Source organism: Mesorhizobium sp. M2A.F.Ca.ET.042.01.1.1 (assembly GCF_003997405.1).
Lineage (GTDB): Bacteria > Pseudomonadota > Alphaproteobacteria > Rhizobiales > Rhizobiaceae > Mesorhizobium.
In genome coordinates this window covers 1-54,165 of the sequence record NZ_RZRX01000007.1, presented here as the reverse complement: position 1 = coordinate 54,165, position 54,165 = coordinate 1, and the positions used below count along the sequence as shown (strand labels likewise).

Sequence of the window (54,165 nt, the reverse complement as noted above, 5' to 3'; positions counted from 1 at the left end):
GGGAAATCATGCTCCACTTTGTAGTCGATCACCGCCGAGCTTTTCGGGATCACCTCTCCAAGGAGATGTCGCAGCTCGGGAATATCCCATTGACCGTTGCCGAGGTCGTACAGATGCTGTCCGATCGTGTCGTAACGCTCGACCGCGAATGTTCTGAAGAAGGCGCGGTTGGCGCTCTGGACGGTCAGGGCTGAGTCCAGCACCAGCATGGGATCGGAAACAGTGTCGACAATGCCTTGGGCCTGCACGTGACCTGTCCGCAGGATCCGGTAGAGGTCTTCCAAGTCCATTGCCGAAATACCCGTTGGGCCGACAGGCTATAAGCTTGCCGCCGATCTTACAACTGCGCTTCCCCAAAGCGAAGATCGCGCAACGCGCTTTATGGCATCGGCGCTGGGCCGCATTGCTCGAGCCTCCGGCCTTCAGGTGTTCCCGGAACCATAGCGGCCGCGCCGGGTTGTGATTGGCGGGCCGCGTCAGCCGGACCTGGTGGCAAAGAGAACAGGGCTGGTTTCTCCGGCTTCTCGCCCTGGCCAACGAAAAGGCAGTCGAGCTCTTGTCCCACCCGGCCCGCTCAACAAAGGGCTTGTCAGCAATGGCAGGAAATATGCAGTCCGACAAAGCCGGCACCGAACCGCGCTCGATCCGTGTCCGAAACAGGTGAGGGGGCGATGCCGCGCTGGGTCGACGAAGGCTGGGTCATACTGAAGGAAAGCGTCAGCGGCTACATCGATGACAATGCGCTGAGCCATGGCGCGGCGATGGCTTTCTACGCCACCACGTCGCTGGCGCCGATCCTGTTGATCGTCGTCGCGATCGCCGGTTTCGTCATCGGCAACGATGCCGCCCAGTTGGCGCTGTCGGCCGAGATATCGGGCGTGATGGGGCCACAGAGCGCCGACCTGCTGAAGGCCACGCTGGAAACCGCTTCGCATGGCTGGTCGAGCGCGCTTGCCACGCTGATCGGAGTGGTGACGCTTTTGGTCACGGCGTCGGGCGTCTTCGGCGAGATGCAGCAGTCGCTCAACGAAATCTGGAAGGTGAAGCCCAACGGGGCGTCGCTGTCGCGCCTTGTAAGGGCGAGGGCGGCGAGCCTCGGCCTCGTGGCTGCGCTCGGCTTCCTGCTCCTGGTCTCGCTCGCGGCCAGCACGGCCATCGCGGCGCTGGGCGAGATCATCAACCGGAGCCTGCCTTTCGGAGAACTGATCGTCAGCGCCATCAACACGATCGTCTCCTTCGCGCTGATCGCGTTCCTCTTCGCCGCGATCTACAAGGTCCTGCCCGACAGGGAGCTCAAATGGCGCGATGTCGGCGTCGGCGCGCTGGTTACCGCGCTGCTCTTCACCATCGGCAAGTCGCTCATCGGCTGGTACATCGGCACCAGCGCCATCGCCACCTCCTATGGCGCGGCCGGAGCCCTGATGGTGGTGCTGGTCTGGGTCTACTATTCGGCGCAGATCTTCCTCTTCGGCGCCGAGATCACCCGCGCCTATTCGCTGCGCCGCGGCAGCCGGCCGGACCTCGCGCCAGCGGTGGCCGCCGATCCGCCGGCAGCCGCCACCGCCCCGCCGCCGGTGCGCGGCGCCTCCGGCATCGAAGTCGCCGTCTGGATTGTCATCGCCTGCTTGATCACCGTGCTGATGTCGCAAACCGGCGCCAACAGGCCGAACCGCCCGCGATAAAACTGAGTGTCCAGCAATTCGGCCCCCGACCTGGAAAAGGGCGTATGCCTTACCGGTCGTTCAAGCGCTTCTCGATTTGGTAGGATAGCCAGCGGCAGAACATGCCGGCGATCGATGTCGCGGCGCCGCCGAGCAGGCAGGCAACCAGCAACGGACTTTGCGATGCGCTCGACCAGCTTACGATGGCTAGCAATATCACGCTGACCGTCGAGATCAGATAACCTGTGCCCTTCAGGAGGTGGAGCGACGCTTTTGTCATCGCCAGAGTTTCCGCCCTATGGCAACTCGCGGCCGGCGCTGAAGTTCCATGGCGAGGTTCGGGAAGGCGCGCCTGCAGGCTTGCCTTCCCGTGCCGCGTCGCAGCTTGCTCGAACTCAGGCTGCCTCTGCCGCGACGTTGACCGCGGACTCGGCGAGCTTGGTGAGCGCGACGTCCGTTTCCTTCTCCTCGTTCAGCGTCTGGTCGAGCAAGGTGACGGCCTCGGCCAGGCCGAGTTCCTGCGCCCAGGTCCTGAGCGTGCCGTAGCGCGAAATCTCATAATGCTCGACAGCCTGCGCCGCGGCCAGCAGGCCTGCGTCGAGCGAGGGCGAGCCCTTGTACTCTTCCATGATCTCGGCGCCTTCCTCGGTGATGCCCATGATCGCCTGGCAAGTCTTGCCCACCGGCTTCTTGTCGATCACCTCGAACACTTCCTCGAGACGCGCGACATGTTCTTGGGTCTGGCCGCGGTGCTTTTCGAAGGCGGCCTTTAGCGCCTCGTCCTGCGCTGCCTTGGCCATCTTGGGCAGCGTTGCCAGGATCTTCTTCTCTGCGAAATAGATGTCCTTCAGCGTGTCGTGGAAAAGTTCGTTGAGGCCCTTGTTCGAGGCCGCTTTCGTTGTCGGCATGTCTGCATCTCCTGAGTGGGTGGATAACCAACCCCAACACAGTTTTTTCGAACTTGTTCCCAACAGAATTTTCCTGTGAAAGCGCCCGGGAAACTCTCATTTGTTGTTGACCGCCGCCCGAACAAACGAGCCGACCGAAGCGGGCAGACCGACCGTCCTCGGGGCGGCAATTCGCGCGGCTGCATTCTTTGATTCCGCCTGGAACTTTTTGCCAGCACAAGCGCTGTTGAACAGCAGTTGTTTCCAATGAAGGCAGGGAGAAGAAAAATGAATACCAAGATTCTTTGCATGAGCGCACTCGCGCTTTCGCTCGCGACCAGCGCGGCGATGGCCAGTAGCGCCAAAGGCACATCGGCCTTGGACGACCCGCAAAAGATGGCGCCTTTCTTCACCGATGCGGGGATGAAGACGATGAGATCCGGCGATGAGTTCAAGAAGGCATGGCTGGCCATGACCGAGGAAGACCGCACCTCGATCAAGAAGGATTGCGGCGACGAGACCATCGCCAAGCAGCATGACAATTTCTGCAAGATGACCAAGGAACTCGGCGGCGCAAACTGAGGCCGGTCGACAGACAGGAACGGCGGCTCTTTCGGCCGCCGTTTTTGTTATCGTGGCGCCGGGCCAACACAGGCTCAAGGCAGCGGGGACCGGTTGGCCGCAACGGAAGATCTTGTTCAGAGGGCGCGTGTTCGACCGGCTGCCGGCTATAGGCTGGACTTATCCATCATAATGACTACGCGTTGCCGGCTGGTGACAAAGAGCTCGTATAATTGCTCGAGGTTTTCGAGGTGTCGGTGAGCCAATGCCGCGCCGTCGCCATCAAGGCGCATGTCGTTGACCTTTGCCCGCTGTAGCACTGCGAGGTCGGCGATCCTGAGGATGTTCTGGTCAACCATGTCCAGCCGTTCGGACAATTTCGCGAATTTGTCCTCTTCAGCAATCAGCAACCTTTGAACCGTCGCTCTGGTGCAATCGTCCGTCTCCGTTTGAAGGCGGTCCACGAAGTGCTTGATGTTCTCCCTGGCGATAAAGCGGTCCATCAGGCTCGCCCTCCGAGCCTTGAAATCATATCCCCGTGGCAGAGAGGAGTCGAGGCGCGCCATGACGACCAGGCTCCTCGGGAAATTGATGAAGATCAAAGCCGACGCACGATCGCGGGCGCACAATACCGTGTTGCGAGACGATCCTCACCCTCACGTTGGGACCAGATGGCTAGCTCCGAAACCCAGATTCAGATGCTCAATCGTCATATCCGCACGGGAGCGCGTCATATCTCCCGCCAGCGAGAGATCATCGATCGCCTCACCGAGCTAGGCGCACCGGCCGAGCTGGCGGTGGAACTGCTCGATCTGTTCGAAGTTACGCAGGAACTACACATCGCGCATCGGGAGCGGCTTCTCAATTAAGTGCGGCCCGCAAGCGTCACCGGATGCCGAGGAATCCGAGGATGGCAAGGACGATAACGATTGCTCCTACGAGCCAGATGATGTTGTTCATGTCTTCTCTCTCAATTCTTGAATGAGGCGCTGCCTGTGCAGCTTTCGCCTTCGACCAACGGGAGCAAGTGGCTTCCGTTCCCGGTGTGGGCCCACGGTCCCGCGCGGTCTGGACCGAAGTCTTAACCGCGCCTCTGCTGATTGCCCGAACTTGGCCTCTCAGCGGTTGTCATCTCCTTTGTGATTTCGACCGCTCCTTCGCCCGAGCCTTTCAAGCAGGGCTCGAAGGCGCTCGGGAAGCTGACGGTCAACTCGAAAAAGTGGCCACGCGCGCAGGTGCCGTCTCAAAGACTCGCTGGAAAACTGCTGTCTCAGCAACCTGGCGAGAGCTTCGTTGTGACGTCGATCCTGGGCCATTTTCACGCAGTCCTGATCAATGCGAAACCGGAAGCGCCTGGACTTGTTCCGCTGCGCAATCGTGATTTGTCACCGCTCGCTGGCGGTAGCGCGTGAGCGGGTTGTAGCGCGCCAGGCTCAGTTGAGCTCAGGCAGGCCGGAACATAAGCGCCGCTCGCCGGTTTGGTCCGCGGCGGCATCCCCGAAGCCCGCCGCCATCGGGTTCCAATCCTCCCGATCGAAGCCCGCCCGCTCATCCTCCGGGCGGGCTTCTCCATTTGAGAGATTGGTTCAGCACAGGAGAGACCGTCATGGCAGGCAAGACAACGCACGACCAGCAGCAACGCATCATCGAGGAGCGCGTCAACACCAAGAACGCCGGAAAGGATTTCAACGCCAAGGAAGAGCTGGAGCGGCCTAGCCAGGAGCGGGCCGCCCGCGCGAAAGGCAGCGCGTTGAAGCCCGGCGAGCGCGATCTGATCGATCCCGACGACAGGCAGATGCTGCGCGGCGAGAATCAGGAGTCTCCGCACCGGAAACGACGCGGCGACTGATGGGCGTCGGCCGGAAAAGCGCAGCGGGTGGGGAAGGGCGCGTTAACGCGGCTCGCGGGTCATCGAGAGATAGGTCGGGTCGAATTTCCGCGATCTGCAATCGCTCTAGGGATTAGGGACTTCGTTGGAAGGCTGTTCCGAGACAATCGGCACTCCCGAGCGCACCAGGCGCTCGGTGCGGCGCAGCAATTCCCGTGAGCGCTTGATCGCGTCCTTGCTGCCTTGGATGAGTTGATCCTGGAAGTGTTCGCGTGCCCGAGGCAACGCAGTTCTGGTTTGGCGCATGGCGCTCTCCGTGTTCAGACGGGAGCGCGTTCGTCGTCTCTCAGCCGCTAATGGTGTCCAGTGGGGTTACCAGCGATCTGCGCTACCTAGGGCTCATTCGATCTCAGTCAAGTCGCCCATCATCGGCAATGCCCGGCTTGAATGGTTCCGAATTGCTGCCAACTGCTGGGCGAGGGCCCTGGATTGCTCCACATACGCCCAAGCCAGTTCCCGTATGCGGCTGTTTTCGGCGCGCAGGGCCTTTGCGCGCTCGATGACCAGAGAATTTGCGTCGAAGATATCCATGGCGACAACAAATGCGGACCGCGAATGAAGGTTCCAGCCCCGACCAGGGCCAAGTCGAATTTCAGCCCCGGCTGCCGCATGGCGGGATGCCTGGACGGTCTTGACCTGTGGAAAGCGACGCCGAATGGCGCGAGAGGAGCGTCGCGCCCGGGTGCCGAATCCGGATAATCCGACGAGGCTGGCATGTCCGTGACTTCACTCTTGCTGCCGGCCAGGTCGAGGTCAACTCATGCCGGCTTCATGGCCAACGGAACATCGCGCGGCGGCAGATTTTATTGCAGCGGCCTATCGTACCGGAAGCGACGAGGCCGGCCTGGAAACAATCGAGAAGGCGGCCGACCGGGTGCTCGAGGAAACCGGCATCCGCTTTCTGAACGATCCGGAGACCATCGATCTCTTGAAGCAGGCTGGCGGCATGGCGACCGGCGATGTCGTGCGTCTGGACGGGGCTGAACTGCGCCGCATCGTGCGCCGGCATGCGCCGCCAAGGTTCCTGCTGCGCGGCAGGAATCCGGCACGGGATACGCCGGTCGGAGCGGGAGCGGCGCCTGTCTTCGCGCCAATCTACGGCGCGCCTAATGTCGTGCTCGACGATGGGACGAGAGTCCCCGGCAGCCGGCGCATCTATGGCGAGCTTGTCGCAGCCGCGCATGCCGCTCCCGGGCTGACCAATACCGGGCAGATGATCTGCGTCATGGAGGACGTCGCCGAGGACCGGCGGCCGCTGGAGATGCTGTTTGCCCACCTCACCTCTTCCGACAAGCCGCTCATGGGCAGCATCGCTTCGCCGGCGGCGGCCGAGGCGGTGATCGACCTGACCGCGGCTGCGGTCGGGCGGCCGTCGCTTCCCGGCGAATGCAACCTTCTCCACCTGATCAACGCCACGCCGCCGCTCACCTATTGGCCGAATCCGTTGAAGTGCCTGCGGACGATCGCGTTGAAGGGCGAGGCAAGCATGGTCTCGTCCTACATGATGATGGGCGCCACGGCCCCGGTCACGGTGGCCGGCGCGCTCATCCAGGGCTATGCCGAGGTGCTGGCGGGCCTTGCGCTTGCGCAGCTTTGGCGTCCGGGTGCACCGGTGGTGATGGGAATCCTGGCCTATCCTTTCGACATGCGCCGGATGCTGCCCAACTTCGGCGATCCGGCCTCGCAGCTCGTCCAGTTTCACGCCGCTGAGTTGGGCAGGCGGCTCGGTGTGCCGGTGCGTGGCGACGGCGCCATCACCTCGGCCAAGGTGGACGACGCGCAATCCGGCGCCGAAGGGGGCAGGGTGGTGTCGGCGGCGCTGGCGTCGGGGGCGCACTTCATCCTTCACGCGGCCGGCTGGCTGGAGCAGGGCCGCACGGTGTCGCTCGCAAAATTCCGCCGCGACGCCGCGGCGCTGGCGGAACTCGGCTATGGCAAGCCGGCCGATTTGCCGATGCCGCTCGATCGGGAGATCGAGATGGAGATACGCGGCCGCCTCGCCCTATCCTGAACCGCTCAGCAAAAAGGGCGCTGCCGCGCGGCAGCGCCCTTTGCTTCGGGGCGTGGGCTGTCACCAGCCTTGGCGGCTGTACCAGTCATCGATGTCGCGGCGCACGCGATCCTTCTCGATGCCGTAGCGTTCCTGGATCTTGCCTTCGAGCTGGTCGCGCTTTCCGGCGATGCGATCGAGATCGTCGTCGGTGAGCTTGCCCCACTGTTCCTTGACCTTGCCCTTCACCTGCTTCCAATTGCCTTCGACGCGGTTCCAATCCATTTGCCGTACCTCCTGTTGGATACGCAGGGCTAACGGCATCGCGATCGCGAGGTTCCTGCGGACAAGTCTTTTTCTCCGGGCGGGAACATTCGCCCGGCGCCGCTGTTCTGGAGGGCAGGATGGCGCGCAGCCCCGCTCCCCCGCGAAAGGCGCGCCACCGACCGGGTCCAGACCCGAGCAAGCCCGCCTCGGCCGTCCCTCGCCGGGGCGGGCTCTATTGTGACGAGATTGGAAGGATCATGCTTCACGAAGCAGCAAACATCGCCGAGCAGGCTCATCGCGGCCAGAAGGACAAGACCGGTCGGCCCTATATCGAACATCTGAGGCGCGTTGCCGAGGCCGTCGAGACGCTGGACGAAAAGACCGTCGCCTACCTGCACGACGTTGTCGAGAAAGGCGACGGCTGGACCCTGGAGAGGCTGCAGGGCGCCGGGTTCGGCCAGCCGGTGGTGGCCGCGGTCGATGCGCTGACGCGGCGCATGGACGAGAGCGAGGAAGGCTTCCTCTGCCGCGCCGCCTCGAACGAGCTGGCATTGCCGGTGAAGATAGCCGATCTGCGCGACAATCTCTGGCAGGCGCACCAGGCGGGCGCAGCGCCCGAGAAATACGAAACCGGCCTCGCCATCCTCGACCAGCTGGAATCCAGGAACTGAATCCGGACTTAATCCCGGGGCGGGGAAGCGATCAACTTGGCCTCGCGGACAAGAGAACTCCAGTCCAGGCCGATAAGGCGGACGAGATCGCGCGCCTGTGCCTCGCTGATGCCCGTCTCCCGCACCAGGCGCTGCACCACGTCGTGAGAGGGTGGATTGTTGTCCCTTTTGGCCATTGCTGCCCCATTCAGGAAACCCGCTCGTTGAATCAGGAAACCAACGCTCTGTCGGATCGACCGTTCCGGCGGGAACTGCTTTGGTTTGGTCGGACCGCGGTTTGAAGTATTCTGCCCGGAGCCCTTGTCGCTGAGGAAATTAAGAGCTATATAGGGCAAATCGATCTTGCTGAAAGAACGTTGTTTTCGCGCAAAATGCGCCCCTACGATCTTCCCTCTCAATTTCGAAGAATTCGTCGCTTGGCGGTTGCCGGGCGCGTATCATTTTGCGTCGATTTGTAAGGAGATCGCAATGACTACTGGAACGGTGAAGTTTTTCAATTCCACCAAGGGTTTTGGCTTTATCGAGCAGGGCGGCGGCCAGCCGGACGTGTTCGTGCACATCTCGGCCGTAGAGCGCGCAGGGCTGCGCTCCCTCGTCGAAGGCCAGAAGATCAGCTTCGACGTCGTGAAGAATGCCCGCAGCGGCAAAAGCTCGGCCGAGAATTTGCAAGCCGCCTGATCACGGCGCCTCGCGGTCCTTGACCACGGATGTACTGGCATTGGCCGCAGAGGCGCGTTGGAGAAGGTCGGGCTTTGCCCGGCCTTTTTTGATTAAGGAGATGACAATGAAGTCGCTACCGGATACCGGCCTGTTCAAGCCGGTCCCATCCCGCACGGAAGCCAAGACCGACACGACCTCTCGTGTCGCTCGGCAGATTCAGGACCTGGAAGCCAAGGAAAGGGCGGCCAAGACCGAGCGCTTGCGCGCGGCGAGGCTGGCGCAGGAAGCCGAAGCGCCAGTGGTGCTGCCAAGGAAAGCCGCTCCGAAGCGCGCGAAGAAGGCATAGTTCCTCAACGCAGTGATGTTGAAACATTGCAGGCTTTAATGGCAAGGCTATCAACGTCCGCCGGGTAGTCAGCGCAAACGTTGGCGATGAGCTGGAGGCTTCTGAACCTGGTCATTCCAGGGCGGAGCAAGGAGCGCAGCGACGCGCGCAGACCCTGGAATCCATTCCGTTACCTGGACCGAGGTGTGCAACGGTGCAGAATTTGTGGACGGCCGCGGCGCTTCCAAGTCACGGCATGGATCCTCGGGTCTGCGCGCGTCGCTTCGCTCCTTGCTCCGCCCGTGGATGACGACCGCGATAGGCGGTCGATTGAGGTCGGTCAGACGCGACGCGCTTAGCACCGTTTCATATGCAGCACGTTGATGGTGATCTCATCGCCGGACATGCGCCCATCCAGCACCTTTTCAAGGGCGTTGCCATTGTCGGGCTTAAGCACCTCCGGCAGATCGAGCGCCGTCAGGGCCTCGTCGTCGAACTCGATCGGCGCCCCGTAGAGCTGTGATACCTCCATCACCAGGCTTTCGATGTCCTCGCGAGCGATGTTCTCGGCCAGATGATCCAGCCTGATCTCTTCGGAAAGCCGGATGATGTTGACGATCCCCTTGGTTCGCAAGGCCTTTTGGACCCTGTGGTGGGCATCGTCGCGCAGGCGGATGGAAAATCGTTGGAACATGGACTGCCTCCTTTCCTGGAGGTTATCCCTCGATTTCCAGCATGCGCCCGATGGTCACGGATTGCAAGCAAAAAAAGCTAGAAAGATGAAATAAAATCAACAAGTTAGCATAGAACAACAAATGTGGTTTCGGCGCATCGTTGGCATCGTTAGCTTGTGCCGTCTTTCACAGCTTGGCCATTCTTGACGTCCTATGAGACAGACCCTACTTCTACTCACAATGAGCAAGTTACTCATTCGTAGCATTTTTGTCTGTCAAGGAGGCAGGCATGGCTGAGCTGGAACGGCCGCAAAGATTGCAGATCATGCTGACCGACGAGGAGTTGGCGGCGCTGGAGAACTGGCGTTTCGAAAAGCGCATGCCGAGCCGTTCGGCCGCGGTCCGCGAGCTTTTGCGTCGAGGGCTGGCCTCGGATGGGTTCCTGACGGCGAATGCGGGCGTGAAGTCGCAGGATTTCGGCGTGATATCTGCGGACAGGGCGGCCGGCGATAGTCCCGGCGACTCGAAGCCGTAAGCGGATGCGACCCAGCGGATACGTTGCCTTGATTGCGGGCGGCCCTATTTGATGCGCATGACCGGTACAGGGGGGATCTTTCGTCCGAACGCCAATGCCGACGCGCGCCTCGCGGCGATCGTCGACTCTTCCTATGACGCCATCATCGGCAAGGACCTCAACAGCGTCATCACCGATTGGAACCGCGCGGCCGAGCGGATGTTCGGCTACAGCGCGGAGGAGGTGATCGGCAAGTCGATTCTGATCTTGATCCCCGACCACATGCACAGCGAGGAAACCGAGATCATCGGCCGCATCCGCCGGGGCGAGGGCGTGGGCAGCCTTGAGACGACGCGCAAGCGCAAGGACGGCTCGTTGATCGCGGTGTCGATCACCGTCTCTCCCATCAGGAACAACGCCGGCGAGATCGTCGGCGCCTCGCAGATCGCCCGCGATATCACCGGCGCCAAGGAAAGCGAGCGCCGTATTCGGCTCCTGATGCGCGAGGTCAACCACCGCGTGAAGAACCAGTTCGCGGTCATCCTGTCGATGGTCAGGGAAACCAGCAAGCGCTCGACCGATCCCGCTGAGTTCGAGCAGATGATCCGCGCGCGCATCATGGCGCTGTCGCGCTCGCACGACCTTCTGGTGACCTCGGAATGGGCCGGCGCCAGCCTGTTCGATCTGGTCCAGGAGCATCTGAAGCCCTTCGGCCACGAGGAACGCATCTCGCTGTCCGGGCCGCTGCTGACGCTGCAGTCGAATGCGGTGCAGAATCTCGGCATGGCCTTCCATGAGCTCGGCACCAATTCCTCCAAATATGGCGCCCTTGCCGTCGACGGGGGCCATGTCGAAATCACCTGGACGGTCGAGACGGGGCCGGATGCGCGGCGGCGGTTTCACCTTCTGTGGCAGGAGACGTCCGGCGCGCCAGGAATTGCGGTCGCTGAGAGGAATGGCAAGGAGAAGGGGGCCGCCGAACGCAAGGGCTTCGGCACGGTGGTGCTGCAGCGGGTGGCTCCGCAGTCGCTGGGTGGTTCTTCCCATCTCGAACGCTCGCCCGGCAGTTTGAAATGGGCGCTCGACGCGCCGCTCGAGGCAATCATCGTTCCGCAGCTCGGCGCCGAGACCGACAGCGACATCGCCGTTTGAGCGTCTATTCGCGGTGGCCGGCGCCGATGTGATTTGCACCTTGCCGTCGGGCGGATGAGATCGGCCCGGGCGAGCCGCGGCCGCTCAGGCCCTCCTTGCAGCGCTGCAAAAGCGTAATTACATCAATCGTGAGCGTGCAATGTCCACGCGGATACAGTTGCTTTGGTCAAGCTCCAAGGAGGTTGTCATGGCAATGATGGAAACAAGAAAGAGCCTGGACTGGATCACTCTGGTCCTCGCGATCTGCCTCTTCATCTCACCCTGGGTCATCGGATTCACCGCGGCGATGGTGCCCGCGTGGAACGCCTGGAGCGTCGGCGTTCTGCTCGGCGCGCTGGCGCTGGCGACGCTTTCGGTGTTCGCCGAGTGGGAAGAATGGGTCAGCGCCGTCCTCGGGCTCTGGCTGATCGTGTCGCCCTGGCTTCTGGGCTTTGCGGCTGACACGAATGTCATGACCACGCATGTCGTCCTCGGCGTGCTGGTGGTCGTGGCATCGGCCTGGGCCGTCTGGGACTTCCGTCATCCTCACGCGCATGCGTGAGCGGTGATCGGTCGGGAGCCCGCCGCGCGAGCGGCGAGCTCCTTGAAGTTGCTCTCTCGGGATGGGGCAGGGCGGCTGTTGCGGCGGCTTCACGCAATTGCTGCAACCGGAAACCTTTTCGTGCATTCTTGGGAATGGTCTCGATGCTCCACCCCGACACCCCCGCCAAATGCTGCTCCTATTGCGGCGGGCGCGACCATGATTTCGAGGAATGCCCGAAGCGCAAGGCAGACGCCGAGAAGGAAGAGGCGGCGCGGGTGGCCGGCTCCAAGCCTCCGGTCCCCAGCGCTCAGGGGATCAGCGCTAGGGCTTTGGCAATGGGATTTCATCCGGCAACAACGGCGCTAGGTCGCCCAGGGGCTCTCCATGTCATCGGGTCATTGTCTATGCGGGGGCGTACGCTATGAAATTGCGGGTGAGCTTGCCCAGCCTATAGCTTGCCACTGCACCCAGTGCGCGCGCACGAGCGGCAACTTCGCAGCCATGGCGGCCTGTCGTTCGGTGGATCTTCGACTGTTGTCCTCGTCCAGTCTCCGTTGGTACCGCTCGTCAGACAAAGCCCAACGCGGCTTCTGCTCGCGCTGCGGCAGCAACCTGTTCTGGAGGGCGGCTCCAGGCGGTGAAACCTTCGTCGCTGCCGGGACCCTTGACCCACCGACAGGTCTGCGCCTTGGCAAGCATATTTTCGTCGGCTCGAAATCCGATTTTTACGATCTAACCGACGGCCTACCGCAGGAGCAGGAGGGTTAGGATCATTCGCGGGGCGCGATGATGGCAGCCCGTCGCCAATGTAAGTGACCGGCGCCCGTTGCCTGTTGGGGTGGATTTCCCGGCGCCGGCCCGGCGAATCGAAGTTCGCCGCACCTTCAAAGTGAGCTGTCTGGGCGGGTTCGGCGACCTCAAATTCTGACAGTGCACAGGCTAATTTTAGCGTTGCTGCATCTTTTATAAATGACGCTCCGGGCTGCTGGCCAGATCGGCGGGCGGTCTTCAGTGAAGGGTTATCGGTCCCCTTCGACGATCCCGAACCTTGTCAGCAAGCCGGCTCTCAAATTTTAATGCGGCTGCTATCCCTTCGTCTCACAATGGCACATGTCGAATTACAGGTTCGAGGTCATCCGAAACGGGCAGTGCCTGGGTGATGCCTGGGTCGATCTCGGCAGTTTGAGCGAGATGCGACGAGAAGCGCTCAAGGCTCTGCACGACATCGGCCTCGACGAAATGGCTTCAAGCGACCTGGATGAAACGGTGACCGTGTCCGTCCATGATGAAGTCGGCAGGCCTGTCTATTCTGCTACGCTCAGCGTCTCCCAGACGCTGCCAGGGATCCACCACGCGGGTCGCTAGCCAGCGCCGGGTCGCTTATTTTAGTTGGGACTAACAAAAGTTATCGCCAAGCCTCGCACAACCCGGTCATTGTTCGAGCTCTCCGCTGCCCTGAAGCGGAGGATGGGAGGAGCCAGCCTTTAGCTGGCGGGCAAAAGGCAGGCCACTTGGCCCGTTGCGCGGACCGCAGGCTGCTGCGACGGGCCAAGGTCGTCTGACCCAATAAAGGCGGTCCATGTCGCCTGTTTGTTGGCCTTTCTGACCTACGTATAGCCCTGACTTTTTCTGGGATGATCGAAGACCTGGCGTTGAACCGGTCTATGATCGCGACGGGGGTGCGCGGGTGGCGGATATCATCTCAATCAGGATAGGTGCGCGGCCCGCCGGTCGGCTGTCGGCGGGACGCCTGCGGCTTTGCGCTTTCATGGCGATCGCGGGTTTCATGATCGCCGGTCCGGCCGCGGAGCAGGTCTTCGGGGTGCAATCGCCGTGGCTGCGTTCCTGGACCATGTTCAGCGCGATCGGGTTGGGCGTCATCGACGCTTCCTTCGAAATCCGCGGGCCTGACGGCGCGCTTGTCTCGCTCGACCGGTTCGAGATGCTCGGCGCGCCCCGCAACGGCAGGCTGAAGTGGATCCAGAACCGCGAGGAACTGGCTTCCGTCATCAACCGGCTCTGCACGGTCGCCGGGCAGGGCGCCGACATCCGTGTCCGCGCCCGGCTGGGCACGCGCGGCGGCTGGCAGACGATCCATACCGATGCCGAAAATGCCTGCGCCGACTGAAGCCATCGCCGACTGGCGTCTGGCGCCGGCCATGGCGGCGCGCTTCGCCGCCTGGGCGGCCGGCACGGAAGGCTCGTCGCGTTCGTCCGCCTTGATCCGCATCGGCCTGGCAATGCTGTTCTGGTCGCGCTGGGCGGGCGAGCTGCTGCTCTATAGGGACCAGTCGCCGGCCGGCCTGTTTCTCGCCGCCAACTTCTTCCTCGCCACGGCGCTGCTCTTCGTCGGCTATCACAGCCGCGCCGCCGCCGTCTGGACCGGCTCGGTCGGACTGGCGATGTATTATTACTTCGGCTTTGAGCTTGGCCGCGAGCCCTGGACCCACCACCATGCCTATCTGCTTGCCGTCGCGGCGCTCCTGATCGCGCTCACCCCTTGCGACCGCTCCTATTCGCTGGACCGCTATTTGGCGGTAGTACGCGCCGAGCGTGCGGGCGTTCCACTGCCGGTGGAGCGCGGCAACCTGTGGGGGCTGCGGCTGATCGTGGTGCAGCTCTCGGCGCTCTATTTCTTCGCCGCCTTCGACAAGTCGAACTATGCCTTTCTCAGCGGCGCGCGGCTCGAGCAGATATTCCTCTGGTTTTACGCCGGTTCGGACTATCCGTCCGGCCTTGCCTGGCTCGCCATCGTATCCTTCGGTGTTGTCGCGCTCGAATATTGCCTTGCCTTCGGTCTGCCGTTTCGCGCCACGAGGCGCTATCTGGTCCTGCCGGGCCTGGCCTTCCACGCCATCATCTATGTGACGCTGCCGGTCTACACCTTCAGCGCCACCATGGCGTTGCTCTATCTCGCTTATTTCGATGCCGATGCCGTGGACAAGGTGATCGCGCGTCTCCAGGGGATCGGATCGACGGCGACCGCCGGAGGGGAAATTTCGTGAAGCGTGGTTCGTTGGGCGCCGTCGTCGCCGCCGCCACCGGCCTGGCCATGGTCTGCGGCATGGCCCGTGCCGGCGATGCGAGTGACTATTATCCCAGGCGGACATGGGATTCCTTCGCAGGCGGCCAGATGAACACATCTCTGCTGGTGTTCCGCGACCTCAACAGGAACGGCCTCTACGATCTGGGCGACCGGCCGATGTCGCGCGTGGCTGTCGAGCTCGACAGGCCGAACGCCGGCACCATCATGCGACTGACCAATGCCGGCGGCTTCGCCAACTTCCGCATGTCGGTCCTGCACCGCGATTTCGAAGTCGTCGATCCCGGGCACTATGCGTTCCGCGTCGTGCCGCCGCCAGCCTACTCGGTCACCACCGGCAACGCCGCGCAGGAAAGCGACTATGTCGTTTCGCCCGGATCGCCGGGCGACATGATTGCAAAGACCACGACCCACCCCGTCGGGCTTGCGGCGGATCTTACGATCAGCGGCGCTGTCGCCGCCCGGGCACGCGTTTCGCTGACAGGGCCGGACGGCGTCGGCATCGCCGCCAAGGTCGGTCCGGAAGGGGGCTTCAGCGCAGCCGTGGCGCCCGGCGAATGGCTGGTCGATTTTTCGGCCGCCGGGGCGACCGAGCGGCGGCATGTCGTGGTCGGCGCCGCGCCGGTGGTGCTCTCCACGTTCTCCGACAAGGGCGGACCGGCCGAGGCGCCGCTGCCCCAGGAGCATGTCGTCGGCTTCGACGACCTGATGACGTCGCCCGGCGTGTTCGAGGTCCCGTCAGGCTATGGCGGGCTCGACTGGTACAATCTCGTTGCCATGCACCAGCGCTTCACCGACGGCCCGGGCTACGTCAACACCACCATGTCGGGCGAATTCATCGCCTATAACAGCTCAGGCCATCCCGCGCAGGTGTTCAGCGACAAAGCGTTCGATTTCACCGGCGCCTATTTCGGCGCCGGCTGGGACGACGCGGAGGGCGAGACGCTCATCCTCAAGGCCTGGCGGGGCGGTGAGCCCGCCTATGAGGATCGGCTGACGCTGTCCGCCAACGGTCTGGTCTATTTCGCGGCCGACTACAGGCGCATCACGCGGCTCGAGATCCGCACGCAACATTACTGGCAGGCCGCGATCGACGATTTCGCCTACCGCACCGGCCCATAGGGCGGTTCACCGCGCCGCGGGAGCGGCGAGCCGGAACAGGAAACTGGAAGGACGTTGCTTTCTGCCGCTCCGGCGCGCGGCGCTTCGAGGTCAAGCGGCGTCAGCAAGACACTCGTGAGGAGGCTCCGCAGGAGCGGGGTCCGCCGTCCGAATGGCCGACATTGGAGTCGTGATGGCCGCCATGGCCGCCATTGCTGCCGCCGCTTCCAGTGTTACCACCATTGCCGCCGTTACTGCCGCCGTTTCCAGGGTTGCCGCCATTGCCGCCACCGTTTCCGGCGCCACCACCATTGCCGCCGCCGTTTCCGGTGCCGCCGCCGTTACTGCCGCCGTTTCCAGGGTTGCCGCCATCGCCGCCACCGTTTCCGGCGCCACCGCCATTGCCGCCACCGTTTCCGGCGTTGCCGCCATTGCCGCCACCGTTTCCAGCGCCACCGCCGTTGCTCCCGCCGTTTCCGGAGCCGCCGCCGTTGCCGCCATTCCCTCCGTTGCCGCCGTTCCCCCCATTGCCACCGTTTCCGCCGTTCCCCCCATTGCCGCCATTCCCACCATTGGCCGCCAGAAGCGCGCGCTTGGCGTCCTGCAGCATGGCTTTCGCATCCGGCTGGTGGAGCTCGTCTCGCGGCTCTGGAAGGACCGACGCGGCACGGCTCGAGATGGCCGCCGGCAGCAGCAAGGTCGATGCGATCAGCGCCGTGGCCAGCATATTTCTCGGAAGGGAAAGGCGCGCGAAATCGGCCTTCGAGGCGAATTCGAGAATCCGTAAGCCTCGCGCCGGCCATCGCCGGGCAGCCTGCGCCCTGATTGTCATTGAGATGAACCCGCCACCGCCGTACCCCCGTCGCGACTATAGACAGGTTCGACGCCCGTTCCCGATCATCCCAGAAAAAGTCAGGGCGCCGCGCGCCTCCACGGTGGGCGCGTGCGACCCATTCGGTGTGCTCGCCTTAGCCCCTCAGCGCACGCGCCGCCGCCTCGGCAAAGGAGATGTCGCCCTTGATCTCGCGCATCGCCATCGAGGTCACCGTGCGGCGCACGCCCGGCAGGCGGCTGAGCTCCTCGCGCAGCATGCGGTCGAGCGCCATCATATCGACGGTGACGATCTGCAGCAGATAGTCGGCTTCGCCCGTGGTGGCGTAGCAGCGGCGGATCAGCGGGTGCGTCTTCACCGCCGCCTCGAAGGCGTCCGACACCTCGAAGTCGATCGACACCTGGATGAAGGCCTCGATGCCGAAACCGATCCTGGCCGGATCTATGCGGGTCGAATATCCACGAATGACGCCTGCCTCTTCCAGCGCCTTCACCCGCTTCCAGCATGGCGTCTTGCTCAAGCCGACCTCCTCTGCCAGCTCGCCGAAGGAGATCCGCGCATCGCGCTCGAGCGCGGCGACTATTCTGCGGTCCAGGGCATCCAGCACGGTTCGTTCTCCATTGGTGCGGGAAGAAGCGATAATCGTCCTTCATTTCATGCCATTTGGATAACAGAAAGGAACAATGTTCAAGCCGGAGGCGCTATCCTTGTGGCGCGGTCATGCCCCGAGGAGGATGAGCCATGGACAAGACGGACTATCACGCCCGCATCGAGGCGCCCGAGATGCGCGACTACGGCGTCTATCTGAAATGCGACCAGCTGCTCGCCTGCCAGAAGCCGCTTGCCGAGATGGTCAACGCCGACGAGCTGCAGTTCCAGATCGTGCACCAGGTCGAGGAGCTGTGGATGAAGCTCATCGCCTACACGCTTGTCGACGTGCTCGACTACCTGGAGAAACAGAACACGCATCGCATCGTCACGCTGATGGGCCGCGTGCACCGGCTTATGCGCATGATGACGGCGCAGCTCGATCTCCTGGAGACCATGTCGCCCAAGGAGTATCAGCAGATCCGCCTGCAGCTCGGCAATGGCAGCGGCCAGGAATCGCCCGGCTTCAAATTCCTGCTGCGCCTGCCGCCCGACCTTTGGCGGGCCTTCAGGCATGTCTATCTCGACGACCGCGGGCTGACCGTGGCGGATATCTATGACGAGCATTACGACCATGGCGACGCCTATGTCGTGGCCGAGGCGCTGATCGAGTTCGACGAGCTGTTCCAGAAATTCCGCGCCAACCACCTCTATCTGATCCACCGCTCGATCGGGCTGGGCTCGAAGTCGCTGAAGGGCCGCCCGGTGGAGATGCTGGAAGGCGGCGCCCGCCACCGCTTCTTCCCCGAACTGTGGGACATCCGTTGCGACATGACCGACCGCTGGGGCGCCGAATACGGCACCGTGCGGGACTCGATCAGCCATCCGCGGCACCATTCTCCTTCTCCCCTTGTGGGAGAAGGTGGCCGCGAAGCGGCCGGATGAGGGGTGCTCCAGGGAAAGCCAGCGTCTCACTCCGCTGGAACACCCCTCATCCGTCTCTGCGCTGACGCGCCGATCCACCTTCTCCCACAGGGAGGGCTTTGCACGGAACTGAGTTGGTGATTCCGTAGGTCCGGCATGAAGGGGAGATGATTCGGATGGTCGATCGCGTGCTTGGACAACTGAGCCTTGCGGATGGGCTGGTGTGGTCGGATGTGACGGAGCTTGACCAGATCGCGCGAGTGATCGACTGGGTGCCGATCAAGGCGCTTCTTGGTCAGCGCAGCGGACCAGGACGGGGCAACATTAGCTATCCGGCCGAGGCCTTGCTGCGCTGTTTGCTGCTTGGCGTGTGGAACAATCTCAGCGATCCTTCGCTGGAGGCACAACTGCGCGACCGGCTGTCGTTCCGCCGCTTTGCCGGTTTCAGCCTGTCGGACCCCACGCCGGACCATTCGACGTTGTGGCGTTTCCGCGAGGAGCTGAAGTGCGATGGGCTGATCGACCGGGTGTTTTATGAGATCACGCGGCAGCTTGAGCAGAAGGGGCTGATCGTCAAGCGCGGCACGTTGATCGATGCCTCCTTCATGCAGGCCGCCGCGCGCCCGCCGGCGAAGCCGAAGAAGGGTGAGGAGGCGACGGCGCGGCCATCGGCCGATGGCGAGGCACGTTGGGGACGCAAGGGCAACAAGACCGTGTTCGGCTATAAGGTGCACAATGGCGTCGACGATGCTCATACGCTGATCCGGCGCATGGACTTCACGGATGCATCGGTCACCGATACCGAGCCGGCCGACGGCCTGATCATCGGGGACGAGAAGGCGGCCTATGGCGACCAAGCCTACTACACCCATGCCCGCCATGCCCGGCTGAAGCAGGCCGGCATCAAGGACCGGCTAATGCACAGAGCCAACAAGCACCATCCGCTGACACCGCGTCAGAAGCAGCGCAACCGGCTCATCTCGAAGGTGCGGGCGGCAGTGGAGCGGCCGTTTGCAGTGTTCAAACAGCGCTACGGCATGCGGCGACTGCGCTTCTTCAACCTTGCGACCAACCGGACGCAGTGCATGCTTGCCGGCTGCGGCTACAATCTGCAAAGAGCGGCCGCAGTCCTCTTCCCAAAGAGGAAGCCGGCATGAGGCGCAGTCCGCCCAAAATCCACTGCCAAGGCGGCCTGAGGCCTCAAGAGCGAGGCAAAACAACCCGCCAAAGCGGCCAGAGCGCCTTTCAAAAAACGCCCATCTGCCTCGTGCGCTAAATATCGGCTCCCATGCAAAACCCTCCCTGTGGGAGAGGTCGGATTGCCCCGATTTGTCCTTCACAAATCGGCTGGCAATCCGGGTGAGGGGTAAGCTTGGCGCCAAGCTGGAGCACCCCTCATCCGTCTCGGCGCTGCGCGCCGATCCACCTTCTCCCACAAGGGGAGAAGGAAAAGCGCCTGGCCCTACTCTTCCGGCTCGACGGTGAACAGCAGCGGATAGCCCTTGGCCTTGCCGGCATCGGTCGCCCGCGTCGCCTTGGTTTCGGCGACATCCTTGGTGAACACTGCAACGACGCAGACGCCTCGCGTGTGCGCCGTGATCATGACACGATGCGCCTGGTCCTCGCTGAGCTTGAACTCGCCTTTGAGCACAGTGACGACAAATTCGCGCGGTGTGAAATCGTCATTGATCAGGATGACTTTGTAGAGCTTCGGCCGCTCGGTCTTCGGCTGCGCCTTGACACGGGGTTTGATGACGGTTTCGGGCATCGGAATCCACCAGCGATGAACTGGGTTTCACCTCACTTTGTCACGCGGGAACGCGCTCGTCCATTTGACTGCGCAACGGCGACAAGGCCAGGGCGATCAACTCTATGTGGGGAAGCGCTGGCTGCCGGTCAACGGCCCTGCCGCCCGGCCGTGCGCGACCTGTCGGGGCCGCCCGATCCGCGCTCCAGGAGCGCGAAGAGCATCCAGACGGCAAAGCCGATCATCGTCGAGCCGGTCAGCGCGAGAAGAATCCAGGACTGCGCCGGCGTGATGTAGTCGAAGCTTGAAGAGATCAGCGGAGCGAACAGCTCTGGCTCGATCCTGCCGCTGGCGGGATCCGGCACGGGGCTTGCGGTAAAGATGATCAACGATCGCGCAGCCGCGGTGACGATCAGGCCGCCGAGTGTCAGCGAACGCATCAGGGACGAAAACCGCTTCTTCATGCGGATTGTCCTACAGCACCGGCATTGCAATCAGGTTAAGGGTGCGTGGCGGAAACTGCCGACCGAGAAGGCTTCCGTCGCGCGTAAGCCGCCCCGGCCTGAGCCGGAGCGGCTTTGTAAGATCGAATGCCGAAGACTGGATCAGGTCTTCGGAGCGTCCTTCTTCTCGGTCTTCTTGACGACCTTCTTCGTGGGGGCCTTCTTGTGCTTCTTGGCCGCGACTTTCTTCACCGGCTTGGCGGTGGCGTCGGCCGGAGCAGCCGTGGTGGTCGCGGTCGAGGCAGCCGGAGCAGCGGTCGTCGTGGCGGCGGCGTTGCCGAGAGCCGGCATGGCGAAAGCGAGAGCGACACCGAGGCCGAGGGCGGAGAGGATGGACTTCTTCATGGCTTCATTTCCTTTTTCTTGCAGATCTGGATGAGCGTCACTGAACAGGATCGATCGGTGTCACTCCAAGCAGCTTCAAAGCGTTTGCGAGCATCCGGATACCCTGTGCCTGTTTCTTGTTGGCGCAGAACCGGTCTCCCTTTCTTTGCAGTGCTTTCGCCGCGGTGACCTGCGTTGCCGCGGCATGGGTTTCGAGGGCTTCGTCAACCTGACGGCTCAGATTGGTGCAACGCTCGGTCCGGGTGAGCGGTGGCGCGACCTTTGCGGTTGAGGCGCCGGCCGCTGCTGTGATGAGCGATATGCTGAGCAAAGCACCCATCACGCTGATCCAGAACCTCTGCATTGGTCTCGTCCGTTACTCCGGAAACTTGCGTCGCAGCCGATGACCTGACCGCCACGGCACCGGTTATGACCTTGAAATTTTTCACCAGTTTTTCTCGACTGTAGAATTTTGTTTCTGGATTGTTTCTGGGGAACCCGACCGGCGCTGCGATCGCGACCACTGGCCAAGATGTGGCCCGAATTCTATCGTGTGAGGGATCGCCGAAGGGACGCTCGGCTAACAGAATCATAGGTTTCGAGTGAAATCGGACGCACACATACTGATCGTCGACGACGACAAGGGCATACGCGACCTGCTGCAGGAGTTTTTCCAGAAGCGCGGGCTGCACACGACGGTGGCCGGTGACGGCACCGAGATGGAGGCGGTCCTGCGCCGCACGCCGGTGGACCTGATCGTTCTCGACGTGATGCTGCCTGGAAGGAGCGGACTCGAGCTTTGCCGCGAGATCCGCGCCAACTACACCACGCCGATCATCATGCTGACCGCGGTCACCGAGACGACCGACCGTGTTGTGGGTCTCGAAATGGGCGCCGACGACTATGTGCCCAAGCCCTTCGATCCGCGCGAGCTCCTGGCCCGCATCCGTGCCGTGCTGAGGCGCAACGGCAGCGCCGAGCCGCGTCGCCCGGTCGCCAAGCAGATCTATCACTTCGCCGGCTGGACGATGGACTGCGCGCGGCGGCGCCTGACGGCCCCCGACGACGTGCGGGTAGAGCTGACTATGGCCGAGTTCAACCTGTTGCAGACCCTCGTCAAGAGCGCGGGACGCGTGCTGACCCGCGAGCAGCTGATCGAGCTCTCCGGCGGCGACACCGGCTACAGCTTCGACCGCAGCGTCGACATTCTGGTGAGCCGCTTGCGCCGCAAGATGGAAGACGATCCGAAAACGCCGAAACTGATCCTGACGGTGCGCAGCGGCGGCTATCAGTTCCTGCCCGAGACAACGTCCGAATGAGACGCTTCCTGCCGCAGACCCTGCCTGCCTGGGTGCTGCTCATCGTCATTGCCGGCCTCATGCTCAGCCAGGTGGCGACGCTCTACATCGTGGCTCGCGACCGCGCCGCCGCCAACGGTATCGTCGATCTCTACCGGTTGAACGACCGTGCCTATTCGCTCGTGCAGTTGATGCACGACGCCACGCCCGAAGAGCGCAAGGCGACCGCATCCGGCCTGTTCAACTCGACCTATGCGCTGACGGTTTCGGACACGCCCGCCGTCACCTCCTCGATCGCCGGCGATGATGAACTGGCCGAGCTGGAGGACATCCTGGTCGGCCGCCTTTCGAAATTCGGCGTCACCGACGCGCGCGTGCGGCGCGATCCGGCCACCCAGGAGGCCGACGTCCCGGACGGTCAGGCGGTGAACAAGGATGTCGGCCAGGTCGAACGCGACCTTCTGGTCCTCGCCGCGGATTTCGCGCAGAGCGACAAGCTGACGGCATCATTGCGTTTTTCCGACGGGCAGTGGTTGAATTTCACGGAACCGATCACGCCGGCGGGGCCGATTCTGAGCCCCGACAGCCTGCCGCTCTATTCGCTGATCGCCGGCCTGATCGTCATCATGTCGATCTGGTCGCTACGCCGGCTGACCGCGCCTTACCGGATGATGGAGACGGCGGTGACGCGGATCGGCAACGACCTGAAAAGCCCGCCGATCTCCGAGAGCGGCAGCCGCGAGATCCGGGCCGCGGCGAAGGCGATCAACGCCATGCAGATGCGGCTGCGCGACTATGTCGAGGACCGCGAGCACCTCGCGGCGGCGCTGGCGCATGATCTGCGCACGCCGCTGACCCGCATGCGGCTCCGCCTCGAGCTGTTGCGCAGGTCGCCCGCGCGCGAGGCGCTGGCGCACGACCTCGCCGACATCGAAAGCATCGCGAGTTCCGTCATCGACTTCGCCAAATTCGAGGTGACCGAGGAAAAGGCCGAGCGGATCGATTTCTGGTCGCTGGTGGAATCGGTGGCGGACTCTTTCGAAGATGCATCCTTCGACGAGGATGCGACGCCTTCGCGCGGCCTGATCTGCATCGCGCGGCCGGTGGCGCTGCGCCGCTGCATCACCAATCTCATCCAGAACGCGGTGACCTACGGCAAGAAGGCGCATCTCGGCGTGCGGCGAACGGGCGACACGATCACGCTCTCGATCCGCGACGAGGGCCCCGGCATCCCGCAAGCGAAGCTGGACGCGGTGTTCGGCTCCTTCGTGCGGCTGGAGGAATCGCGCAATCGCACCACCGGCGGCCTCGGCCTTGGCCTGACCATCGCCCGCAACATCGCCCGCGGCGCCGGCGGCGAGGTCAATCTTTCCAATTACCCCGGCGGCGGCCTGCTGACGGAGCTGCGACTGCCGGTGGCAGCTTGAGTCAGCAGGCGGCTTGCTGGTCCCAATCCGCCACTGGATCGGCCGGCTCTTCCTTGTGATAGTGCCGCCCGTCCTGGCTATGAGGAACCGCATCATGTTTTACGCTATCCTGGCCTACCACGTCGAAGACACCGTCCAGTCCTGGACGCCCGACGAGGATGCGGCGCTGATGAAGGACCTGCTTGATGTCAACGACAGGCTCACGCGCGAGGGCAAGCTCGGCCCGGCAGCGAGGCTCGACGCGACGGCCAAGGCCGTGACGCTGCGCGGTCCCGGCGACGGCATGGTGATCGACGGTCCCTTCGCCGAAACCAAGGAGCAGTTGCTCGGCCTCTATGTCCTCGACTGCGCGAACCAGGACGAAGCGATCGCCGCCGCGCGCGATCTCAAGCGCGTCAACCCTTCCGCCGTCTACGAGATCCGGCCGATCATGCTCTATCTGCCCGGCGCCACACTGGCGGCTCGTTGAAATACGCTTCGGGCGTGTTTCACATTGGTGGCGCGGCCGCCTTGATCTCCCGCCCAAGCCGAAGCATCTCGCGCACCAGCAGGTCGAGATCGTCGCGGCGCGTGCGGTGATTGGCGATCGCCACCCTCAGGCAATGCCGGCCGTGCACGGTCGTGTCGGACAGAGCCGCGATGCCCTCTTCCTGCAGTCTCAGCATGATCTCGGTGTTGAACGCCTTGAGCCCCTCTTCGGACCCGTCATCAAGCCGGTGTCGGAAGCTGACGATGTTGATGGTGGTCGGCGCCATCAGCTCGAGCGCCGGCTCCGCCTCGATCACTCCGGTGAGGTAACGAGCCTGGGCGATATTCTGGTCGATCAGCCGGCCGAACTTTTCGACACCATGCTCCTTCAACGCCATCCAGATTTTCAACGCGCGGAAACCGCGCGACGTTTGAAGCCCGTAGTCGTGCAGCCACGCCCCGGAGGCAAGGCCGCGCGGCGTCGATTCCAGATATTCCGGCGTGACGGCAAATGTGTTGCGGTGGGCTGACGGGTCCCTCACCAGCGCGCAGCCGGCCTCGAAAGGCGCATGCAGCCATTTGTGCGGATCGAGCGCGATCGAATCCGCCTGCTCGATGCCGGCGACGAGCGATCGATTCTCGGGCGCGATCGCGATCAGCGCGCCGATGCAGCCGTCGACATGGAACCAGAGGTCTTCTTCGGCCGCCACTTTCGCCAGCACCTGCAGATCGTCGACCGCGCCGGTGTTGACCGTGCCGGCGGTGCCGATCACGCAGGCCGGCTTGAAACCCGCCTCGCGATCCTCCGCGATGGCCGCTTTGAGCGCGCTGCTATCGATGCGCAACGCTGCGTCGGTCGGGATCCGCCGCAGCGCCCGATTGCCGAGACCAAGCGCTTCCATGCCTTTGCGGTGGCAGGAATGGACCTGGTCCGAGGCATAGTAGAGCAGCGGCTTGGGCATGGCGCCGACGCCACGCTCGCGCACGTCGACGCCCGCCTTGACGTTGCGCGCCACCGTCAGGCCGATGATGTTGGCCATCGAGCCGCCGCTGACCAGCGTGCCGCTGGCCGAGGCCGGGAAGCCGACCATCTCCTTCATCCAGTTGACCACCTGGCCGTCCATCAGCCCTGCGGCGTGGTTGCCGCCGGCGAGATTGGAGCCCTGGATCGCGGCCAGGAAGTCGCCGAGCGCGCCGGTCAAGTTGCTGGCCCCCATATACCAGGACCAGAAACGCGGATGGATGTTGCCCATCGGATAAGGCATGACGTTGCGGGCGACATCGTCATAGACCTCGGCCACCGGCGCCGGCGATCGCGGCAGGGGTGTCTTGAAAAACGATCGCACCTCGGCCGGCATCTCGCGCCAGACCGGGCGCTCACGCACATCCCTGAGATAGGTGATGGCGTCATCGAGTATCCGGTGCGAGAGCGCTTCCGCATCGGCCCAGTCCGCCGGATCGAGCGTTTCGTCGGCGGCTGTTAAAGCCCGCAAGCTATCCATGCGATTTCTCCCGCAGCCCTTTCCAGATCAGCCAATGTGCAGCCAAGCACCGAGGCGTCGCCACCCGAAAACGGACGACGCCGCGGATCGTCGTCAGGCCTCGAACTGGCAGCTCGGCGTCGAGCGCGACAGCGCCGTCTCCTCGGCGTCCATCTCGGCCTCGATGCCATCGAAGAGCGGCGTCGACATGTAGCGTTCGCCAGTATCGGGCAGCATGCACAGGATCACCGAGCCCGCCGGGGCTTTGCTGGCGATCTGGCGTGCCACGGCGAAGGTGGCGCCGCCGGAAATGCCGGTGAAGATGCCTTCCTGCTGCGCCAGCGCCTTCGCCCATTTGATGCCTTCGGGGCCGGGGATCGGCACCACCTCGTCATAGTAGTGCTGGTCGATCGCCTCCTGCAGGACATTGGGGATGAAGTCCGGCGTCCAGCCCTGGATCGGGTGTGGCTCGAAAGCCGGATGGCTGGCGGCCGGAGCCCCACCGACGCCGCGCTCCTGGGCCTTGCCGCTGCCGATCAGCTGCGCGTTCGCCGGCTCTGCGAGCACGATCCTGACTTCCGGCCGTTCCTGGCGCAACACGCGGCCAACGCCGGTCACCGTGCCGCCCGTGCCGTAGCCGGTGACCAGATAGTCCAGCCTTGAGCCGGCGAAATCGTTGATGATCTCGCGGCCCGTGGTGGCCTCATGGATGGCGGCGTTGGCTTCCGTCTCGAACTGGCGCGCCAGGAACCAGCCATTGGCCTCGGCGAGCTCCACCGCCTTCTTGTACATGCCGAAACCCTTCTGGGCGCGCGGCGTCAGCACAACCTTGGCGCCCAGCATGCGCATCAGCTTGCGGCGCTCGATGGAGAAGCTGTCGGCCATCGTCACCACCAGCGGATAGCCTTTCTGCGCGCAAACCATGGCAAGGCCGATGCCGGTGTTGCCGCTGGTCGCCTCCACGACCGTCTGGCCGGGCTTGAGCTTGCCGCTGCGCTCGCCTTCCTCGATGATGTTGAGCGCCAGCCGGTCCTTGACCGAGGCCGCCGGATTGAAGAACTCGGCCTTCACATAGATCGTCGCGTGACCCGGCCCGAGATTGTTGATGCGGATGACCGGCGTGTCGCCGACCGTGTCGAGAATGCTGTCGAACAGCCGGCCGCGCCCGGCCGTGGTCCTGATTTTCAACTGATGCAACATGGATCTTTCTCCTCGAAATCTCACATGCCGGTTACAGACCGGCGGATTGGGCGGCGCGGTTTCGACACCTTGCCGCGTTAGGTTGCTTGCCGACATTCGGCAAAGACCGGTTCCGGCTCGAGAACTCGTCGCCAGATGCGCCCTGTTGTGTTTGGTGATAGAACATGGACCAACCAGTCAGCGTGGGAGCGAGCGTGGAAACGGACGTGGAATCCGTTTGGTCGGCCCAGAAAAGCAAGGCAGCCCGCCTGTCGATCCGGCTGCTCGGCCCGCTCGCGATCATGCGCGACGATGTTCCCGTCGCGCTGCCATCGTCACGCAAGCTGCGCGCGCTGCTTGCCTATCTGGCGCTGGCGCCCCGCCCCGTCAGCCGCAGCCGTCTTTGCGAGCTTCTCTGGGACGTGCCCAACGATCCGCGCGGCGAGCTGCGCTGGTGCCTGAGCAAGCTGCGCGCAGCGCTGGACGAACCCGGCTTGCGCCGGATCGAGACCGAAGGCGACACCGTGGCGCTTCGCCTCGGCGATATGAGCGTCGATGCCGTCGAGGCCGCTGGCGCGGTGGCGGAAGGGATCGAGACGCTCGGCCTCGACCGTCTGCGGACGCTCGCGCAACTGTTCGCCGGCGACTTCCTCGATGGGCTGGAACTCGATCGCAGCCCGCATTTCGGCAGCTGGCTGACGGCGCAGCGCCGCCGTTTCAGCGCATGCCATGTCGCCGTCCTCGAGCACATCATCGGCCTTCTCCCGCCCGGAGCCGATGAGGCCGGCGCCTATATCGACAAATGGCTGGAGCTCGCGCCGTTCGATGGTCGCGCGCATGTGGCGCTGCTGGAAAATCTGGCGCGGCGCGGCCAGATCGGCGCCGGCGAGGAGCATCTAGCGACGGCGGCGGAGCTGTTCCACTCGGAAGAGCTGGATTTCACGCCGTTGCGCGAAGCCTGGCAGGAGATAAGGGCCCGAAACGTCGGCGCAACGCCATGCGCCCGATCCGGGCCGCCCTTCCCGGCCCCGGACCTGCCGGTCGCCGCGATCGAATCCGAGCCCGCGGCGACGCGCCGGGCTTCGCTCGCGGTGATGCCGTTTGCCGAGAGTGCCGGCACCGGCGGCTTCCGCGGCGGGCTTGCCGACGGCCTGACGCACGACATCATTACGCGGCTTGCCAAGCTTCGCGATTTCTTCGTCATCGCCCGCGGCTCGGTCTTCGCGCTCGCCGAAAAGAACATCGCGCCGGAAGACGCCGGACGTCGTCTGAATGTCGACTATGTCGCGACTGGCTCGGTGCGAGCTCTGCCGGGCCGATTCATCGTGTCGGTCGAGCTTGTCGAGGTCCGCACGGCAAGGATCGTCTGGGCCGATACCTTCGAGCACTCGCCCGACGACATCTTCATCGTCGTCGAGGATATCGGCAACAGCATCGTCTCTTCCATTGCCGCCGAGATCGCGACGGTGGAGCGCAACCGCGCCTTGCTGAAGGCGCCCAATTCGCTCAATGCCTGGGAAGCCTACCATCGCGGCCTCTGGCACATGTATCGCTTCACCCGCCAGGAAAACGAGCTGGCGCAGCATTTCTTCGGCGAAGCGTTGAAGCTGGACCCCACTTTCGCGCGCGCCTATGCCGGCATGTCCTTCACCCACTGGCAGAACGCTTTCCAGCGCTGGGGCGACCGCGATCGCGAGACCGCGCTTGCCTTCGAAAGCGCCGGCCAGAGCCTGCTGGTCGACGACCGCAACCCCGCCGCCCACTGGGCGATGGGCCGCGCGCTGTGGCTGCGCGGCGAGCAGGACGGCGCGCTGCTGGAACTGGCGAGCGCCGTCGACCTCAGCCCCAATTTCGCGCTCGGCCATTATGCGCTGTCTTTCGTCCATTCGCAGTCGGGCGACCCCCAGTCTGCGATCGGCTCGTCCGACCATTCGCGCCATCTCAGCCCCTTCGATCCGCTGTTGTTCGGCATGATGGGCGCGCGCGCCATGGCGCACGCCAGGCTGGGCGAATTCGAATCGGCGGCCGAATGGGCGCTGAAGGCGGCCGCGAGGCCCAACGCCCATGTCATCATCCTGGCGATCGCCGCCCATTGCCTGGCGCTGGCCGACCGGCAGGACGAGGCGCGGACCTTCGCCGCCACGATCCGCAGCACCTTGCCGAACTATCGCGCCGACGATTTCATCGCCACCTTCCGCTTCGACCGGGATGGGGAGGCTCTGTTCCGCAACGGCGCCAAGCTGATCGGACTGAATTGAATCCGGTCGGTTGCTAGGGCAATTCCAGGAAAAGTGTGAGCGGTTTTCCGTCCGGAATTGCGTAAAAACAAAGGGATAGAGCGGATCGCCGTTTCCGTGAAACGGTGAAACGCTCTAGTGGGATAGCGGCCCGCTCGCCTTCCGCCAGGCGTCGATGCCGCCCTGGATGTGGCGAGCGCTGGAAATCCCGACATCCTGGGCCGCTTGCACTGCCATCGCAGAACGCTCGCCGAAGGCGCAGTAGAACAGCAGCTGCTTGGCTGTTGATTTGGCCAGCTCGTGCAGCATGCCGCCGGCCATGATGTTCTCCTGGAGCCGCGCATAGGGCAGATGGATGGCGCCGGGGATGACGCCGTGGCGCTCGCGTTCGGACTGCTCGCGCAGGTCGATCAGCGCCACGTCGGGCCGCCCGACAAGCGCCAGCGCCTGCTCGGCGCTGACCGCCCAGCCGCGGCTGGCGATGTCGTCCTGATGCAGCCCGACCCGCATGTTGGCGGGCACGGCCACATCCATCATCTTTGGGTTGGCCAGGTTCAGATTATTCATGATGTTCACATATTCGTCGACCGACTTCACCTGCAGGCGCGGATTGAAGGCCTTTTCCTCGCCGATCGTCGACACGGTCTCGCCCTTGTAGTCATGCGCCGGGAAGATCATCGTCTCGTCGGGCAGCTTGAGCAGGCGGCCGAAGATCGATTCATATTGCTGGCGCGGATCGCCGTTCTGGAAGTCGGTGCGGCCGGTGCCGCGGATGAGCAGCGTGTCGCCGGTGAAGACCCGGTCGGGCAGAACGAAGCTGTAGGAATCGTCGGTGTGGCCGGGGGTGTAGATGACGTCGAGCGCCAGCCCTTCGATGCCGAGCTTGTCGCCGTCCGCGAGCCGCATCGACACCACGTCGGCCTTGGTCTGCTCGCCCATGACGGTCACGCAATGCGTCCTGTCACGCAGCGCGCCGAGGCCGGTGATGTGGTCGGCATGAAGATGCGTGTCCACGGCCTTGACCAGCCTGAGATCGAGCTCGTTGACGAGTTGGAGATAGCGATCCACCTTCTCCAGCACCGGATCGATGATCAGCGCTTCGCCGCCGCGCCGGCTGGCCAGCAGATAGGAGTAGGTTCCCGAGACGGAATCGAAGAGCTGACGGAAGATCATCGTCGCAAACCCCGCTGCATTTTCACCGCCGGGCATCGCCTCGCGGTCGTAGCAATATTCTACTCCACCGGCGATCGGAATCGGAATGGATTTTCGAAAATATATTAGCCGGTAGATGGCCTTCCCCGCAGCCACGGGATGCCAGCCCTCAAATGCGGCGCGGGCTGGTCGATCAGAACCCTCAAAAAGCCTTGCTGAGGCGGGCCTGGCCTCGGACAGTGAAGGCGTTGTCGGTCCCGTAACCCGCCTCGAAGCCGGCATTGAGCGTCATGCCGGCGCCCACTTCCGCCGCGACGTCCGCGCCGGCAAAGCCGCGCAACACAAATTTCCTGCCGCCCGCGGGAAAAGAGACGTTCTGGCCGAGCAGCGTTGCCGAAACGTCATCGCTGTTTTGCGCGATCGCGTCGACCCCGGCGCGAAGCGTGGTTTGCCAGGTCTGGCTTGGCGCGTTGACGGGAGCGAGCGCCAGCGCGAGTTGGCCACGCGCCTCGAAGACGTTGACGTCACGCCGCGAGACCGCAAGATCGCCGTCCGAGCCGGTCTCCGTGTAGTCGTCGAAGAAGAGCCCAGCGTAGCGCAGCCGCACGCTGGGTATCAGCGTGCCGGCCGTCACCGGCAGCCGCATGCCGAGCGTGACCGAGGGGCTCAGGAAAACGCCGTTGAAATCGGCCCGCGCCGTTTCGATGCCGCCGAGCACCAGATTGTTCGCGACATGGCGGCGGCTGCGCTCCTGCAGCACGCCGGCGACGAACGCCGCTTCGGCGAAATGCGCAGCTGCGTCATAGCCGAGATAGCTGCCCACAAAAGCGCCGCGATGGACGATCTCCTGCGCGTCGTCGTCGACCTCGGTAGACCCGGCGGCGCCGCCGAGGAACAAGCCGCCGAGGAAGCCGTCGCCCGAGTGCCTTTCAGCGCCGGCGACCACACCGCCCAGCGCCTCGCTGAACCCGGCCGATGCGCCGGAACCACCCTGGGAGCGTATCCCGCCGAAAATGGAGATCCAGGCGTCCGGACCTTTCCGAAGCGCAGGCAAGCCGTCGTCTGGGGAAGCCATACGGGCCTCGGCGACACCGGCTATGCCGTCGATAAGGTCCGAGATCAGCGGCCCGCTGCTCGCAAACTCGGTGATGTCGACCACCGCCACGCTGTCGCCGCTGGTCACGAACGGCCTGCCGCCGGTAAAGATGGTTTGCGGCAGGCCGCTTCCTGAAAAACTCATGACGGCGTTGAGCCCAGGGCCGAAGGTGACGGTGTTGCCGCCACCGGAAAAGACGATCGGCCCCTGGATGGCCGTCCCGCCCAACAGGTTCAGCGTGGCGCCAGACGCGCCGAAATAGATCGCTACGCTCTGGTCACTGAAGACGTGACCGGAATTGGTGATGACGGAACTGCCGCCCTGGGCCGCAATGCCGACAGCGCCTAGACCCTCTACGATCACCGAACCGGAGTTGGTGATCGTGGCGTTGCCGAACAGCGCACTGATACCCGTCGAAGCCGTCCCGAAGACATCGACCGTGCCGCTGTTGGCGATGGTGATGTCATTGCCGCTGGCGCCGATGCCGACCGAAGCCAGGCCCGACACAATGATCGACCCGGAATTATCGAGTCGCAGCCCGTCGCTCTGCCACAGAATCCCTCCGGCCGCGGTCCCATAGGCCTCGATGGATCCGCTGTTGTCCACCGTCAGGTCCGGCCCATCGCCGATTATGCCTGCGGCAGCCGTGCCGGAAACGCCGATAAAGCCATGGTTATCCACCTGCCCGGCCGGAGCATCGCTGATGATCCCGTATGTGGCGGCGCCAAGCGCTTCGATCGTGCCGTTGTTCACGATCTGCGTATCGCCGCCTTCCGACAAAATGCCGATCGAGCCATCGCCGATCGCCAGGATGGCTCCGTTGTTAAGGATGGTCGCGTCGGGCCCTTGCGAATGCACATTGGCGGCGCCGCCGCCCAATGTTGCGATCAGCCCGTAATTGGCCAGCCGTTGACCCGAATTGAACATCCGCACGGCATCGACGCCGGCGCCGAATGTTTCGATCGCTCCGTTTGCTTCGACGAGGCCGGCATCACCAGCATTGCTCATCGTCTGCTGGCCGGCAATGACGCCATTGCCGATGACAAAATCTTGGGCGAACGCCGCGCCGCTTCCAAGCGAGACCCCGGCGACAATCGACAGCGCTATCGCGCCTGGAACCCCTGTGCGCGACGTCGGCATCACCCCTCTGGCGCATGGCCACGCAACAGATAGATTCTGCGCCCGAAGGAAGCGAAAGACAAGCCGCGGGCGAAACGCCCAGCCAGCGCGCTATACGCCTGCGAAGAAGCCTATCGCCGCAGCACGGCGCTGAGCACGTCGCGGATGCCGATCGCGCCGACGAAGCGCGAGCCTTCGTCGAACAGCGCCACCGGCGCCGTCTGCGAGCGATGCATGGCGAGCATCACCGTTTTCAGCGGAGTGCCGGGATTGGCCCAGAACACCTGGGCCCCTTCCTCCGGCTGGCGCTCGACATCGGCGCAGGAGACCCACACCGCCGGCTTGCCGTCGCGTTCGGCCGCCGCCACCAGGCCATGCTCGTCGATCTTGAAGCGCGTCGTCTTGCGCCTGTCGAGCCACACCCAGCCATTGTCGCCCTGCTCCAGGTCGCGGCGGTCGCGCATCACGTTCCACGCCGTCAGCACCGACAACGGGTTAACATTGGCGATGAAGTCGCGGACATAGTCGTTGGCGGGCCGCAGAACGATGTCTTCCGGCGCGCCGGTCTGCACGATGCGGCCGCCTTCCATGATCGTGATGTGGCTGCCGATCTTCAGCGCCTCCTCGAGGTCATGGCTGACGAAGATGATGGTCTTCTTGAGTTCCGCCTGAAGCTGCAGCAATTCGTCCTGCAGCTTGGTGCGGATCAGCGGGTCGAGCGCCGAGAACGGCTCGTCCATCAAGAGGATCGGCGCTTCGGTGGCGAAGGCGCGCGCCAGGCCGACGCGCTGCTGCATGCCGCCGGAAAGCTCATGGGCGTATTTCTTCGACCACTGGTCGAGATGGACGAGCTGCAATTGCTTCTGCACGCGCGCCTTGCGTTCCGCCTCCGGCACGCCGGCAAGCTCGAGGCCGAAGCCGACATTTTCCTCGACCGTGCGCCAGGGCAGCAGGCCGAACTGCTGGAACACCATGGCCACCTGCTTCTGCCGCAGCCGCCGCAAGGTCGCCTCGTCGCAGGTGACGACATCGACGATGCGGTCGCCGTCCTTGACCAGCACCTGGCCGCGCGACACGACGTTCAGGCGGTTGACGGCCCGAAGCAGCGTTGACTTGCCGGAGCCGGACAGACCCATCAGCACCGAGATCTCGCCTTCATGCACGGTGAGGCTGGCGCCGGCGCAACCCAGCACATTGCCGGTCTTCTCCAGGATCTCGGCGCGGGTGGCGCCCTGGTCGATCAGCGCCAGCGAACCGGCCTGGTCGGCGCCGAAGACGATGTCCACGTTCTTGAAATCAACCGCGACGGTCATTTCTTGCCTCCAACGCCGATGCGGGTCATGCGGTCTAGCACGATCGCGAGCACAACGATGGCAAGCCCCGCCTCAAGCCCGAGATCGATGCGGCGCGAGCCGAGCGCGCGGTTGATTTCCGTGCCGAGGCCGCCGGCGCCGATCAGGGCGGCGAACACCACCATCGACAGCGACAGCATGATCGATTGCGTGAGACCCGCCATGATGGTCGGCAGCGCCGATGGCAGCTCCACCTTCCACAGAAGCTGGCGCTTGGTGGCGCCGAAGGCCTCCCCCGCCTCGATGATCGCCTTGGGCACCGAGACCACGCCGAGATGGGTGAGCCTGACTGCCGTCGGGATGACGAAGATGATGGTGACGATGAGACCGGGCGCGTTGCCGAGGCCGAACAGCGTGAGCACCGGGATCAGGTAGACGAAGGTCGGCAGCGTCTGCATCAGGTCGAGCACCGGCAGCATGACGCGGTAGACCTTCGGCTTGTGCGCGGCCCAGATGCCGAGCGGCACACCGATCGCCATCGCCATGGCGGCGGCGGCAACGACCAGCACCAGCGTTTGCACCGTCTGTTTCCACAGGTTCTGGTTGATGATGAAGATCAGGCCGAGGAAGACGCCGATGGCGAGCGGCCGCGAACGCTGCAGCAGCCAGGCGACGATCGCGATGACCAGCGCCAGAAGCACCGGCGGCACCATCAGCAGGAGGTTCACCGCCCCGTCGAGGATGAAATTCAACCCGTTTGAAAAAGCCCGGAAGATGGTGTCGAAATTGTCGGTCAGGAAGCCGAAGAACGCCTTGCCCCACGGCCCGATGGGGATTTTGTAGTCGGTCAGGAATTTCGAAATCGGATCCATCTTTCCCCTCTCGGCTTCGCCGCGCTTGCCGCACGGTCATCCTCTCACGTCTCCAGGCATATGAAAAAGGGCAGCCTCTTCAAGGGCTGCCCTTTTCCGGAAATCATGCCGGTCCCAAGCGGCTCAGCTCCCGAGCGCGGTCTTGACGGCGGCAGCCGCGTCGCCGCCATCAAAGGTGGTGACGCCGGCAATCCACGGCGCAACGGCGTCGGGATGCTTCTTCAGCCAGTCTTTCGCCACCGTCTGGGCATCGCCGCCCTTCAGGATCGCGTCCATCATCTCGCCTTCCATGTCGAGATTGAACTTAAGGTTGGCGATGAACTTGCCGGCGTTCGGGCATTCGGTGGTGTAGCCCTTGCGCACGTTGGTGTAGACGGTGGCGGCGCCGAAGCCGCTGTCGCCCATGCCGTCGAGATAGGTGATCTTCATGGCGCCCATCACCGGGTGCGGCGTCCAGCCGAGGAAGGCGATCCACTCATTGTTCTTCATCGACTGCTCGGCCTGCGTCAGCATGCCTGCTTCCGACGACTCGACCAGTTCGAAGCCCTCCAGATTGTCCTTCGGGTTCTTGATCATGTCGAGGATGATGCGGTTGCCGTCATTGCCGGCCTCGATGCCGTAGATCTTACCGTTGAATTTGTCCTTGAACTTGCCGAGATCGGTCAGCGTCTTGACGCCGGCATCCGCGACATAGGTCGGCACGACGATGCCATAGCCGGCACCGGTCAGGTTGGTGCTGATCGTCTCGACCGAGCCGTCGGCGGTATAGTCCTTGATGTCGTTGGTCATCGACGGCATCCAGTTGCCGAGGAAGACATCGAGGTCCTTGTTCTTCAGCGACGCATAGGTCACCGGCACCGAAAGCTGGATCGTCTGCGGCTCGTAGCCAAGCGCGGTGAGCAGCACCGAGGCCAGCCCCGTCGTGGCCTGGATGTCGGTCCAGCCGACATCGGACAGGCGAACCGCCTTGCAGCTCGCCGGATCGCCGGCATAAGCGGCGGTCGTGGTCAGAAGCGCCGCAAGGCCGATGCCCGCAGCGATAGATTTCATACGCGACATGAACTTTCTCCCATTGCAATTACTAGGCGGTGCGAAGTCACGGTTCTTGCGCCCGCCTTGTTTCGTCAGCCAAACACCATTTTGAAGCCGTTTCAAGCGCTTCAACATCACGACGAACGGCGCGCGCTGGCCTTTACGCGACATGACAGGCTTTTGAACGACATCGGATTTTAGACGGTTGGGAGTTTTTGGTGGACGGAGCCTCGGCCCCCCTCCCCGGGCGCCGACATGTGAGCTTAGAAGGACGCATGGCCAAGCTTTACTTCCACTACGCGACGATGAATGCCGGCAAGACGACCATGCTCTTGCAGGCGTCCTACAACTATCGCGAACGCGGCATGTCGACGATGCTGTTCGTCGCCGGACATTATCGCAAGGGCGACAGCGGCTTGATCTCGTCGCGCATCGGTCTCGAATCCGAGGCCGAGATGTTCCGCGACGGCGACGATCTCTTCGCCAGGGTCGCCGAGCATCACGAACATACGACCGTGCATTGCGTGTTCGTCGACGAGGCTCAGTTCCTCGAGGAGGAGCAGGTCTGGCAGCTCGCGCGCATCGCCGATCGGCTGAACATCCCGGTCATGTGCTACGGCCTGCGCACCGATTTCCAGGGCAATCTGTTTTCCGGCTCGCGCGCGCTGCTCGCCATCGCCGACGACCTGCGCGAGGTGCGCACCATCTGCCGCTGCGGCCGCAAGGCCACGATGGTGGTCAGGCTCGGCTCCGACGGCAAGGTGGCGAAGCAGGGCCAGCAGGTCGCCATCGGCAAGGACGTCTATGTCTCGCTCTGCCGCCGCCATTGGGAAGAGGAAATGGGCAGGTCTGCTCCCGACGATTTAATTGGTTTTGTCAGCCCCTGAGGTTTAGGCGGCCGAGACACGCCGCATCGGAAACCGCCAGCCAAGCCGCACGCCGAGGGTTGCCAGCGCAATCAGCGCCATGCCCGCAGCCTGCGCCGGTCCGAGTGGGTGGCCGTACAAGGCCCAGTCGATGATGATGGCGACGACAGGATAGATGAAGGTGAGGATGCCGATCACTGGCGTCGTCAGGCGCGGAAAGGCGGAATTCATCAGCACATAGGCGATGCCGGTATGCAGGACCCCGATCCCGGCCAGCCAGCCCCACGACGCAGGCGCAATAGGATGGCCCATGTCGGCGAACGGGGCGAGCAACACGACCCCGACCAGCGTCTGGCAAAGCACGGTGATCTCCGCGCGCTGTTGTCCGAGGCCCTTGGCAAGGATCGTCGCCACCGCATAAAGCAGGGCAGCGCCCAGCGTCAGCGCGATGCCCAACGCCCATTTGGCGTCGGCATGGCCGTGTGTGACGACCAAGCCGCTGGCCAGCACCACGCCGAGAAACGCGCCAAGCATCCATAGGATCTGGTCGGGCGAAATGCGTTCCTTGAGGAAGACAACGCCGATCAGCACCACGAAGAACGGCTGGACATGGTAGACGATCGTCGTCGTCGCGATCGATGTCATGCCGAAGCCGGCAAAGAAGGCCGTCCAGCTCAGCACCATGCAAACGCCGCCAAGCGCGGCGAGCGCAAGCCGGGACGGGGACAGCGTCCGGTCCGGCAGGTAGCCGCGCAGCAGGCACCAGGCGGCCAGGAACAGCGAGCCGAACACGCATCGCCAGAAGACGACGGTGACGGGATGTTGTCCCGACTCCGTGACGAAGGCGCCGACCGTGCCGGCAATCACCATCGCCAGAGCGAGGCTCGCGGCGGGGAAGCGGGCGATCGATATGCCCCTCATCATCGGCTCTCCAACGGATCGAAGCTCATCTGGCCAGCCGAAACGATTTCAATCAAGCGAATAGATTTGTGAGTATCTATTCGATATGCTGATAGTGCCATGGCCGCTCCACTCGACCTCAACCTGCTGAAGACCTTCGTTGCCGTCGTCGAAAGCGGCAGCCTGTCCAATGCGGCGCCGCGCGTCGGCCGCAGCCAGTCGGCGGTCAGCATGCAGATGCAAAGGCTGGAAGACATGGTGGGCAACCAGCTTCTGGTGCGAGGCCCTAGAACGGTCACCCCCAATGCTGCCGGCGAGGATTTCCTCGTCTATGCGCGCCGGCTGCTGAAACTGTCCGACGAGGCATGGGCGAGCGTCACCCGGCCGAAGGAAACAGGCAGCGTGCGCCTCGGCGTGCCGGACGACTACGCCGCCTTCCTGCTGCCGCCTGTCCTGTCGCGCTTTGCCGAGGATCACCCGCTGGTCACCGTCGAACTCGTCTGCGAGCAGTCGACCGCGCTGGTGAAGACCCTGGCGGAGGGACGGCTAGACCTGGCGATCGTTACCCGCCTGCAGGATCAGCCCCTCGAGGTGGTCAGGCTGGAGCGCTTTGTCTGGGTCGCCTCGCCCAACCACGTCGCCTGGCAGACCGATCCGCTCCCTGTCGCCCTGTTCGAGCCTGGCTGCGCGGCGCGGATGAATGTGCTGCAGGCACTGGGCGGTGCCGACCGATCCTATCGCTGCACCTATTCCAGCGCCTCCCTGCTCGGATTGGTCGCGGTCGTCCAAGCCGGGCTGGCGGTCGCCGGCCTTGCCCAGCGAAGCGTACCGCCGTCGCTGCGCATCATCGGCGCCAATGAGGGGCTGCCGGCGTTGCCGGACCTGGAGATCGGCATACTGCGCAACCCTTTGTCGACGACACCGGCGGTCGATCGTCTGCATGATTTTCTGCGCCGCGACCTGGCGCAGCAGGCCTGAGCCGCGGAGACTGCCCGCAGCCCGGGGTGTGGCGTTTGTCAAGGCTTCGCCCTATAAGGCCGAGAGCCAGAACTCTCCGGGTCAGCCATGCTTCGAGCCATTTCGCCCGCCGCCCTTTTCCTGCTTGCCGGCGGGCTTGCCGCGCATGCCGGGGGCGATCCGGCGCTGGGCAAGAAGATCTTCAACCGGTGCATCGCCTGCCACGAGGCGGAGACGGACCGCGACAAGGTCGGCCCGCATCTGCTGGGCGTCGTCGGCCGCAAGGCTGGCTCGGCCGAGAGCTTTGCCGGCCATTATTCGCAAGCCATGAAGGATGCCGGCGCCGCCGGCCTGGTCTGGGACGAGGCCAACCTCGCCGAATATCTCAAGGCGCCCAGGCAGAAGGTTCCCGGCAACAGAATGGCCTTTGCCGGCCTGACCAGCGACGACGACATCGCCAACGTGATCGCCTATCTCAAGGCTGACCCCAAACCCTGATCGGAATTGGAAAGAAACTGGTATTGCCGCCGGCGCACGAGATTTACCGGCCCTGTGTCATCGCCTTGGCCCGTCCGTAAAAACAATAGCTTAAGGCATACAAGCTGAAGCTGTTCGACGGCGTCGCGCTTACTGGCCGCCATGCGCATGCTTGCCTTGTCTTTCAAGGACCTGACCAGTTCTTTTGTTTTGACGTCTCTCCTTGTCTTCCTTCTTTCAATCCCTTGAAGCCCCACATATATTCGCCGCCACGACATGGAAACGGATGCCGAAGCGGGAGGCCCCAATGGCGACATTGCAGAATTTCGATGCCGAAATTGCCAAGACCAAGCAGGTCGTGCAGGACATGCGCACCAAGATCGAGCAGTCCGGCACGGTGCTCGACACGCTTGCCCAGGCCGACAAGAAGATCGGCGACGCCAATTTCGACATTGAGAACGCCCGGATCGAGGACGTGCTCAAGCAGCAGAAGGTCATGGAAGGCAACATCGCCGACCTGATCATCGGGCTCGAGGACGCCACCAACGTTTTCGGCGCCGAGTTCGAGAGCATGAAGAGCTACACCGGCTGGGAAAACTTCGTCGGTGTCTTCTCCGAGCAGCGCAAGCAGCGCATGCGCACCGACCGCGTCCGCAACATGTCGCTGGCCGGCAATCTGCAGGAGCTTTTGGCGAAGTCGGATACCATCGTCGGCATCCTGAAGGCGCAGAAACAGATCCTCGACCAGCGCTACAAGACTTCCGAGACCAGCCTGTCGCAGGTAATCGAGCGCCGCAAGACGACCATGTCCAACCTCGAGGCCGTGCAGAAGCGCATCGAGGAATTGAACCCCCTGCTGCTCGACATCGAGAACAAGATCGCCGCCTCGACGACGCAGAAGGAGCGGACCGAGCTCGAGGGCGAGCGCTCGAAAATGGCGACCGAGTACAACGAAAAACAGGCCAAGGAGCAGGAACTGCTCGCCGAAAGCCAGACGCTGGAGCGCTATACCTCGATGTTCCAGACCTTCGTCGATTCGCTCAACAACCAGATCGCCGCGCAGTCGACGCTGATCAACAAGCTGACCATCGACACCGAGCAGCGCATCGTGCTGTACAAGGCGCTGGAAGATTCGCTGAAGACCGCCGCCCAGCAGGACGTCGCCCACAAGATCAACACGCTGGGTAGCCAGGTCGACAACACGGCCGAGGAGACGATGGCCGGCATCGGCGCCGCCTCGCAGAAGCATATCGGCGACCTGCTCGAGATGCATGAGAAGAACATGGTGGCTTCAGCCGACATCCAGCGCCGCAAGAAGCTTGCCGACGACGCCTTCGCGCGCCGCTTCGACGACGTGATGAAGAAGCACAACTCGGCAAACTACGTGCAGTCCTAAGCAGGTCCGCAAAAGTGTCCCACGGTTTTGCGGTCAGAACCTGCGAAAAACAAAGGAATCCAAGCAGATATTCGTTGGACACCCCACGAACATCCGCTTGGGCGGCGCCGCTGATCTCATCTCCTCGGCAGTCCCATGACACCTGAGAACGACGCGGCGGCCCGTTATTTCTCCGCCATCACGGCGGCGCTGGGCGGACTGGAAGTGTTCATGCGCGACGACCGCTCGCCGCTTTACCGGCACGGCATCGTCGCCAGGATCGTCGCGGAATATATCGCGCGGCTGGACAAATCCTTTGCCTGCTGGCGCAACCGGCTGGGCTTCATGGACACCTTCCGCATCTCGCGCGCCGACAGCGGATATCCCGTGTTCCAGAACCTGCTCGAATTGGAAAACGATCGCCAGCAGGCCGACGCCCGCCTGGCCAACATCCCGCAAGCCGGCGAGCTGCGCGAGGAGATGGCCGACTTCATCCTGCGCCACAAGGAGTTCCCCGAGGCGCTGCAGAAGTCGATGGCCGAGCGGCTCTATCTGGAGGACGTCAAGAGCGAGGCGACCTTCGGCCCGTTCACGCTGGCGCAGACGGCCAAGGTCTCGGTCAACCCGAAGACCATGCGGCCCTATTACCTCGTCCACTGGGCGACGTTCGACGGCAGCGCCAACCTGCCGCTGATCTACATGGTGACTGTAGAAGACTCCTCCGAAAGCATGGTGCGCCAGCTTGTCCACGACAGCACCGGCAAGCTGAACGAGCGCGTCGACATTCCCCTTCCCGTCGATGGCCTGCTCAACCCGGAGCTTGCGCACCGCTTCGACGACTTCACCGAGAAGAACTCGGCCTACACGCTCTCGCCGGCGACGATCGCCGTCAATCTCGACAAGGATTTCGAGCCGTTGCACCCCAAGCAGCTGCGGCGCGTGGTGCTCGGGCCCTTCTACTCGGCCGGCATTACCGACAACAATTCGACCGTGGCCGAGGTACTCTCCAAAGTGCGCAAGCCCGAGAATGCCTGGCTGCTCACCTGGACAATCCAGGAGGTCTTTTCCAAGAGCGAGAAGCCCGGCCGCAGGGGTCTTTTCTCCAGCGAGAAGACGACGCAGGAATTCTTCATCAACACCGACGACCTCGAAGCGGCGCGCCAGGGCGTGTCGAGCTACGAAAACCACGCACTAATCCCGCACGAGGCCTACCAGGCGCTCTATGCCGCGGGTGAAGCGCAGAAGATCTTTTCCGGCTACAAGGTCCACATCCTGTCCAACGGACAGGTCATCAGCGATGTATGAGATGCTTGCGCAGCCAGAGGCGCGGCGCGCGAGCGAGGTGCGAAAAATGACACCAGCAGGCAGAGTTTTCGCCAAGAAAAGAGAGCTTGACGCTTTAAGAAAGAAAATTCGCCTGGATGCTCTGGATAGCCTGGAGCACACGCAGCGGATAGACATCACCTATACGTCGAATGCTATCGAGGGCAACACGCTGACCGCGGGTGAGACCGCCCTGGTGCTTGAGAAGGGCATCACGATCAGCGGCAAGCCCCTCGAGGATCACCTCGAAGCGGTCGATCATGCGCGGGCTCTGAACTGGGTGCTGGAAATCGCATCTCAACGCGACGCGCCGATCGTCGAGGCGGATATCCGCAACCTGCATCATCTGGTCGTCGCGAAATCCAAGCCAGAGATTGCCGGCCGCTACGCCAATGTCGCCCGCTATGTGAACACCGACGCCGGCGTTCATAATTTCCCGACGCCGACGGAGATTCCGGCCCTTATGGAGAAATTTGGCCGCTGGCTGGCTGCGGCACGCAGCACACCGCAGACCGCCTTCGAGGCCCATCGGCGGCTTGTCGGCATCCACCCCTTCAACGACGGCAACGGCCGCCCGGCGCGACTGTTGATGAACCTTGTGCTGGCGCGCGCCGGCTATCCGCCGGTGGCGATCCGCCCCGAAGATCGCCCTGCCTACATCGCCGCGCTTGAAACCGACCAGCGCCGCGGCGGTCATGCCGCCTTCGACAGACTGCTTTTCGAAAGGCTGGACCAGACGCTGGACCTCTATCTCGATGCCGCCCATCAGGCTCACGATGCGTCCGCCGGCGACGGCACGATAATTCCGATGAGGAGCTGACGATGGACACCGGCCTGACCACGATCTCGGAAGCCGCAATCGAGAAGCACCGCACTGTCGCGCAGAGTTTCATCACCCGCATCGTCGTGCTGGAGGACCCGTCGCGCGAATCCGGCACCGCGCTTGCCGGCACCAACCGCCGCTTCGTCTCGACCGTGTCGGTCGGTTCGGTGCGCCGCACGCGCGAGGTCGAGCTGACGAAGACGGTTGCAGCGATCCATCCCGACGACCAGTTGATGAGCATCCCGCAGCACACGCTGCTCTACCGCGCCCGCCGTGGCCTCGCGATCGCGCTCGCCATTTCCGATGTCTTCGCCGAAGGCTCGGACCTGGAAAGCCTGCAGGCCAAGAATGCCCGTGCGCCGCTGGAGGGCGACGAGGCGTCGACCTTCAAGAAGCTTCTGTCGGCTTCGGCTTACGTCTCCGCTTTCAGCTTTGCCTCCTATCTTTTCCAGCTGATCGACAGCGACGGCGAGGCGCCGAACGATACCGCCGAGCCCGACTTCCTGTTCGACACGCCGCAGGACGCGGTGAAGTCGATCGTGGCCGGCCTCGACAAGGCGATCGCCGGCTCGAAGGACGATGCGGACCTGACGACGCGTGCTCGCGCCTTCGCCCGGGTCGCCATCGACGGGCTCTTGGCGCGCAAAGGCCGTTTCGACGGCATCGGCCCGTTCGAGAATGCCCATATCCGCATCGACGTGGACGACTTCACCCTCGACGGCTTCGACGTCGCGCCCGGCAAGCGTTCCAAGCCGCTGGTCATGACCTTCAAGAAGCCGGAAGAAGTCGTCGGCAACCACATCGCCAAATTCCAGTCGGTCAGGCTGGCCAAGATGCTGATGGCCTATGATTTCGAGCGCGAGCTCAACCCCTTCGTCGAGCTCGGCGGCTTCCTGTTCACCTTCATCGGCGACGGCGCGCCGGGCACCGGCAAGACGACGCTGATCCAGATGATCGCCGGCCTCGTCAACGGCTATTGCCAGGTGGCCGGCTATCCCTTCGCCTATGAGAATTTCGGCGTCGACCAGATCTCGTCCTATCAGGGCAAGTCCGGCCAGAACTGCCGGCAATTCATCAATAACGTGCTCGATCCGCGCGTCATCGGCTTCGGCACCATCGACGATATCGACCAGGTTGCGGCGCGCCGCTCCGACGACCGTGCATCGGCCGGCCAGCAGGAAATCACCGGCGTCCTGATGGATGCCTTCGCCGGCGCCTCGACGGTCGTGCGCGGCAACTGCTCTTTCGGCATGTTCTCGAACTATCCCGAAAATGTCGACGACGCGCTGCGCCAGCGCGCCGGTGCCCGCTGGCTGGTCGACGGCCCGCAGACCCGCGACGACTATATCGACATCTTCGTTCTGCTCGCCGGCAAGAACCACAAGATCCCGCTGGGCGAGCACGAGCTCTATGCCGCGCAGGAGATCCAGCGCGCCGTGGCCGAGGCCTATGAGGAGCATGAGAAGCCGCAGGAAGACGGGCTGATGAAGGTCTATGAGCGCTACATGAAGGAAAACGGCGCGCCCAAGACCATGGCCGACATCGGCACCTATCTGCACATGATCAAGGACGCCGAACCGCGCTTCACCGGTCGCGCCATCAAGAACGTCACCGACGCGATCAAGATGCGGGCCATGGATATCGAGCTGCCGGACGACTGGTTCGAGAAGCCCGAAGCCTTCATGCACAAGAGCTACGACGACAAGAAGGCGATGATCGAGGAACTGCGCGGACCATTTTCGATGGACATGGTCATGCAGGAGATCAACCGCTACGCCGATTCCGAGTTCCGCTATTCCGACAAGTCGGATGATGCCGCGGTGGAGAAGCTCCTGCGCGACGCAAGGCTGCGTGAGCGCGCGGCGCGTGAAATGGAGGAGTTGAAGAAGAAGGGGGCGTGGAATGCGTGAAGCGCGCCGACGCCCCCTTCTCCCCTTGTGGGAGAAGGTGTCGCCGAAGGCGACGGATGAGGGGTGTTCCAGCGGAGTGAGACGCTGGCATTCCCTGGAACACCCCTCATCCGTCTCGGCGCTGTCGCGCCGATCCACCTTCTCCCACAAGGGGAGGAGGAAAGGCTGCGCCGCCCCTCATCCGCCCTTCGGGCACCTTCTCCCCGTGAACGGGGAGAAGGGAAAGTGAAGAAGAAACCCGATCTCCTGCGCGACAACGAGCTGATCTACGGCAGGCTGCTCGCCATCGACGAGCCGCATCTCATCCAGCGCTACAACAAGGCGCTTGTCGCCTTCGGCCTCGAGCCGACCAGGCTGAAGAGCTTCCAGATCGACCGCACCGGCTTCTCGCCCGAGATCGCCGAGGAATGCGGCGACTTCGACTATCTCGATCCCAACGAGGTCAACCGCCGCTTCATCATCCTGACGCCGTCGCAGATCGACCTGCCCGTGGTGCACACCGCCTTCTCCAACACCTCGCAGCTGATGTTCGAGTTCATGTCGAAGAACCAGCGCGCCATCGACGCGCTGACCATCAAGGACGTGATCTACGGCGAGATCGAGGACTCGGTCCCCAAGGTCAACGACATCGAGGACCTTTTGTCGATCAACCAGGTCGAGTTCAAGGTGCTGTCGGCCGAGGATGTGCTGGGCAAGGCGGCCGAGCTCGGCAAGCTGGTCGACCGGCTGAAGCAGGAACCCGACGCCTGGCGCGACAATGCCATGCTGCAGCGCATGGTCGATCTGGCCAAAATCTGCGGCGACATCCGCGAGAACGCGCTGGTCCCCGACCAGGTGATCTTCCGCCACAATGCCTACTGGACCAGCCATTTCGGCGGCCTGTACGTTTTCGTCGATCCCGACATGACGACGGTGATCTGCGATCCGGCCGCTCCCGGCTTCCGCCGCTCACGCCCCTGGCAGGTCAGCTACCTGTCGATCAACGACGCCGACAAGGTGTTCCGCTTCCTCGCCGCCACCGGCCGCCTCGACCTGCCGCGCGCCTCGTGGATCGAGGCCTCCGGCTATCTCGAGCACCGCGCCGAGATGGTCGTGCGCGTGCTGATCCGCGATGCCGAGCCCAACCGCAATTTGACCGATGTCGACAAGGTCTGGCTGCAAACCTGGATCCACGGCCATGCCGACCTGATCGCCCAGGACGGGAACTTTCCCTTCCTCAACGCCGCCAAGCGCGAGATCGCCCAACTCGGCCATCTCAAGATCGAGGACGTGCCGCCGCGCCAGCGCTTCCTGGTGGTGCGCGCCAAGCCCGAACATCCCGATGCCTGGCTGACCAACCAGCTGATCTCGGATTTCGTGCCGCAGGACTTCGTCTCGCGCTACGTCTTCAACAAGCCCGGCTTCTACAAGGACTATGAGAGCTACAGCGACGCCTGGCGAAGCCATGTTGTGGACGTTCTGAAAACCACATATTTGAAGGACAAGGCGGCGTTCCGAGCGCGCCTTTACGGCCTGATCGATTAGAAAAGTCTGGGCGGTTTTCCGCGCGGATTTGCGCCAAAACAAAGGGTTAGGGCAGATCGCCGTTTCCCTTGAAACGGTGAAATGCTTTAAGGGGGTGCCACAGCCATGCTCGACCCAATCGTGAACTTCTTCACCCAGATCTTCCAGTGGATCGGCCGCGGCATCGGCTTCGTCATCGGCGTTATCCTGTGGCCGTTCATGTGGGTCGGCCGCTGGTACGGGCAGCGCGGCTGGATCCTAAAGGCGGTGGTCGGGCTCGCCATTGTCGTGCTGATCGGCCTCTACGCCAATTTCTTCTACGCCACGCAGTGGTGGAACAATTTCAACCCGAACTATCCCGACACCTACACATTCGAGAAGCGCAACGTGTCGGCCGGCGAGCAGGTTTCCGCCGGCGCCGGCACCGACACGGCCAAGACCTGCGGCAACTCGGCGATCGCCCAGGTCGCCGCCGATCTGACGGACTTCAACGTCAACCAGAATGCCTGGATCTCGTCGATGATCCTCTACAAGCTCGGCCTGTTCGGCATCGATTGGGACAACACGCCCTGGATGGACAACAAGGCGTCCTTCCAGCGCGGCATCAACCAGGCGGTGAGGCGCACCGCGACCGAGCTTGCCGACAATCTCGGCCGCGTGCGCACCACCTCGCAGATCGACGCCGACCTGCAGGACGCGCGCGGCAATCTGCAGTTCGACGAGTACACTTGGTATTTCGGCCTGAACCCCTTCGGCCCCAAGACGCCGACGCCGAGCTATTATCGCGACGCTGTGCGCAAGCTGCGTTCCTTCAATGCTCGGCTCGCCACCTGCCAGGCGACGTTCGACGCACGCGCCGACAATCTCAAGCAATATATCGACCGCATCGCTTCGGATATCGGCTCGACTTCGGCGATCCTTAAGGAGCGCGCCGAAAACCACAACAACGGCTGGTTCGATACCCGCGCCGACGACCGCTTCTGGTTCGCCTATGGCCAGCTCTATGCCTATTACGGCCTTATGAAGGGCGCCCAGGCCGACTTCGAGGACGTGCTCAAGGAAAAGCACCTGCAGAGCCTGTGGGACACGATGGATTCGCAGTTCGTCTCGGCGCTGCGCATCCAGCCCTTCATCATCGCCAATGGCCGCGAGGATGGCTGGCTGTTGCCGACGCATCTGACGACGATGGGCTTCTACATCCTGCGCGTGCGCTCCAACATGGTCGAGATCAGCAACGTTCTGACCCAATAGCACCGTCTCGGGGCGACAGGGCGATGGCGGATTTGCGCCGTCGCCCCTGTCGCTTTTCGCGCATTAGGCGGCTGTTTTGAGACGGCGAAACCGCCCCCGCTCTGGCTTCTATACGGCGCAACGACCGGGCCCGAGACGGCTGCCTTGGAAGAGGCCCGGCGACAGGAACACTCTTTCTTAACAGGAAACATAGTTGCATGGAAGTTGACGCCGCGCCAGCGACAGGGTTAGAACATGACCTTGCGTCCGGGTGGCGTTTCGACCATGCACGAATGATCGAACCCCTCCCCTCCACCGCCTACTCCAGAGGAAAGCCGTCATGGCCGAAGTGAAGTCCGACATCGAGATCGCGCGCGCCGCCAAGAAGAAACCGATCCAGGAGATCGGCGCCAGAATCGGCATCCCGACCGAGCATCTGCTGCCCTATGGCCACGACAAGGCCAAAGTCTCGGCCGAGTTCATCAAGTCGGTGAAGGGCAACAAGGATGGCAAGCTGATCCTGGTCACCGCCATCAACCCGACGCCCGCCGGCGAAGGCAAGACGACCACCACGGTCGGCCTCGGCGACGGCCTCAACCGCATCGGCAAGAAGGCGATCATCTGCATCCGCGAGGCCTCGCTCGGTCCGAATTTCGGCGTCAAGGGCGGTGCCGCGGGCGGCGGCCTTGCCCAGGTGGTGCCGATGGAGGACATGAACCTCCACTTCACCGGCGACTTCCACGCCATCACCACCGCGCATAATCTGCTCTCGGCGCTGATCGACAACCACATCTACTGGGGCAACGAGCTCGGCATCGACACCCGCCGCGTCGCCTGGCGCCGCGTCATGGACATGAACGACCGCGCGCTGCGCGAGATTATCTGTTCGCTGGGCGGCGTCGCCAACGGCTACCCGCGTGAAGCCGGCTTCGACATCACCGTCGCCTCGGAAGTGATGGCGATCCTGTGCCTTGCCACCGACCTCAAGGACCTGGAAAAGCGCCTCGGCGACATCATTGTCGCCTATCGCCGCGACAAGTCGCCGGTCTATGCCCGCGACCTCAAGGCCGACGGCGCCATGGCGGTTCTGCTCAAGGACGCCATGCAGCCCAACCTGGTGCAGACGCTGGAGAACAACCCGGCCTTCGTGCATGGCGGCCCGTTCGCCAACATCGCGCATGGCTGCAACTCGGTCGTCGCCACCACGACCGCGCTGAAGCTCGCCGACTATGTCGTCACCGAAGCCGGCTTCGGCGCCGACCTCGGCGCGGAGAAGTTCTTCGACATCAAGTGCCGCAAGGCGGGGCTGAAGCCCTCGGCGGCTGTCATTGTCGCGACTGTGCGCGCCATGAAGATGAATGGCGGCATCAAGAAGGAAGACCTCGGCAAGGAAAACATCGAGGCGGTCAAGAAGGGTTGCCTCAATCTCGGCCGCCACATCGAGAACGTGAAGCAGTTCGGCGTGCCGGCGGTGGTGGCGATCAACCACTTCACCACCGACACCGAAGCCGAAATCCAGGCGATGAAGGACTTCGTCAAGGCGCAGGGCGCCGAGGCGATCCTGTGCAAGCACTGGGCGCAGGGCTCGGCCGGCATCGAGGACCTCGCCCGGAAGGTGGTCGAGATCGCCGAATCCGGTGCCTCGCAGTTCTCGCCGCTTTATCCGGACGAGATGCCGCTGTTCGAGAAGGTCAACACCATCGTCAAGCGCATCTATCGCGGTGACGAGGCGATCGCCGACAAGTCGATCCGCGACCAGCTGCATGCCTGGGAACAGGCCGGCTACGGCAATTTGCCGGTCTGCATGGCCAAGACCCAGTACTCCTTCTCGACCGACCCGAACCTGCGCGGCGCGCCGACCGGCCACACCGTGCCGGTGCGCGAGGTCAGGCTCTCGGCCGGCGCCGGCTTCGTCGTCATCATCTGCGGCGAGGTCATGACCATGCCCGGCCTGCCCAAGGCGCCGTCCTCGGAAAAGATCTTCCTCAATGAGCAGGGTCAGATCGAAGGCCTGTTCTAAGCACCCTTCAGGCAGGGAATGATCGGGGGCGTCGCTATTGCGGCGCCCTTTTTGCTTGCCAGACTTAGAGCAATTCCAGGAAAAGTGTGAGCGGTTTGAGCGGTTCGCCGTTTCCGTGAAACGGTGAAACGCTCTAGGCAGCGTTCCGCTTCAGCGCCCGCTGGTTCGATGCATATATCGTGTCGCGCTCCGGCAGCTTCCCGGTCTTCAGGCAATCGATCCATTCGGCGGTCTTCAGCACCGCGGCGAAGCGCGACTGCAGAACGACGCTTACCACCCGGTGGATGTCCTCTGCCGACGCGTATCCCGCGCTGTTGGCATAGGGCACCGAGCCGCTGGCATCCGAGAGGAACTCGACGGCGAAGCCCATATGCACCGCGTGGATTATGGTCGACAGATCGCAATTGTGGGTCATGTAGCCGGCGACCGCGATCGTATCGATTGCATTGGCGCGCAGCCAGGCCTCGAGATCCGTGCCGGTGAAGGCCGAAGGCAGCGTCTTCTCGACATAATGGTCGCGGCTGCGCCTGGCGATCTCTGGATGCAGTTCGCCGCCGTGACTGCCCTTGGCGAAGATCGGCGAGGTCTCGGGCGCCATCTGCTTGACGACGACGATCTTGATGCCGGCCGCCGCGGCCGCGTCCATGGCGCGCGCCACATTGGCGACGGTCTCGGCGAAGGGCGGATGCTGGATGGCGAGGTTGCCGCCATCATAGTCGTTCTGGACATCGACAACGACAAGCGCGCGGCGCGGCTGGGTGGCTGGTGCAGACATGGCGGTTTTCCTTTCGACCGGATTGATGGCGCAGAAGCTAGGCCGATGCTCCCGGTCGAGAAAGTGGCCCGATTGACATCGTTCGAAAGAATTGGGACATTCGCCAACCAACGCAAACGATGTCAGCCATGAAGAACCCGATCATCGCCGCTGTCGCTTTCGACGGCATCAGCCCGTTTCATCTCTCCGTGCCGTGCCTTGTATTCGGCGCCGATCGCACCAAGCTTGGACTGCCACGCTTTGACTTCCGCGTCTGCGCGATGGAGGAGGGACCTATCTATACCGACGCGGGGCTGAGCATCGTTGTGCCGCACGATCTTTCGGCGCTCGACGAGGCCGATATCGTCATCATGCCGAGCTGGAAGGACCTCGATGCCCCCCTGGCCGCGCCGTTCAAGGAGGCACTGCAAGGCGCGCATCGGCGCGGCGCGCTGATCGTGGGCCTGTGCCTCGGCACCTTCGCCATTGCCGGCGCCGGATTGCTGGCCGGGCGTAAGGCAACGACTCACTGGGCCTATGCCCATCAACTCCAGGCGCTTCATCCAGACATCGCGATCGACGCCGACGTGCTTTATGTCGACGAAGGCGACATCATCACTTCCGCCGGCGTCGCCGCCGGGCTTGACTGCTGCCTGCACATCGTTCGCGCCCGCTATGGCGCGGAGGCCGCGCTTCGGCTTGCTCGCCATGTCGTGCTCTCGCCGCACCGGCAGGGCGGCCAGGCGCAGTTCATCGAGCGCCCGCTTGCGCCGACGCCGAACGCCGACCGCTTCGCCAAGGCCCTCGATGACGTGCGGGCAACGCTCGGCGAGGCGCACAGTCTCGACAGCGTCTCCGACGCGGCCGGCCTTACCCGCCGCACCTTCACGCGCCGTTTCCAGAAAACCACCGGCACCAGTTTCGGCGACTGGCTCGCCGACCAGCGCGTCGCGCTGGCGCAGCGGCTTTTGGAGCAGACGGACAAGTCGATGGACATGGTGGCCTTCGAAGCCGGTTTCGGCAGCGCCACCTCGCTGCGCCAGCATTTTGCCGCTCGGCTGAAAACCTCGCCGATGCAATATCGGCGGGAGTTTTCCAAAACCGCAGGCGCGCTCAGCGCGGCGTGACGATCCGCGCGGGATTGCCGACGACGGTCGCATTGGCCGGCACGTCGCGCGTCACCACCGCGCCCGCGCCGACGATGACGCCCTCGCCTATGCTGACGCCGCCGAGGATGATGGCGCTGCCGCCGATCCAGGCGTTGTCACCGATCGTCACCGGTTTTGCGATCTCCAGCCCGGCCAACCGTCCAGTGGCTTCGCGGTGATGCTCGGCGCAGTAGATCTGCACATTGGGGCCGAGCAGCGTCCCCTTGCCGATGCGCACCGACGCCGTGTCGAGAATGGTGCAGCCGGCGTTTATGAACGTGCCGTCTCCGAGAAACAAATTGAAGCCATAGGCGCAATGGAACGGCGCCTCGATGCGAGCCCCCTCGCCCGCGCCGCCGAGCAGCGCCCGCAAGGCAGGCCCTATATTGCCCCGCTGCCTGGGCGGCAGGCTGTTGTGCTCGAACACCGCATCGCGCGCGGCGAAGCGCAAGTCCTCCAGTTCATCGTCGATGCAGGTGTACCATTCTCCCGCCGCCATCTTCATGCGCTCGCTTGCCGTCATGGCGACACCTCCAGATCTGCCTGCCGCAAAGCATAATCCATTGTCAGACAAAAGCCCGTGGCCAAACGCCCGGCCTATGCTAGCCTGCCTTCATGGAGCCGTGCGAGGTTCCGATTTTGAGGGGGTCGATCATGCTTTACCTGCTTGCACTGCTGATAGGTGTCGTTGCCGGCCTGCGCGCCATGACAGCGCCCGCCGCCGTCGCCTGGGGTTCTTATCTCGGCTGGCTGCCGGTCGCCGGCACCTGGGCCAGCTTCATGGGCCACTGGATCGCGGTCGGCATCTTCACCATCCTGGCGATCGTCGAATTGGTCACCGATCAGTTGCCGTCGACACCGAGCCGGAAGGTGCCGCAGCAATTCGGCGCCCGTATCGTCCTGGGCGCCTTCACCGGCGCGGTGATCGGCGCGACCGGCGGCGCCACCATCGGCGGGCTCATTGCCGGAGCCATCGGCGCAGTGATCGGCACGTTGGGCGGCGCCGAGGTGCGTGGCCGGTTGGCCGCCGCCTTCGGCAAGGATCCGCCCGCAGCCTTCATCGAGGACGCCATAGCAATCATTGGCGGCCTGCTGATCGTGGCGGCGGTCGCATGAGCGCCAAAGCCTTCGACGCCATCGTCATCGGCGCCGGTCAGGCCGGCACGCCGCTCGCCGGCCGGCTGAACGCGGCCGGCATGAGCGTGGCGCTGATCGAGCGCAAGCTCATCGGCGGCACCTGCGTCAACACCGGCTGCATCCCGACCAAGACGATGGTGGCGAGCGCCTATGCCGCCCACCTAGCCCGCCGCGCCGCCGATTATGGCGTGACGGTTTCCGGTCCCGTCGGCGTCGACTACAAGGCCATCAAGGCGCGCAAGGACAAGGTGTCGGGCGCTTCCCGCACGGGGCTTGAGACCTGGATCGCGGGCATGGAGAAGTGCACGCTCTATCGCGGCCACGCGCGCTTTGAATCGGCCGACACCGTACGTGTCGGCGACGAGCTGCTGACCGCGCCAAAGATCTTCCTCAACACCGGCGGCCGCGCCTCCGTGCCCGACCTGCCCGGCGTCCACGACATCCCCTATCTCACCAATTCCTCGATGATGGATCTCGATGTCCTGCCCAGCCATCTGATCGTCGTCGGCGGCAGCTATATCTCGCTCGAATTCGCGCAGATGTTCCGCCGCTTCGGCTCCGAGGTCACGGTGATCGAGAAGGCGCCGAGGCTGACCGGCCGCGAGGACGAGGACACGTCCGCGGCCATTCAGTCCATTCTCGAAAATGAAGGCATCATCGTCCATGTCGGCGCCGGCGACATCGCGTTCGCCAGGAAAGGCAACGAGATCGCCGTCACCTTCTCCGCCGATAAGCCGCCGGCGGTGGGCTCGCATGTGCTGCTGGCGCTCGGTCGCGTCCCCAACACCGATGACCTCGGTCTCGACAAGGCCGGCGTCGAAGTCGACCAGCGCGGCTTCATCGTCGTCGATGACCAGCTGCGCACCAGCGTGCCCGGCATCTGGGCAATGGGCGACTGCAACGGCAAAGGCGCCTTCACCCATACCTCCTACAATGACTTCGAGATCGTCGCCGCCAATCTGCTCGACAACGATCCGCGCAAGGTCACCGACCGCATCGAGGCCTACGCGCTCTATATCGATCCGCCGCTTGGGCGCTGCGGCATGACGGAAGCCGCGGTGAAGAAATCCGGCCGCCGCGCCCTGGTCGGCCAGCGGCCGATGACGCGTGTCGGCCGCGCGGTCGAAAAGGGCGAGACGCAGGGCTTCATGAAGATCCTGGCCGATGCCGACACCGGCGAGATCCTCGGCTGCGCCGTGCTCGGGCCAGGCGGCGACGAGGCGATCCACTGCGTGCTCGACCTCATGTACGCCAAGGCGCCGATCTCGACGCTGGCGCGCGCCATGCACATCCACCCCAATGTCTCGGAACTGCTGCCGACGATCGCCCAAGAGCTGAAGCCGCTGGACTAGCTCCCCGACACAGGGATTTTGAAAGGTTGCCGTTTGTCTTGGCGTATGATTTCCGTTCATTTGCGTGAAATCAGCGCAAACGCCGTGGATTGGCTGAAGCCGCTCTCCCAACCTCGTCATTCTATGGCGGAGCAAGGAGCGAAGCGACGCGGCGCAGACCATAGAATCCATTCCGTGACTTGGAAGCGCCGCGATCGTGCAGAATTTTGCTCCGTTGCACGCCTTGGCGAAGGTAACGGCATGGATTCCAGGGTCTACGCGACGGAGCTTCGCTCCTGTTCCGCCCTGGAATGACGATCGCGAAGGGCGTTTCGGCCAATCTCAAACGCATGCCGCCTGCCGACGCAACAGAGCCGACCGGTCAAGATCCCTGTGCAGTGCCAATAGCTCCCTCTCCGCAAAGCCGGTCTCGTCTTTCTGCATTGCTGCGTTGCAACAATGACGCTTGTGCGCCGGCCAGGTCCAAAGCCAGTCTCGATTTTGAACCGATTCAGACCGGACATCCGATGCCGCTGCCGATCCTAGCGCTTGCCATTGCCTCCTTCTGCATCGGCACCACCGAATTCGTCATCATGGGCCTGCTGCCGGAGGTCGCGGCCGACCTTGGGGTCTCGATCCCTTCGGCTGGCCTTCTGGTCACCGGCTATGCACTGGGCGTCGTCTTCGGCGCGCCGGTCGTCGCCATGGCAACGGCGCGCCTGCCGCGCAAGCCCGTGCTTGTCGGCCTCGCCACGCTCTTCGTCATCGGCAATCTCTTCTGCGCCATCGCTCCGAACTACTGGCTGTTGATGGCGGCACGTGTCTTCACCGCCTTCGGCCACGGCGCCTTCTTCGGCATCGGCTCCGTGGCTGCGGCAAGCCTCGTGCCGCGCAACAAGCGGGCGAGCGCCATCGCGCTGATG

62 protein-coding genes (1 of these 62 only partly in view) are annotated in these 54,165 nt (G+C 63.6%); 38 read left to right on the top strand and 24 right to left on the bottom strand.

Annotated features, from left to right (window positions below):
* Positions 1-290 carry the 5' portion of a PAS domain-containing sensor histidine kinase gene (locus EOA23_RS02405; RefSeq protein ID WP_127302767.1) on the bottom strand. Its footprint begins 718 nt before the window's first position, so the window shows 290 of its 1,008 coding nt (coding positions 1-290); it begins with the start codon at positions 288-290; its stop codon lies beyond the left edge, outside the window.
* A gap of 381 nt (positions 291-671) precedes the next feature.
* Between EOA23_RS02405 and EOA23_RS02400 the strand changes: the two genes are divergently transcribed.
* Positions 672-1,682, top strand: coding sequence for a YihY/virulence factor BrkB family protein (locus tag EOA23_RS02400; protein ID WP_127302766.1), 1,011 nt, complete (start codon positions 672-674; stop codon positions 1,680-1,682).
* 49 nt (positions 1,683-1,731) lie between these two features.
* Here the strand turns inward: EOA23_RS02400 and EOA23_RS02395 are convergent, their stop codons facing one another.
* Positions 1,732-1,941 (bottom strand): hypothetical protein, encoded by a 210-nt coding sequence (locus tag EOA23_RS02395; protein WP_126061407.1) that lies wholly within the window; start codon positions 1,939-1,941, stop codon positions 1,732-1,734.
* A gap of 115 nt (positions 1,942-2,056) precedes the next feature.
* Positions 2,057-2,569, bottom strand: coding sequence for a ferritin-like domain-containing protein (locus EOA23_RS02390; RefSeq protein WP_127302765.1), 513 nt, complete (start codon positions 2,567-2,569; stop codon positions 2,057-2,059).
* Between the two features lie 267 nt (positions 2,570-2,836).
* On the opposite strand from EOA23_RS02390, the gene EOA23_RS02385 reads away from it, so the two are divergent.
* Complete coding sequence (locus EOA23_RS02385) at positions 2,837-3,130, top strand: hypothetical protein (RefSeq protein ID WP_126061405.1); 294 nt, start codon at positions 2,837-2,839, stop codon at positions 3,128-3,130.
* A 146-nt stretch (positions 3,131-3,276) separates the two neighbouring features.
* Here EOA23_RS02385 and EOA23_RS02380 read toward each other — a convergent pair whose 3' ends face one another.
* Positions 3,277-3,675 carry a hypothetical protein gene (locus EOA23_RS02380; protein ID WP_126061404.1) on the bottom strand — a complete coding sequence of 133 codons (399 nt, stop codon included), beginning with the start codon at positions 3,673-3,675 and terminating at the stop codon, positions 3,277-3,279.
* A gap of 105 nt (positions 3,676-3,780) precedes the next feature.
* On the opposite strand from EOA23_RS02380, the gene EOA23_RS02375 reads away from it, so the two are divergent.
* The 3 genes from EOA23_RS02375 (at position 3,781) to EOA23_RS02365 (ending at position 4,958) form a co-directional block, all read left to right on the top strand.
* Positions 3,781-3,978 carry a hypothetical protein gene (locus EOA23_RS02375; protein WP_127302764.1) on the top strand — a complete coding sequence of 66 codons (198 nt, stop codon included), beginning with the start codon at positions 3,781-3,783 and terminating at the stop codon, positions 3,976-3,978.
* A 231-nt stretch (positions 3,979-4,209) separates the two neighbouring features.
* Positions 4,210-4,521, top strand: coding sequence for a hypothetical protein (locus EOA23_RS02370; RefSeq protein WP_127302763.1), 312 nt, complete (start codon positions 4,210-4,212; stop codon positions 4,519-4,521).
* Positions 4,522-4,715: 194 nt separating this feature from the next.
* Positions 4,716-4,958 carry a hypothetical protein gene (locus tag EOA23_RS02365; protein ID WP_127302762.1) on the top strand — a complete coding sequence of 81 codons (243 nt, stop codon included), beginning with the start codon at positions 4,716-4,718 and terminating at the stop codon, positions 4,956-4,958.
* A 105-nt stretch (positions 4,959-5,063) separates the two neighbouring features.
* Here EOA23_RS02365 and EOA23_RS02360 read toward each other — a convergent pair whose 3' ends face one another.
* Complete coding sequence (locus tag EOA23_RS02360) at positions 5,064-5,243, bottom strand: hypothetical protein (protein WP_127302761.1); 180 nt, start codon at positions 5,241-5,243, stop codon at positions 5,064-5,066.
* A 93-nt stretch (positions 5,244-5,336) separates the two neighbouring features.
* Positions 5,337-5,528, bottom strand: a complete 192-nt coding sequence (locus EOA23_RS02355; RefSeq protein WP_127302760.1) for a hypothetical protein — start codon at positions 5,526-5,528, stop codon at positions 5,337-5,339.
* Between the two features lie 229 nt (positions 5,529-5,757).
* Here EOA23_RS02355 and EOA23_RS02350 point away from each other — a divergent pair, with 229 nt between their 5' ends.
* A complete protein-coding gene (locus tag EOA23_RS02350) occupies positions 5,758-7,008 on the top strand; it encodes a trimethylamine methyltransferase family protein (RefSeq protein WP_127302759.1) in 1,251 nt (416 codons plus the stop codon).
* Between the two features lie 60 nt (positions 7,009-7,068).
* Here the strand turns inward: EOA23_RS02350 and EOA23_RS02345 are convergent, their stop codons facing one another.
* On the bottom strand, positions 7,069-7,272 hold the full coding sequence (locus EOA23_RS02345; protein WP_126061401.1) for a CsbD family protein: 204 nt from the start codon (positions 7,270-7,272) through the stop codon (positions 7,069-7,071).
* Between the two features lie 239 nt (positions 7,273-7,511).
* On the opposite strand from EOA23_RS02345, the gene EOA23_RS02340 reads away from it, so the two are divergent.
* Positions 7,512-7,925, top strand: coding sequence for an HD domain-containing protein (locus tag EOA23_RS02340; RefSeq protein WP_127302758.1), 414 nt, complete (start codon positions 7,512-7,514; stop codon positions 7,923-7,925).
* A gap of 8 nt (positions 7,926-7,933) precedes the next feature.
* Here EOA23_RS02340 and EOA23_RS02335 read toward each other — a convergent pair whose 3' ends face one another.
* The gene (locus EOA23_RS02335; RefSeq protein ID WP_127302757.1) at positions 7,934-8,260 is read right to left on the bottom strand and encodes a hypothetical protein; all 327 of its coding nucleotides are present in this window, start codon (positions 8,258-8,260) and stop codon (positions 7,934-7,936) included.
* A 133-nt stretch (positions 8,261-8,393) separates the two neighbouring features.
* Here EOA23_RS02335 and EOA23_RS02330 point away from each other — a divergent pair, with 133 nt between their 5' ends.
* The gene (locus tag EOA23_RS02330; RefSeq protein ID WP_126064700.1) at positions 8,394-8,603 is read left to right on the top strand and encodes a cold-shock protein; all 210 of its coding nucleotides are present in this window, start codon (positions 8,394-8,396) and stop codon (positions 8,601-8,603) included.
* Positions 8,604-8,709: 106 nt separating this feature from the next.
* The gene (locus EOA23_RS02325) at positions 8,710-8,931 is read left to right on the top strand and encodes a hypothetical protein (RefSeq protein WP_245473970.1); all 222 of its coding nucleotides are present in this window, start codon (positions 8,710-8,712) and stop codon (positions 8,929-8,931) included.
* Positions 8,932-9,265: 334 nt separating this feature from the next.
* Here EOA23_RS02325 and EOA23_RS02320 read toward each other — a convergent pair whose 3' ends face one another.
* A complete protein-coding gene (locus EOA23_RS02320) occupies positions 9,266-9,604 on the bottom strand; it encodes a hypothetical protein (RefSeq protein WP_127302756.1) in 339 nt (112 codons plus the stop codon).
* 269 nt (positions 9,605-9,873) lie between these two features.
* On the opposite strand from EOA23_RS02320, the gene EOA23_RS02315 reads away from it, so the two are divergent.
* The 9 genes from EOA23_RS02315 (at position 9,874) to EOA23_RS35525 (ending at position 16,704) form a co-directional block, all read left to right on the top strand.
* Positions 9,874-10,119 (top strand): hypothetical protein, encoded by a 246-nt coding sequence (locus tag EOA23_RS02315; RefSeq protein ID WP_127302755.1) that lies wholly within the window; start codon positions 9,874-9,876, stop codon positions 10,117-10,119.
* A gap of 51 nt (positions 10,120-10,170) precedes the next feature.
* On the top strand, positions 10,171-11,250 hold the full coding sequence (locus EOA23_RS02310; protein ID WP_245473968.1) for a PAS domain S-box protein: 1,080 nt from the start codon (positions 10,171-10,173) through the stop codon (positions 11,248-11,250).
* A 187-nt stretch (positions 11,251-11,437) separates the two neighbouring features.
* Complete coding sequence (locus EOA23_RS02305; protein WP_127302754.1) at positions 11,438-11,791, top strand: SPW repeat protein; 354 nt, start codon at positions 11,438-11,440, stop codon at positions 11,789-11,791.
* Between the two features lie 366 nt (positions 11,792-12,157).
* Positions 12,158-12,541, top strand: coding sequence for a GFA family protein (locus EOA23_RS02300; RefSeq protein ID WP_126061396.1), 384 nt, complete (start codon positions 12,158-12,160; stop codon positions 12,539-12,541).
* A 342-nt stretch (positions 12,542-12,883) separates the two neighbouring features.
* On the top strand, positions 12,884-13,138 hold the full coding sequence (locus tag EOA23_RS02295) for a hypothetical protein (RefSeq protein ID WP_127302753.1): 255 nt from the start codon (positions 12,884-12,886) through the stop codon (positions 13,136-13,138).
* Between the two features lie 322 nt (positions 13,139-13,460).
* Positions 13,461-13,901 carry a hypothetical protein gene (locus EOA23_RS02290; protein WP_127302752.1) on the top strand — a complete coding sequence of 147 codons (441 nt, stop codon included), beginning with the start codon at positions 13,461-13,463 and terminating at the stop codon, positions 13,899-13,901.
* Positions 13,885-14,778: an HTTM domain-containing protein gene (locus tag EOA23_RS02285; protein WP_189341474.1), complete on the top strand. Its 894-nt coding sequence runs from the start codon at positions 13,885-13,887 to the stop codon at positions 14,776-14,778. Before EOA23_RS02290 ends, EOA23_RS02285 begins: the two co-directional genes overlap by 17 nt.
* Entirely contained in the window at positions 14,775-15,938 is a 1,164-nt protein-coding gene (locus EOA23_RS02280) for a hypothetical protein (protein ID WP_127302750.1), read from the top strand. The genes EOA23_RS02285 and EOA23_RS02280 overlap by 4 nt, the downstream gene beginning before the upstream one ends.
* 172 nt (positions 15,939-16,110) lie before the next feature.
* Positions 16,111-16,704, top strand: a complete 594-nt coding sequence (locus EOA23_RS35525; RefSeq protein ID WP_189341473.1) for a hypothetical protein — start codon at positions 16,111-16,113, stop codon at positions 16,702-16,704.
* 181 nt (positions 16,705-16,885) lie between these two features.
* On the opposite strand, the gene EOA23_RS02270 is transcribed toward EOA23_RS35525, so the two are convergent.
* Positions 16,886-17,356 carry an Lrp/AsnC family transcriptional regulator gene (locus EOA23_RS02270; protein ID WP_127302749.1) on the bottom strand — a complete coding sequence of 157 codons (471 nt, stop codon included), beginning with the start codon at positions 17,354-17,356 and terminating at the stop codon, positions 16,886-16,888.
* Positions 17,357-17,490: 134 nt separating this feature from the next.
* On the opposite strand from EOA23_RS02270, the gene EOA23_RS02265 reads away from it, so the two are divergent.
* Positions 17,491-18,282: a tryptophan 2,3-dioxygenase family protein gene (locus EOA23_RS02265; protein ID WP_127302748.1), complete on the top strand. Its 792-nt coding sequence runs from the start codon at positions 17,491-17,493 to the stop codon at positions 18,280-18,282.
* Positions 18,283-18,437: 155 nt separating this feature from the next.
* Positions 18,438-19,418, top strand: coding sequence for an IS5 family transposase (locus EOA23_RS02260; protein WP_189341472.1), 981 nt, complete (start codon positions 18,438-18,440; stop codon positions 19,416-19,418).
* A gap of 305 nt (positions 19,419-19,723) precedes the next feature.
* Here the strand turns inward: EOA23_RS02260 and clpS are convergent, their stop codons facing one another.
* From clpS to EOA23_RS02240, 4 genes are all read right to left on the bottom strand, one after another.
* Positions 19,724-20,029: an ATP-dependent Clp protease adapter ClpS gene (gene clpS, locus EOA23_RS02255; RefSeq protein ID WP_042640247.1), complete on the bottom strand. Its 306-nt coding sequence runs from the start codon at positions 20,027-20,029 to the stop codon at positions 19,724-19,726.
* A gap of 128 nt (positions 20,030-20,157) precedes the next feature.
* Positions 20,158-20,472: a hypothetical protein gene (locus EOA23_RS02250; RefSeq protein WP_189341471.1), complete on the bottom strand. Its 315-nt coding sequence runs from the start codon at positions 20,470-20,472 to the stop codon at positions 20,158-20,160.
* Between the two features lie 141 nt (positions 20,473-20,613).
* Positions 20,614-20,856 carry a hypothetical protein gene (locus EOA23_RS02245; RefSeq protein ID WP_127302747.1) on the bottom strand — a complete coding sequence of 81 codons (243 nt, stop codon included), beginning with the start codon at positions 20,854-20,856 and terminating at the stop codon, positions 20,614-20,616.
* Between the two features lie 37 nt (positions 20,857-20,893).
* The gene (locus EOA23_RS02240; protein ID WP_126059731.1) at positions 20,894-21,199 is read right to left on the bottom strand and encodes a hypothetical protein; all 306 of its coding nucleotides are present in this window, start codon (positions 21,197-21,199) and stop codon (positions 20,894-20,896) included.
* Positions 21,200-21,437: 238 nt separating this feature from the next.
* Here EOA23_RS02240 and EOA23_RS02235 point away from each other — a divergent pair, with 238 nt between their 5' ends.
* From EOA23_RS02235 to EOA23_RS02225, 3 genes are all read left to right on the top strand, one after another.
* Positions 21,438-22,154, top strand: a complete 717-nt coding sequence (locus EOA23_RS02235) for a response regulator transcription factor (protein ID WP_126059730.1) — start codon at positions 21,438-21,440, stop codon at positions 22,152-22,154.
* A complete protein-coding gene (locus EOA23_RS02230; RefSeq protein ID WP_127302746.1) occupies positions 22,151-23,560 on the top strand; it encodes an ATP-binding protein in 1,410 nt (469 codons plus the stop codon). The genes EOA23_RS02235 and EOA23_RS02230 overlap by 4 nt, the downstream gene beginning before the upstream one ends.
* Before the next feature lie 94 nt (positions 23,561-23,654).
* Positions 23,655-24,029, top strand: coding sequence for a YciI family protein (locus EOA23_RS02225; protein ID WP_042640579.1), 375 nt, complete (start codon positions 23,655-23,657; stop codon positions 24,027-24,029).
* 19 nt (positions 24,030-24,048) lie between these two features.
* Here the strand turns inward: EOA23_RS02225 and EOA23_RS02220 are convergent, their stop codons facing one another.
* Together EOA23_RS02220 and EOA23_RS02215 are read right to left on the bottom strand one after the other, a co-directional pair.
* A complete protein-coding gene (locus tag EOA23_RS02220) occupies positions 24,049-25,530 on the bottom strand; it encodes an aspartate aminotransferase family protein (RefSeq protein ID WP_127302745.1) in 1,482 nt (493 codons plus the stop codon).
* A gap of 93 nt (positions 25,531-25,623) precedes the next feature.
* Complete coding sequence (locus tag EOA23_RS02215) at positions 25,624-26,709, bottom strand: pyridoxal-phosphate dependent enzyme (RefSeq protein ID WP_127302744.1); 1,086 nt, start codon at positions 26,707-26,709, stop codon at positions 25,624-25,626.
* A 281-nt stretch (positions 26,710-26,990) separates the two neighbouring features.
* On the opposite strand from EOA23_RS02215, the gene EOA23_RS02210 reads away from it, so the two are divergent.
* Positions 26,991-28,946 (top strand): transcriptional regulator, encoded by a 1,956-nt coding sequence (locus EOA23_RS02210; protein WP_245473971.1) that lies wholly within the window; start codon positions 26,991-26,993, stop codon positions 28,944-28,946.
* Positions 28,947-29,060: 114 nt separating this feature from the next.
* On the opposite strand, the gene EOA23_RS02205 is transcribed toward EOA23_RS02210, so the two are convergent.
* From EOA23_RS02205 to EOA23_RS02185, 5 genes are all read right to left on the bottom strand, one after another.
* The gene (locus tag EOA23_RS02205; protein ID WP_127302776.1) at positions 29,061-30,098 is read right to left on the bottom strand and encodes an MBL fold metallo-hydrolase; all 1,038 of its coding nucleotides are present in this window, start codon (positions 30,096-30,098) and stop codon (positions 29,061-29,063) included.
* 181 nt (positions 30,099-30,279) lie between these two features.
* Positions 30,280-32,313 carry an autotransporter outer membrane beta-barrel domain-containing protein gene (locus EOA23_RS02200; RefSeq protein ID WP_127302742.1) on the bottom strand — a complete coding sequence of 678 codons (2,034 nt, stop codon included), beginning with the start codon at positions 32,311-32,313 and terminating at the stop codon, positions 30,280-30,282.
* Between the two features lie 110 nt (positions 32,314-32,423).
* Positions 32,424-33,605 (bottom strand): choline ABC transporter ATP-binding protein, encoded by a 1,182-nt coding sequence (gene choV / locus EOA23_RS02195; RefSeq protein ID WP_126059724.1) that lies wholly within the window; start codon positions 33,603-33,605, stop codon positions 32,424-32,426.
* Positions 33,602-34,456 carry a choline ABC transporter permease subunit gene (gene choW, locus EOA23_RS02190; protein ID WP_042640270.1) on the bottom strand — a complete coding sequence of 285 codons (855 nt, stop codon included), beginning with the start codon at positions 34,454-34,456 and terminating at the stop codon, positions 33,602-33,604. Before choW ends, choV begins: the two co-directional genes overlap by 4 nt.
* A 123-nt stretch (positions 34,457-34,579) precedes the next feature.
* On the bottom strand, positions 34,580-35,515 hold the full coding sequence (locus EOA23_RS02185; protein WP_127302741.1) for a choline ABC transporter substrate-binding protein: 936 nt from the start codon (positions 35,513-35,515) through the stop codon (positions 34,580-34,582).
* 248 nt (positions 35,516-35,763) lie between these two features.
* Between EOA23_RS02185 and EOA23_RS02180 the strand changes: the two genes are divergently transcribed.
* Positions 35,764-36,375 carry a thymidine kinase gene (locus EOA23_RS02180; RefSeq protein ID WP_127302740.1) on the top strand — a complete coding sequence of 204 codons (612 nt, stop codon included), beginning with the start codon at positions 35,764-35,766 and terminating at the stop codon, positions 36,373-36,375.
* A gap of 3 nt (positions 36,376-36,378) precedes the next feature.
* Here the strand turns inward: EOA23_RS02180 and EOA23_RS02175 are convergent, their stop codons facing one another.
* Positions 36,379-37,278 carry a DMT family transporter gene (locus EOA23_RS02175; protein ID WP_245473967.1) on the bottom strand — a complete coding sequence of 300 codons (900 nt, stop codon included), beginning with the start codon at positions 37,276-37,278 and terminating at the stop codon, positions 36,379-36,381.
* A 96-nt stretch (positions 37,279-37,374) separates the two neighbouring features.
* Here EOA23_RS02175 and EOA23_RS02170 point away from each other — a divergent pair, with 96 nt between their 5' ends.
* The 9 genes from EOA23_RS02170 (at position 37,375) to EOA23_RS02130 (ending at position 48,872) form a co-directional block, all read left to right on the top strand.
* Positions 37,375-38,232, top strand: coding sequence for a LysR substrate-binding domain-containing protein (locus EOA23_RS02170; RefSeq protein WP_127302739.1), 858 nt, complete (start codon positions 37,375-37,377; stop codon positions 38,230-38,232).
* Positions 38,233-38,319: 87 nt separating this feature from the next.
* Complete coding sequence (locus EOA23_RS02165; protein WP_127302738.1) at positions 38,320-38,709, top strand: cytochrome c family protein; 390 nt, start codon at positions 38,320-38,322, stop codon at positions 38,707-38,709.
* Between the two features lie 286 nt (positions 38,710-38,995).
* Entirely contained in the window at positions 38,996-40,084 is a 1,089-nt protein-coding gene (locus EOA23_RS02160) for a hypothetical protein (protein ID WP_042640276.1), read from the top strand.
* Between the two features lie 135 nt (positions 40,085-40,219).
* A complete protein-coding gene (locus tag EOA23_RS02155; RefSeq protein WP_127302737.1) occupies positions 40,220-41,368 on the top strand; it encodes a hypothetical protein in 1,149 nt (382 codons plus the stop codon).
* 46 nt (positions 41,369-41,414) lie between these two features.
* Positions 41,415-42,206 (top strand): Fic family protein, encoded by a 792-nt coding sequence (locus tag EOA23_RS02150; RefSeq protein ID WP_127302736.1) that lies wholly within the window; start codon positions 41,415-41,417, stop codon positions 42,204-42,206.
* A 2-nt stretch (positions 42,207-42,208) separates the two neighbouring features.
* Positions 42,209-44,119 carry an ATP-binding protein gene (locus tag EOA23_RS02145; protein ID WP_127302735.1) on the top strand — a complete coding sequence of 637 codons (1,911 nt, stop codon included), beginning with the start codon at positions 42,209-42,211 and terminating at the stop codon, positions 44,117-44,119.
* Between the two features lie 225 nt (positions 44,120-44,344).
* Positions 44,345-45,643 (top strand): DUF6638 family protein, encoded by a 1,299-nt coding sequence (locus tag EOA23_RS02140; protein WP_127302734.1) that lies wholly within the window; start codon positions 44,345-44,347, stop codon positions 45,641-45,643.
* Between the two features lie 105 nt (positions 45,644-45,748).
* Positions 45,749-46,873, top strand: a complete 1,125-nt coding sequence (locus EOA23_RS02135) for a DUF2333 family protein (RefSeq protein ID WP_126059713.1) — start codon at positions 45,749-45,751, stop codon at positions 46,871-46,873.
* 319 nt (positions 46,874-47,192) lie between these two features.
* Positions 47,193-48,872 (top strand): formate--tetrahydrofolate ligase, encoded by a 1,680-nt coding sequence (locus EOA23_RS02130; protein ID WP_126059712.1) that lies wholly within the window; start codon positions 47,193-47,195, stop codon positions 48,870-48,872.
* 133 nt (positions 48,873-49,005) lie between these two features.
* Here the strand turns inward: EOA23_RS02130 and EOA23_RS02125 are convergent, their stop codons facing one another.
* The gene (locus tag EOA23_RS02125) at positions 49,006-49,647 is read right to left on the bottom strand and encodes a cysteine hydrolase family protein (RefSeq protein ID WP_127302733.1); all 642 of its coding nucleotides are present in this window, start codon (positions 49,645-49,647) and stop codon (positions 49,006-49,008) included.
* A gap of 128 nt (positions 49,648-49,775) precedes the next feature.
* On the opposite strand from EOA23_RS02125, the gene EOA23_RS02120 reads away from it, so the two are divergent.
* On the top strand, positions 49,776-50,753 hold the full coding sequence (locus EOA23_RS02120) for a helix-turn-helix domain-containing protein (RefSeq protein WP_127302732.1): 978 nt from the start codon (positions 49,776-49,778) through the stop codon (positions 50,751-50,753).
* On the opposite strand, the gene EOA23_RS02115 is transcribed toward EOA23_RS02120, so the two are convergent.
* A complete protein-coding gene (locus EOA23_RS02115) occupies positions 50,740-51,297 on the bottom strand; it encodes a sugar O-acetyltransferase (RefSeq protein ID WP_126059709.1) in 558 nt (185 codons plus the stop codon). The genes EOA23_RS02120 and EOA23_RS02115 overlap by 14 nt on opposite strands.
* Before the next feature lie 131 nt (positions 51,298-51,428).
* Here EOA23_RS02115 and EOA23_RS02110 point away from each other — a divergent pair, with 131 nt between their 5' ends.
* From EOA23_RS02110 to EOA23_RS02100, 3 genes are all read left to right on the top strand, one after another.
* Positions 51,429-51,890 carry a DUF4126 domain-containing protein gene (locus EOA23_RS02110; RefSeq protein WP_127302731.1) on the top strand — a complete coding sequence of 154 codons (462 nt, stop codon included), beginning with the start codon at positions 51,429-51,431 and terminating at the stop codon, positions 51,888-51,890.
* Positions 51,887-53,263 carry an FAD-containing oxidoreductase gene (locus EOA23_RS02105; protein WP_127302730.1) on the top strand — a complete coding sequence of 459 codons (1,377 nt, stop codon included), beginning with the start codon at positions 51,887-51,889 and terminating at the stop codon, positions 53,261-53,263. Before EOA23_RS02110 ends, EOA23_RS02105 begins: the two co-directional genes overlap by 4 nt.
* A 506-nt stretch (positions 53,264-53,769) precedes the next feature.
* A partial coding sequence (locus EOA23_RS02100; RefSeq protein WP_145966392.1) for an MFS transporter occupies positions 53,770-54,165 on the top strand: 396 nt, incomplete at its 3' end.

Bases quoted from the DNA above. Each gene is read 5' to 3' on its own strand.
- EOA23_RS02400 (WP_127302766.1), top strand. From the start codon at position 672: ATGCCGCGCTGGGTCGACGAAGGCTGGGTCATACTGAAGGAAAGCGTC.
- EOA23_RS02395 (WP_126061407.1), bottom strand. From the start codon at position 1,941: ATGACAAAAGCGTCGCTCCACCTCCTGAAGGGCACAGGTTATCTGATC.
- EOA23_RS02390 (WP_127302765.1), bottom strand. From the start codon at position 2,569: ATGCCGACAACGAAAGCGGCCTCGAACAAGGGCCTCAACGAACTTTTC.
- EOA23_RS02385 (WP_126061405.1), top strand. From the start codon at position 2,837: ATGAATACCAAGATTCTTTGCATGAGCGCACTCGCGCTTTCGCTCGCG.
- EOA23_RS02380 (WP_126061404.1), bottom strand. From the start codon at position 3,675: ATGGCGCGCCTCGACTCCTCTCTGCCACGGGGATATGATTTCAAGGCT.
- EOA23_RS02375 (WP_127302764.1), top strand. From the start codon at position 3,781: ATGGCTAGCTCCGAAACCCAGATTCAGATGCTCAATCGTCATATCCGC.
- EOA23_RS02365 (WP_127302762.1), top strand. From the start codon at position 4,716: ATGGCAGGCAAGACAACGCACGACCAGCAGCAACGCATCATCGAGGAG.
- EOA23_RS02360 (WP_127302761.1), bottom strand. From the start codon at position 5,243: ATGCGCCAAACCAGAACTGCGTTGCCTCGGGCACGCGAACACTTCCAG.
- EOA23_RS02355 (WP_127302760.1), bottom strand. From the start codon at position 5,528: ATGGATATCTTCGACGCAAATTCTCTGGTCATCGAGCGCGCAAAGGCC.
- EOA23_RS02350 (WP_127302759.1), top strand. From the start codon at position 5,758: ATGCCGGCTTCATGGCCAACGGAACATCGCGCGGCGGCAGATTTTATT.
- EOA23_RS02345 (WP_126061401.1), bottom strand. From the start codon at position 7,272: ATGGATTGGAACCGCGTCGAAGGCAATTGGAAGCAGGTGAAGGGCAAG.
- EOA23_RS02340 (WP_127302758.1), top strand. From the start codon at position 7,512: ATGCTTCACGAAGCAGCAAACATCGCCGAGCAGGCTCATCGCGGCCAG.
- EOA23_RS02330 (WP_126064700.1), top strand. From the start codon at position 8,394: ATGACTACTGGAACGGTGAAGTTTTTCAATTCCACCAAGGGTTTTGGC.
- EOA23_RS02325 (WP_245473970.1), top strand. From the start codon at position 8,710: ATGAAGTCGCTACCGGATACCGGCCTGTTCAAGCCGGTCCCATCCCGC.
- EOA23_RS02320 (WP_127302756.1), bottom strand. From the start codon at position 9,604: ATGTTCCAACGATTTTCCATCCGCCTGCGCGACGATGCCCACCACAGG.
- EOA23_RS02315 (WP_127302755.1), top strand. From the start codon at position 9,874: ATGGCTGAGCTGGAACGGCCGCAAAGATTGCAGATCATGCTGACCGAC.
- EOA23_RS02310 (WP_245473968.1), top strand. From the start codon at position 10,171: ATGCGCATGACCGGTACAGGGGGGATCTTTCGTCCGAACGCCAATGCC.
- EOA23_RS02305 (WP_127302754.1), top strand. From the start codon at position 11,438: ATGGCAATGATGGAAACAAGAAAGAGCCTGGACTGGATCACTCTGGTC.
- EOA23_RS02300 (WP_126061396.1), top strand. From the start codon at position 12,158: ATGTCATCGGGTCATTGTCTATGCGGGGGCGTACGCTATGAAATTGCG.
- EOA23_RS02295 (WP_127302753.1), top strand. From the start codon at position 12,884: ATGTCGAATTACAGGTTCGAGGTCATCCGAAACGGGCAGTGCCTGGGT.
- EOA23_RS02285 (WP_189341474.1), top strand. From the start codon at position 13,885: ATGCCTGCGCCGACTGAAGCCATCGCCGACTGGCGTCTGGCGCCGGCC.
- EOA23_RS35525 (WP_189341473.1), top strand. From the start codon at position 16,111: ATGGCCGCCATGGCCGCCATTGCTGCCGCCGCTTCCAGTGTTACCACC.
- EOA23_RS02265 (WP_127302748.1), top strand. From the start codon at position 17,491: ATGGACAAGACGGACTATCACGCCCGCATCGAGGCGCCCGAGATGCGC.
- EOA23_RS02260 (WP_189341472.1), top strand. From the start codon at position 18,438: ATGGTCGATCGCGTGCTTGGACAACTGAGCCTTGCGGATGGGCTGGTG.
- clpS (WP_042640247.1), bottom strand. From the start codon at position 20,029: ATGCCCGAAACCGTCATCAAACCCCGTGTCAAGGCGCAGCCGAAGACC.
- EOA23_RS02250 (WP_189341471.1), bottom strand. From the start codon at position 20,472: ATGAAGAAGCGGTTTTCGTCCCTGATGCGTTCGCTGACACTCGGCGGC.
- EOA23_RS02245 (WP_127302747.1), bottom strand. From the start codon at position 20,856: ATGAAGAAGTCCATCCTCTCCGCCCTCGGCCTCGGTGTCGCTCTCGCT.
- EOA23_RS02240 (WP_126059731.1), bottom strand. From the start codon at position 21,199: ATGCAGAGGTTCTGGATCAGCGTGATGGGTGCTTTGCTCAGCATATCG.
- EOA23_RS02230 (WP_127302746.1), top strand. From the start codon at position 22,151: ATGAGACGCTTCCTGCCGCAGACCCTGCCTGCCTGGGTGCTGCTCATC.
- EOA23_RS02225 (WP_042640579.1), top strand. From the start codon at position 23,655: ATGTTTTACGCTATCCTGGCCTACCACGTCGAAGACACCGTCCAGTCC.
- EOA23_RS02220 (WP_127302745.1), bottom strand. From the start codon at position 25,530: ATGGATAGCTTGCGGGCTTTAACAGCCGCCGACGAAACGCTCGATCCG.
- EOA23_RS02215 (WP_127302744.1), bottom strand. From the start codon at position 26,709: ATGTTGCATCAGTTGAAAATCAGGACCACGGCCGGGCGCGGCCGGCTG.
- EOA23_RS02210 (WP_245473971.1), top strand. From the start codon at position 26,991: ATGCGCGACGATGTTCCCGTCGCGCTGCCATCGTCACGCAAGCTGCGC.
- EOA23_RS02205 (WP_127302776.1), bottom strand. From the start codon at position 30,098: ATGATCTTCCGTCAGCTCTTCGATTCCGTCTCGGGAACCTACTCCTAT.
- EOA23_RS02200 (WP_127302742.1), bottom strand. From the start codon at position 32,313: ATGCCGACGTCGCGCACAGGGGTTCCAGGCGCGATAGCGCTGTCGATT.
- choV (WP_126059724.1), bottom strand. From the start codon at position 33,605: ATGACCGTCGCGGTTGATTTCAAGAACGTGGACATCGTCTTCGGCGCC.
- choW (WP_042640270.1), bottom strand. From the start codon at position 34,456: ATGGATCCGATTTCGAAATTCCTGACCGACTACAAAATCCCCATCGGG.
- EOA23_RS02185 (WP_127302741.1), bottom strand. From the start codon at position 35,515: ATGTCGCGTATGAAATCTATCGCTGCGGGCATCGGCCTTGCGGCGCTT.
- EOA23_RS02180 (WP_127302740.1), top strand. From the start codon at position 35,764: ATGGCCAAGCTTTACTTCCACTACGCGACGATGAATGCCGGCAAGACG.
- EOA23_RS02175 (WP_245473967.1), bottom strand. From the start codon at position 37,278: ATGATGAGGGGCATATCGATCGCCCGCTTCCCCGCCGCGAGCCTCGCT.
- EOA23_RS02170 (WP_127302739.1), top strand. From the start codon at position 37,375: ATGGCCGCTCCACTCGACCTCAACCTGCTGAAGACCTTCGTTGCCGTC.
- EOA23_RS02165 (WP_127302738.1), top strand. From the start codon at position 38,320: ATGCTTCGAGCCATTTCGCCCGCCGCCCTTTTCCTGCTTGCCGGCGGG.
- EOA23_RS02160 (WP_042640276.1), top strand. From the start codon at position 38,996: ATGGCGACATTGCAGAATTTCGATGCCGAAATTGCCAAGACCAAGCAG.
- EOA23_RS02155 (WP_127302737.1), top strand. From the start codon at position 40,220: ATGACACCTGAGAACGACGCGGCGGCCCGTTATTTCTCCGCCATCACG.
- EOA23_RS02150 (WP_127302736.1), top strand. From the start codon at position 41,415: ATGACACCAGCAGGCAGAGTTTTCGCCAAGAAAAGAGAGCTTGACGCT.
- EOA23_RS02145 (WP_127302735.1), top strand. From the start codon at position 42,209: ATGGACACCGGCCTGACCACGATCTCGGAAGCCGCAATCGAGAAGCAC.
- EOA23_RS02135 (WP_126059713.1), top strand. From the start codon at position 45,749: ATGCTCGACCCAATCGTGAACTTCTTCACCCAGATCTTCCAGTGGATC.
- EOA23_RS02130 (WP_126059712.1), top strand. From the start codon at position 47,193: ATGGCCGAAGTGAAGTCCGACATCGAGATCGCGCGCGCCGCCAAGAAG.
- EOA23_RS02125 (WP_127302733.1), bottom strand. From the start codon at position 49,647: ATGTCTGCACCAGCCACCCAGCCGCGCCGCGCGCTTGTCGTTGTCGAT.
- EOA23_RS02120 (WP_127302732.1), top strand. From the start codon at position 49,776: ATGAAGAACCCGATCATCGCCGCTGTCGCTTTCGACGGCATCAGCCCG.
- EOA23_RS02115 (WP_126059709.1), bottom strand. From the start codon at position 51,297: ATGACGGCAAGCGAGCGCATGAAGATGGCGGCGGGAGAATGGTACACC.
- EOA23_RS02110 (WP_127302731.1), top strand. From the start codon at position 51,429: ATGCTTTACCTGCTTGCACTGCTGATAGGTGTCGTTGCCGGCCTGCGC.
- EOA23_RS02105 (WP_127302730.1), top strand. From the start codon at position 51,887: ATGAGCGCCAAAGCCTTCGACGCCATCGTCATCGGCGCCGGTCAGGCC.